42 protein-coding genes and 2 pseudogenes (1 of these 44 running past the window's edge) are annotated in these 57,671 nt (G+C 62.0%); 31 read left to right on the top strand and 13 right to left on the bottom strand.

Annotated features, from left to right (window positions below; all coding sequences use genetic code 11):
- The 8 genes from ACWGKN_RS15025 to ACWGKN_RS14990 form a co-directional block, all read left to right on the top strand.
- Positions 1-512 carry the end of an ABC transporter substrate-binding protein gene (locus ACWGKN_RS15025; protein ID WP_035227446.1) on the top strand. Its footprint begins 649 nt before the window's first position, so 512 of the gene's 1,161 nt are visible here — the last part of the coding sequence; the start codon falls outside the window, past its left edge; it ends in the stop codon at positions 510-512.
- 112 nt (positions 513-624) lie between these two features.
- Complete coding sequence (locus ACWGKN_RS15020; RefSeq protein ID WP_035227448.1) at positions 625-1,269, top strand: DedA family protein; 645 nt, start codon at positions 625-627, stop codon at positions 1,267-1,269.
- Between the two features lie 33 nt (positions 1,270-1,302).
- Positions 1,303-2,187, top strand: coding sequence for a PfkB family carbohydrate kinase (locus ACWGKN_RS15015; protein WP_035227450.1), 885 nt, complete (start codon positions 1,303-1,305; stop codon positions 2,185-2,187).
- A 51-nt stretch (positions 2,188-2,238) separates the two neighbouring features.
- Positions 2,239-3,024: a hypothetical protein gene (locus ACWGKN_RS15010; protein ID WP_424254875.1), complete on the top strand. Its 786-nt coding sequence runs from the start codon at positions 2,239-2,241 to the stop codon at positions 3,022-3,024.
- A 23-nt stretch (positions 3,025-3,047) separates the two neighbouring features.
- Entirely contained in the window at positions 3,048-3,530 is a 483-nt protein-coding gene (locus tag ACWGKN_RS15005; protein WP_424254877.1) for a sensor histidine kinase, read from the top strand.
- Positions 3,455-3,625 carry an ATP-binding protein gene (locus tag ACWGKN_RS15000; protein WP_424254879.1) on the top strand — a complete coding sequence of 57 codons (171 nt, stop codon included), beginning with the start codon at positions 3,455-3,457 and terminating at the stop codon, positions 3,623-3,625. The genes ACWGKN_RS15005 and ACWGKN_RS15000 overlap by 76 nt, the downstream gene beginning before the upstream one ends.
- Positions 3,615-4,271: an ArsR/SmtB family transcription factor gene (locus tag ACWGKN_RS14995; RefSeq protein ID WP_424254881.1), complete on the top strand. Its 657-nt coding sequence runs from the start codon at positions 3,615-3,617 to the stop codon at positions 4,269-4,271. The genes ACWGKN_RS15000 and ACWGKN_RS14995 overlap by 11 nt, the downstream gene beginning before the upstream one ends.
- A 157-nt stretch (positions 4,272-4,428) precedes the next feature.
- Positions 4,429-5,463, top strand: a complete 1,035-nt coding sequence (locus ACWGKN_RS14990; protein ID WP_035227459.1) for an ethylbenzene dehydrogenase-related protein — start codon at positions 4,429-4,431, stop codon at positions 5,461-5,463.
- Positions 5,464-5,583: 120 nt separating this feature from the next.
- Here ACWGKN_RS14990 and ACWGKN_RS14985 read toward each other — a convergent pair whose 3' ends face one another.
- From ACWGKN_RS14985 to ACWGKN_RS14970, 4 genes are all read right to left on the bottom strand, one after another.
- Complete coding sequence (locus ACWGKN_RS14985; RefSeq protein WP_052159734.1) at positions 5,584-6,990, bottom strand: efflux transporter outer membrane subunit; 1,407 nt, start codon at positions 6,988-6,990, stop codon at positions 5,584-5,586.
- Between the two features lie 4 nt (positions 6,991-6,994).
- On the bottom strand, positions 6,995-10,135 hold the full coding sequence (locus ACWGKN_RS14980) for an efflux RND transporter permease subunit (RefSeq protein WP_424254884.1): 3,141 nt from the start codon (positions 10,133-10,135) through the stop codon (positions 6,995-6,997).
- A 3-nt stretch (positions 10,136-10,138) separates the two neighbouring features.
- Entirely contained in the window at positions 10,139-11,338 is a 1,200-nt protein-coding gene (locus tag ACWGKN_RS14975) for an efflux RND transporter periplasmic adaptor subunit (RefSeq protein ID WP_035227462.1), read from the bottom strand.
- A gap of 123 nt (positions 11,339-11,461) precedes the next feature.
- Positions 11,462-12,052 (bottom strand): TetR/AcrR family transcriptional regulator, encoded by a 591-nt coding sequence (locus ACWGKN_RS14970; RefSeq protein WP_035227465.1) that lies wholly within the window; start codon positions 12,050-12,052, stop codon positions 11,462-11,464.
- Between the two features lie 474 nt (positions 12,053-12,526).
- Between ACWGKN_RS14970 and uraA the strand changes: the two genes are divergently transcribed.
- Positions 12,527-13,813 carry a uracil permease gene (uraA, locus tag ACWGKN_RS14965; protein ID WP_035227467.1) on the top strand — a complete coding sequence of 429 codons (1,287 nt, stop codon included), beginning with the start codon at positions 12,527-12,529 and terminating at the stop codon, positions 13,811-13,813.
- 85 nt (positions 13,814-13,898) lie between these two features.
- On the opposite strand, the gene ACWGKN_RS14960 is transcribed toward uraA, so the two are convergent.
- Positions 13,899-14,441, bottom strand: coding sequence for a VanZ family protein (locus ACWGKN_RS14960; RefSeq protein ID WP_424254886.1), 543 nt, complete (start codon positions 14,439-14,441; stop codon positions 13,899-13,901).
- Positions 14,428-15,291 carry a ComEC/Rec2 family competence protein gene (locus ACWGKN_RS14955; RefSeq protein WP_424254888.1) on the bottom strand — a complete coding sequence of 288 codons (864 nt, stop codon included), beginning with the start codon at positions 15,289-15,291 and terminating at the stop codon, positions 14,428-14,430. The genes ACWGKN_RS14960 and ACWGKN_RS14955 overlap by 14 nt, the downstream gene beginning before the upstream one ends.
- Positions 15,292-15,503: 212 nt before the next feature.
- Here ACWGKN_RS14955 and ACWGKN_RS14950 point away from each other — a divergent pair, with 212 nt between their 5' ends.
- From ACWGKN_RS14950 to ACWGKN_RS14940, 3 genes are read left to right on the top strand one after another with little or no spacing between them, the layout of a single operon-like run.
- Positions 15,504-15,686, top strand: a complete 183-nt coding sequence (locus ACWGKN_RS14950) for a hypothetical protein (protein WP_424254890.1) — start codon at positions 15,504-15,506, stop codon at positions 15,684-15,686.
- Positions 15,679-19,143, top strand: coding sequence for a response regulator (locus tag ACWGKN_RS14945; protein WP_052159735.1), 3,465 nt, complete (start codon positions 15,679-15,681; stop codon positions 19,141-19,143). The genes ACWGKN_RS14950 and ACWGKN_RS14945 overlap by 8 nt, the downstream gene beginning before the upstream one ends.
- Positions 19,140-20,249 (top strand): response regulator, encoded by a 1,110-nt coding sequence (locus ACWGKN_RS14940; protein ID WP_424254893.1) that lies wholly within the window; start codon positions 19,140-19,142, stop codon positions 20,247-20,249. The genes ACWGKN_RS14945 and ACWGKN_RS14940 overlap by 4 nt, the downstream gene beginning before the upstream one ends.
- 44 nt (positions 20,250-20,293) lie before the next feature.
- Here the strand turns inward: ACWGKN_RS14940 and ACWGKN_RS14935 are convergent, their stop codons facing one another.
- Together ACWGKN_RS14935 and ACWGKN_RS14930 are read right to left on the bottom strand one after the other, a co-directional pair.
- On the bottom strand, positions 20,294-22,690 hold the full coding sequence (locus ACWGKN_RS14935; protein WP_035227475.1) for a sucrose synthase: 2,397 nt from the start codon (positions 22,688-22,690) through the stop codon (positions 20,294-20,296).
- The gene (locus ACWGKN_RS14930; protein WP_424254895.1) at positions 22,687-24,855 is read right to left on the bottom strand and encodes an HAD-IIB family hydrolase; all 2,169 of its coding nucleotides are present in this window, start codon (positions 24,853-24,855) and stop codon (positions 22,687-22,689) included. The genes ACWGKN_RS14935 and ACWGKN_RS14930 overlap by 4 nt, the downstream gene beginning before the upstream one ends.
- A gap of 43 nt (positions 24,856-24,898) precedes the next feature.
- Between ACWGKN_RS14930 and ACWGKN_RS14925 the strand changes: the two genes are divergently transcribed.
- Positions 24,899-25,153 (top strand): hypothetical protein, encoded by a 255-nt coding sequence (locus tag ACWGKN_RS14925; protein ID WP_452095554.1) that lies wholly within the window; start codon positions 24,899-24,901, stop codon positions 25,151-25,153.
- 224 nt (positions 25,154-25,377) lie between these two features.
- Here ACWGKN_RS14925 and ACWGKN_RS14920 read toward each other — a convergent pair whose 3' ends face one another.
- On the bottom strand, positions 25,378-25,620 hold the full coding sequence (locus tag ACWGKN_RS14920; RefSeq protein ID WP_424254899.1) for a cation:proton antiporter regulatory subunit: 243 nt from the start codon (positions 25,618-25,620) through the stop codon (positions 25,378-25,380).
- Entirely contained in the window at positions 25,620-27,071 is a 1,452-nt protein-coding gene (locus tag ACWGKN_RS14915; RefSeq protein WP_424254901.1) for a potassium channel family protein, read from the bottom strand. The genes ACWGKN_RS14920 and ACWGKN_RS14915 overlap by 1 nt, the downstream gene beginning before the upstream one ends.
- A gap of 448 nt (positions 27,072-27,519) precedes the next feature.
- Between ACWGKN_RS14915 and ACWGKN_RS14910 the strand changes: the two genes are divergently transcribed.
- From ACWGKN_RS14910 to ACWGKN_RS14830, 17 genes and pseudogenes are all read left to right on the top strand, one after another.
- A complete protein-coding gene (locus tag ACWGKN_RS14910; protein WP_424254903.1) occupies positions 27,520-28,086 on the top strand; it encodes a CBS domain-containing protein in 567 nt (188 codons plus the stop codon).
- 187 nt (positions 28,087-28,273) lie between these two features.
- Positions 28,274-29,676 (top strand): annotated as a pseudogene (locus tag ACWGKN_RS14905) (proton-conducting transporter transmembrane domain-containing protein); the annotation flags it as partial.
- 365 nt (positions 29,677-30,041) lie between these two features.
- Positions 30,042-30,530 (top strand): Na+/H+ antiporter subunit E, encoded by a 489-nt coding sequence (locus ACWGKN_RS14900; RefSeq protein WP_035227494.1) that lies wholly within the window; start codon positions 30,042-30,044, stop codon positions 30,528-30,530.
- Positions 30,524-30,793, top strand: coding sequence for a K+/H+ antiporter subunit F (locus tag ACWGKN_RS14895; protein ID WP_035227497.1), 270 nt, complete (start codon positions 30,524-30,526; stop codon positions 30,791-30,793). The genes ACWGKN_RS14900 and ACWGKN_RS14895 overlap by 7 nt, the downstream gene beginning before the upstream one ends.
- 11 nt (positions 30,794-30,804) lie before the next feature.
- The gene (locus ACWGKN_RS14890) at positions 30,805-31,176 is read left to right on the top strand and encodes a Na+/H+ antiporter subunit G (RefSeq protein ID WP_452095553.1); all 372 of its coding nucleotides are present in this window, start codon (positions 30,805-30,807) and stop codon (positions 31,174-31,176) included.
- Positions 31,177-31,493: 317 nt separating this feature from the next.
- Positions 31,494-32,786 (top strand): TolC family protein, encoded by a 1,293-nt coding sequence (locus tag ACWGKN_RS14885; RefSeq protein WP_424254908.1) that lies wholly within the window; start codon positions 31,494-31,496, stop codon positions 32,784-32,786.
- A gap of 25 nt (positions 32,787-32,811) precedes the next feature.
- Entirely contained in the window at positions 32,812-34,326 is a 1,515-nt protein-coding gene (locus ACWGKN_RS14880) for an efflux RND transporter periplasmic adaptor subunit (protein WP_424254910.1), read from the top strand.
- 32 nt (positions 34,327-34,358) lie between these two features.
- Positions 34,359-37,586, top strand: a complete 3,228-nt coding sequence (locus ACWGKN_RS14875) for an efflux RND transporter permease subunit (RefSeq protein WP_035227501.1) — start codon at positions 34,359-34,361, stop codon at positions 37,584-37,586.
- A gap of 28 nt (positions 37,587-37,614) precedes the next feature.
- Entirely contained in the window at positions 37,615-38,118 is a 504-nt protein-coding gene (locus tag ACWGKN_RS14870; RefSeq protein WP_452095552.1) for a hypothetical protein, read from the top strand.
- Positions 38,119-38,374: 256 nt separating this feature from the next.
- On the top strand, positions 38,375-39,571 hold the full coding sequence (locus tag ACWGKN_RS14865) for an amino acid aminotransferase (RefSeq protein ID WP_035227506.1): 1,197 nt from the start codon (positions 38,375-38,377) through the stop codon (positions 39,569-39,571).
- A gap of 126 nt (positions 39,572-39,697) precedes the next feature.
- Positions 39,698-41,773 (top strand): lysylphosphatidylglycerol synthase domain-containing protein, encoded by a 2,076-nt coding sequence (locus tag ACWGKN_RS14860; RefSeq protein WP_452095551.1) that lies wholly within the window; start codon positions 39,698-39,700, stop codon positions 41,771-41,773.
- A gap of 478 nt (positions 41,774-42,251) precedes the next feature.
- A pseudogene (locus ACWGKN_RS14855) lies at positions 42,252-44,431 on the top strand (N-6 DNA methylase).
- Positions 44,421-45,704, top strand: coding sequence for a restriction endonuclease subunit S (locus ACWGKN_RS14850; protein WP_035226344.1), 1,284 nt, complete (start codon positions 44,421-44,423; stop codon positions 45,702-45,704). Before ACWGKN_RS14855 ends, ACWGKN_RS14850 begins: the two are co-directional and overlap by 11 nt.
- Positions 45,697-49,107 carry an HsdR family type I site-specific deoxyribonuclease gene (locus tag ACWGKN_RS14845; protein ID WP_452095550.1) on the top strand — a complete coding sequence of 1,137 codons (3,411 nt, stop codon included), beginning with the start codon at positions 45,697-45,699 and terminating at the stop codon, positions 49,105-49,107. The genes ACWGKN_RS14850 and ACWGKN_RS14845 overlap by 8 nt, the downstream gene beginning before the upstream one ends.
- Positions 49,108-49,186: 79 nt before the next feature.
- Entirely contained in the window at positions 49,187-50,587 is a 1,401-nt protein-coding gene (locus ACWGKN_RS14840) for an AAA family ATPase (RefSeq protein ID WP_035226347.1), read from the top strand.
- The gene (locus ACWGKN_RS14835; RefSeq protein ID WP_452095549.1) at positions 50,584-51,114 is read left to right on the top strand and encodes a hypothetical protein; all 531 of its coding nucleotides are present in this window, start codon (positions 50,584-50,586) and stop codon (positions 51,112-51,114) included. Before ACWGKN_RS14840 ends, ACWGKN_RS14835 begins: the two co-directional genes overlap by 4 nt.
- A 247-nt stretch (positions 51,115-51,361) precedes the next feature.
- On the top strand, positions 51,362-51,802 hold the full coding sequence (locus ACWGKN_RS14830) for an RNA ligase family protein (protein WP_452095548.1): 441 nt from the start codon (positions 51,362-51,364) through the stop codon (positions 51,800-51,802).
- A gap of 53 nt (positions 51,803-51,855) precedes the next feature.
- Here the strand turns inward: ACWGKN_RS14830 and hypD are convergent, their stop codons facing one another.
- Together hypD and ACWGKN_RS14820 are read right to left on the bottom strand one after the other, a co-directional pair.
- On the bottom strand, positions 51,856-54,219 hold the full coding sequence (hypD, locus tag ACWGKN_RS14825; RefSeq protein ID WP_424254919.1) for a trans-4-hydroxy-L-proline dehydratase: 2,364 nt from the start codon (positions 54,217-54,219) through the stop codon (positions 51,856-51,858).
- A 1-nt stretch (position 54,220) separates the two neighbouring features.
- Positions 54,221-55,135 (bottom strand): glycyl-radical enzyme activating protein, encoded by a 915-nt coding sequence (locus ACWGKN_RS14820; protein ID WP_424254921.1) that lies wholly within the window; start codon positions 55,133-55,135, stop codon positions 54,221-54,223.
- 244 nt (positions 55,136-55,379) lie between these two features.
- On the opposite strand from ACWGKN_RS14820, the gene ACWGKN_RS14815 reads away from it, so the two are divergent.
- Positions 55,380-55,955 (top strand): flavodoxin family protein, encoded by a 576-nt coding sequence (locus ACWGKN_RS14815; protein WP_035226353.1) that lies wholly within the window; start codon positions 55,380-55,382, stop codon positions 55,953-55,955.
- Between the two features lie 180 nt (positions 55,956-56,135).
- Here ACWGKN_RS14815 and gltA read toward each other — a convergent pair whose 3' ends face one another.
- Positions 56,136-57,548 (bottom strand): NADPH-dependent glutamate synthase, encoded by a 1,413-nt coding sequence (gene gltA / locus ACWGKN_RS14810; RefSeq protein ID WP_035226355.1) that lies wholly within the window; start codon positions 57,546-57,548, stop codon positions 56,136-56,138.
- Positions 57,549-57,671 lie beyond the last annotated feature (123 nt).

The raw sequence follows: 57,671 nt of genomic DNA, 5'->3' as shown, positions 1-57,671 counted from the left end.
TCAAGGCCATTGCAGGGCTGCAGGCCGTCGTCAACTGGTCGATCGTCCCGGCCCAGTCGATCCTGGCCAAGAATATCCGCCAGGCCGGATGGGACATCCCGCTCTACCAGAGCCATGGTTTCGCCAATGTCAAGTATGTCGAGGTGGCCGGGGAAGCAGCGGAGGGGATCATCTTTCCGGCCAGCCGGCTGATCGTTGCCGAGAGTCTGCCCGACGGCCCCCGGAAGGAGTTCCTGCTCAAGTACAAGCAGGGCTATGAAACGCGGTTCAAGGAGGACATCAGCACCTTTGGCGGCCATTCCTACGATGCGCTGATGATCCTCGATCTGGCGATCGCCAAGGCGGGGCTCGACAAGGCGAAGGTCAGGGACGCCATCGAGAATCTGACCGGCTATTTCGGCACCGCCGGCGAGTTCAACTTCTCGGCTCAGGACCATAGCGGCCTGCAGTTGGACGCCTTCACGATGATCACCGTCAAGGATGGCCGCTTCGTTCCGTATCAGGGGAAGTGATCGTTTCCGTTGACGTTTGATAACAAACGGGAAGGGCTGTCTGACGAAAGCCTTTCCCGTTTGCTGTTTGCAGATACCAACCCCGGTCCATCCCCCTATCCTCAGGAGTACAATGGAATTCAACCCGATCGACATCTTTCTCCATCTTGATATCTACCTGGCGCAACTGGTGGACAGTTACGGCATCTGGGTCTATGGTATTCTCTTCGCCGTTATCTTCTGCGAGACCGGCCTGGTGGTGACGCCTTTTCTCCCTGGAGATTCGCTGCTCTTTGTCGCCGGCACCATCGCCGCCACCGGCGGCATGGAACTGCCGGTGCTGATCGTGTGTCTGATGACCGCCGCCATCCTCGGCGATTCCAGCAATTATTTCATCGGCCGGTTCATCGGCGAAAAGCTCTTTGCCAATCCGCAATCGAAGATCTTCCGCCGCGACTATCTCGCACGGACCCATGCCTTCTACGACCGGCATGGCGGCAAGACCGTGACGATGGCGCGCTTCGTCCCGATCGTCCGCACCTTCGCCCCCTTCGTCGCCGGGGTCGGCGAGATGCCCTATCTCCGCTTTCTCGCCTTCAGCGTCTTTGGCACCGTGCTCTGGGTCGGCGGGCTGACGACTCTCGGCTACCTGTTCGGCAATGTCGAATTCATCAAGAAAAATCTGTCGGTCGTGCTGATCGGCATCGTCGCCCTGTCGTTCATGCCGGCCGGCATCGAGTACCTGCGGGCACGCCTGGCCCCGGGGGCAAGGGAATAGCGGGGGATCGTCCCCGGCACACGGGAGGTGCGCATGGACCGGCAATTGCTCATAGGCCTGGGAGAACTGCTCTGGGATGTCCTGCCCGGCGGTGAACAGCTGGGCGGGGCGCCGGCCAATTTCAGCTACCATGCCGCCGCCCTCGGTGCCGTCGGCCTGCCGGTGTCGACGGTCGGGATGGACGAGCGCGGCGAACGGGCCCTCCGGGAACTGGAGGCCAAAGGGCTGTCGACGGCCGCCATCACCGTCACCGATCGCTACCCCACCGGATATGTCGAGGCAACCCTGGACGATCGGGGCGTCGCGACCTATCCCTTTCCCGACGATGTCGCCTGGGATCACCTGGAGATCAACGATACGGCCCGGGCCGCCGCGACCACGGCGGCGGCGGTCTGTTTCGGCACCCTGTGCCAGCGGTCCGCCGATTCACGGCGGGTTATCGATGATTTTCTTCGCCACCTGCCGCCTTCCGCTGTCAAGGTCTTCGATGTCAACCTCCGCCAGCACTTCTATTCGCCGGAGATCGTGCGGACCTCCCTCGAACGGTCCGATATCGTCAAACTGAACGACGATGAGCTGCCGGTGCTGGCCGGATTTTTGCAATTGACCGGCGACGCGTCGAATCAACTCGGGCAACTGCGGCAGCGATTCGGCCTGCGGCTGGCCATCCTCACCAGGGGCGGGCAGGGCAGCCTGCTGGTGAGTGCGTCGGAAATTTCCGATCACCCGGGGATTGCCGTCAGCCTGGTCGACACCATCGGCGCCGGCGACAGCTTCACCGCCATGGTGACGGTGGGAATGCTGCTCGGCCTGCCGCTGACCGAGATCAATGACCGGGCCAATCGTCTCGCCGCCTGGGTCTGCGGCCGGCCCGGGGCGATGCCGGCGATTCCGGCCGAGTTCCGCCTGATCCGATAATCCTTTCCCGCTCGGTAAGGAGGGGGGTACCCTGATTCAACCGGAGATGCCATGGCCTGGGGTTTTATTCTCCATCTGCTCTACGGTCTGACATTCTTCACCCTGGGAGTGGCGATTTTCTCCCGGGATATCCGTTTGAGCGAGCTGGGGATCGCCAAAATCATCCGATTGCTGGCGGTATTCGGCATCATCCATGGTTTCCATGAGTGGCTGGAATTGCTGGAACTGCTCTTTCCGGCCATCGGCGACAGCAATTTCAAAGCAATCCGTCTTGCGGTCGTCAGTCTCTCGTTTCTGCCGCTGCTGTACTTCGGGCTGTTCCTCAATATCATCACTCTCCGCGGCGATCAGGCCCTGTCGAAAACCCCGCCTCTCGTCAAGGCACTGGTCGGGATCCTGGCCCTGTCGATACTCCTCTTCGCCGCCTATCTCGATCTCGACAGCGGCAGGGACACCAACACCAGAATCCTGGTGGCCTTTCCCGGCGCCCTGTTGTCGGGAATCGGGCTGGTCTGCTACTCCCGGACAGTGCGGACCTTTTCCCACAGCACCGCGACCAATTTCATCCTCGCCGGCGGCTGCATGATCGGATATGCGGTCGTCGCCGGTCTGGTGCCCTCCGACGTCCTGGTCCCGATCGTCGGCGTCAAGATCATCCTGTTCAGGGGTCTGTGCGCCTTTTTCATCATGTTTTTCACCATCACAGCCCTGTCGCTGTTCAACATCGAGCAGCGGGAGTTGATCCGGGAGCAGTTGCAGCGGTTTTCCCAGTCGGAGAAACTGACCTCGATGGGTATCCTGGCGGCGGGGATCGCCCACGAGATCAACACCCGCTGACCAATATCTCGCTCAACATCGAAATGCTCAAGGACCTGGTGGGCGATGATGGCCGAGTCGGCCGGAAAATAGCGGCCATCGAGCGCAACATCGACCGGGCGTCGCGGATCGCCAGGGAACTGCTGCATTTCTCCAGGGAGAAGGAAGCGGCCCTCGAACCGATCAGTATCAACCAGGTCCTGACCAGTGCCCTCAATCTGCTTCAGCATCAGCAGCTGTCCTCGATCGTCCACCTCAATCTGCGAGATGTCCCTGCCGTTATGGGAATTCCATGGAAACTCGAGGAGGTGTTCGTCAACCTGTTGATGAACAGCCTCGATGCCTGCGGCGAGGGGAACCGGATCGAGGTCACGACCTCGTGTGCAGGAAATCGGGTTGTCGTCGTGTCGCCGACACCGGTCATGGTATCGACCAGGAGCAACTGGGCAAGGTGTTCGATCCGTTTTTCACCACCAGGGAAATCGGCAAGGGCACAGGCCTGGGGCTTTCGGTGTGTCATAATATAGTCAAACAGCACGGGGGCGATATCGAATTGAAAAGCAGCAAGGAGAAAGGAACGCAAGTAACCGTTTCATTCCCGGGAGTGGCCGATGAAAACTGAAACCATCATGGTGATCGATGACGACCAGGACCTGCGCGAGAGCATTGTCGAGATTCTCGAGGATAACGGCTATACGGTCACCGCCTGCGCGACGGCGGAGGCCGCCCTGCAGGCTCTCGAGGATGTGACCCCCCGCCTGGTCCTGGTCGACAACATGATGCCGGGGATGGGGGGAATGGCCCTGCTGCCGTTGCTGAAAAAAGATCATCCGGCCACCAAAATCATCATGATCACCGCCTTCTCCACCGTTGACAACGCGGTGGCGGCGATGCGCGGCGGGGCGGACGATTATCTCAGCAAGCCCTTCAAACGTGACGACCTGCTGATGGCGGTGCGGCGGGTCCTGAAGATCCTGAAATTCGAACAGCAGGCCACCGAACCGTGCATGGACGAGGCCCTGACCTGCCTGTCCAACCCGATCAGGAGACAGATCCTCACCGCCTTGTCGGCCAACGGTGAAATGCGGTTCATGGATATTACCCGCGCCCTCGGGATCAGTGACCACACCAAGGTCAATTTCCACCTCGAAAATCTCAAGACTAACAATCTAATCGGTCGGAATCGGGAAAAGACCTACCGTCTGACGCCTCAGGGTGAAAAAATCATCGATTGCCTGCACCTGCTGTCAAAAAGAATTGCATCGTAATTCAGCCTTGTACGTTCCGGTTGTGAAGTACTGTTCACAAGTCACCGGTTGTCAGTAGTAATCATTATCTGGAATCGTTGATGGCCGTTCCCTATAGTCCCATCATGGGAAGTGTTCTACGTCCATGACGGACAAACCACCAACAAGGGAGGACAGTATGAACAGGATCGGAATACTGGCAATGGCCGGTGTGGTCGCTTTAGGAACCTCGGCCTATGCCGCTGACAATACGTTGACCAGCAGCAAAACCGGCTCGCCGGTGGTACTGGACGGGAAGGCCGATAAGGCCTGGGATGCCGCCGCACCGCTGAAGATAACGCTTGATCAGCTGCCCTATGAGCCGAGCAACGGCTATCCGGGGATGAAAAGCACCGAGGTGACGATCAAGTCGCTCTATGACGATCAGAACGTCTATTTTCTGATCAGCTATAAGGATCCGACCAAGAGCCTGGCCCGGTTCCCGTGGGTCAAGCAGGCTGATGGCTCCTGGAAGAAACTGGCCAACAAGGACAGCACCGGCCACGACAATACCTATTACGAAGACAAGCTGGCGATGTTCTGGAACATCAGCACCAAGGGCTTCGAGACCGATGGCTGCATGATCGCCTGCCATCTCGATGAGCCGGGCGACACGTCGCCAGGCCGCAAATATACCGCCTCGGCCGCTGAGACCATCGACATGTGGCATGCCAAGTTTGTCCGCACCATGCCGATGGGAATGTTCGATGACCAGTATGTCGACAACACTACCGATCCCAAGGTCAACGAGGGCTGGGGCCGGCGCAACGACACCGCCCCCGAGGGCGGCGGCTACAAGGACAACGCCAATGCCGACAAGACCGGTCCGGCCTTCATGAACAACAATCCGACCGCCGATGAGCAGTACTATGTGGTGCCGGACAAGAAAACAGCGTTTGTCGATACCTTAAAGGAAGGCGCCATCATCCCCGGCATCGAGATTTCGCCGCTGATCGGCGGTCGGGCCGATATCCTGGCCCGCAACCATTACGAGAACGGGGTGTGGACGGCGGAGGTCATGCGGTCGCTGAAGACGGAAGGGGAGAATGTCGACACCCAGGATGTCCAGTTCACCGACAAGAGCAAGAGCTACCCCTTCGGCATGGCGATTTTCGACAATTCCCAGATCAACCACCTCTACCACGAGGGGATCTTCAATCTGACCTTCAAATAGGCTGACGGTGAAAGGGCGAACTTGCCCCATCACCTGGTGAACCGTTGAACGGTAAAAGGCCGACATCCCCGGCAGGGATGTCGGCCTTTGCTTTTTGCCTCGAAACCATCGGACCCCCGGTCAGCTTTCCGCCTTCCAGCCGCCGCCGAGGACCTTGTAGAGGTTGACCCGGTTCATCAGCTTGGCCAGCCGAATGACGACCACGCTTTGGCGGGCCCGGTAGAGCGAACGCTGAGCGTCGAGCACCACCAGATAGCTGTCCACGCCCTGGTCGTAGCGTTCCCGGGCGAGCGCATAGTAGGTCTGATTGGCCTGCAGCCCCAGTTCCTCGGCCTGCAGCTGATCGCCGAAGGTGCGGATACCGGCGAGCACGTCCGCGGTCTCGCGGAAGGCGGTCTGGATGGCCTGCTCGTAGCGGGTGACGGCGATCTCCTTGCGCACCTCGGCCAGGTCGAGCTGGGCCGACAGTCGGCCGCCGGTGAAGATGGGCAGGCGGAGGGACGGCGCGAACAGCCAGGAGCCGGTGTCGCCGTCGAACAGATTCGAAGCCTCGGCGCTGATCACACCGGCGTCGGCGGTCAGGCTGATGGCCGGGAAGAAGGCGGCCCGGGCCGCGCCGATGCTGGCGTTGGCCCCGCGCAAGGTATGCTCGGCGGCCATGATGTCCGGCCGCTGGAGGAGCAGGTCGGAGCGCAGGCCGGTCGGCACCGGCCCGAGCAGGGCCTGCGCGGCCAGGTCGGTCGAGGGCGGCAGGTCATCGGGCAGCGGCCCGCCGGCCAGCAGGGTCAGCAGGTTCTCGTCCTGCTCCAGCAGGCGGCGGTACTGGGCCTGGTTGGCGCGGGCCGTCTGCAGGCTGGTCTGGGCCTGGGCGAGGTCGATCCGGGTGGCCACGCCCCCCTCGAAACGCTGCTTGATCAGGTCGTAGGAGGCCTGCTCGTTGGCCGCGGTGTCCTCGGTGATGGCCAGCAGCTGCCGGTCGGCGAGCCAGGTGAGGTAGGCGCGGGCCACCTCGGCCACCAGGCTGATATGCGCTGAGCGGCGGTTCTCCTCCATGGCCAGGTACTCTTCCAGGGCCTGGTCGCGGAGGTTGCGGATACGGCCGAAGAAATCGATCTCCCAGACGGTGACGCCCACCGAGGCCGAATAGGCCTCGCTGGTGGCATGGCCGCCGGAACCCAGGGTCCGCTGCTTGACGTAGCCGGCGCCGCCGTCCACCGTGGGGAACAGGGTCGAGCGCTGGATACGGTACTGGGCCTGGAAGGCCTCGACGTTGAGAGCGGTCTCGCGCAGATCGCGGTTGTTGGCCAGGGCCATCTCGATGATCGCCTGCAGCCGCGGGTCGGCAAAGAAATCCCGCCAGCCGAGGTCCGCAGCCAGCACCGCGGCCTGGTCGGCCACGGCCTCGCCGGGCAGGACCGCGGCGACCGGCGCCATCGGCCGGGTGAACCCGGGGGCGAAAGAGCAGCCGCCCAGGGCGAGTGCGAGCAGCAGAGCCGCGGCAAGAGTGGTAGGTTTGTCGGTTTTCATGGCATCACTCCTGTTCGGCGACGGGGGTGGTGTCCGCCTCGGGCCGCCGGGGTTTGAAGATACGCAGCACCACCACGAAAAAGAGCGGGATGAAGAGAATGGCCAGCACTGTGGCCAGGGTCATGCCGCCGAGGACGCCGGTGCCGATGGCGTGACGGCTATTGGCGCCGGCGCCGGAGCTGATCGCGAGCGGCAGCACGCCGAGCATGAATGCCATGGAGGTCATCAGGATCGGCCGCAGACGCAGTCGGGCGGCGCGCAGGGCGCTGTCCACCACGTCGCGCCCCTTGTCGTAGCGTCGCTTGGCGAACTCGACGATGAGGATGGCGTTCTTGGCCGACAGGCCGATCGTGGTCAGCAGGCCGACCTGGAAGTAGACGTCGTTGGTCAGGCCGCGGGTGTAGACGGCAGCCAGCGCTCCGAGCACACCGATGGGCACGGCGAGGATGACCGAAAACGGCACCGACCAGCTCTCGTACAGGGCCGCGAGGCAGAGGAGCACCACCAGGATGGAGATGGCGTACAGGAACGGCGCCTGGGTACCGGCCTGCAACTCCTGGAAGGAGGCGCCGGTCCACTCGTAGCCGAAGCCGGCGGGCAGCTTGGCCACCAGCTCGCCGATGGTCTGCATGGCGTCACCGCTGGACAGGCCGGGCGCGGCCTCGCCGACGATGTTGATCGCCGGGTTGCCGTTGTAGCGCTCCAGCCGGGGCGAACCGTAGCTCCAGTAGCCGCTGGCGAACGAGGAGAAGGGCACCATTTCGCCCCGTTCGTTGCGCACGTACCAGAGGCCCAGGTCATCCGGGTTCATGCGGTAGGGCGCGTCCGCCTGGAGGTAGACCTTCTTCACCCGTTCCTGGTTGAGGAAGTCGTTGACGTACATGGAGCCCCAGGCCGTGCCCAGGGTGGTGTTGATGTCGCTGACGGTCACACCCAGCGCCATGGCCTTTTCGTAGTCAACGTCGATATTGTACTCGGGCGCGTCGTCCATGCCGTTGGGCCGCACCCGGGTCAGGGTCTGATTCTGCGCCGCCATGCCGAGCAGTTGGTTGCGGGCCTCGATGAGCTTCTCATGGCCCAGACCGGAGCGGTCCTGGAGGAAGAAGTCGAAGCCGGTGGAGGTGCCCAACGCCGGGATCGGCGGGATGTTGAAGGGGAAGACCATGGCCTCCTTGATCTGCGAGAAGGCGCCCATGGCCCGGCCGATGATCGCCTTGACCTCCTGGTCGGGCCGGGTGCGCTCGTCCCAGTGTTTGAGATTGACGAAGGCCATGCCCATGTTCTGGCCCATGCCGGCGAAGCTGTAGCCGGCCACGGTGAATACGGCATTGACGTTCTCCTTCTCCGCTTCCAGGTAGTGGGTGCGCACCTTGTCCAGCACCTCCTGGGTGCGCTCCAGGGTGGCGCCGGCGGGCAGCTGCACCAGGGTGGGGAACACGCCCTGGTCCTCCTCGGGGATGAAGCTGGTGGGCAGCTTGACGAAGAACCAGCCGACCGCGATGAGCATCAGCAGGTAAAGGAGGCCGAAGCGGCCGGTGCGCTTGAGCACGTAGCCGACGCAGGTGCGGTAGGTGTCGGCGCTGCGCTCGAAGGTGCGGTTGAACCAGCCGAAAAAGCCGCGCTTCTGGAGGCTGTGCCCCTTCTGCACCGGCTTGAGCAGGGTGGCGCACAGCGCCGGGGTGAGGATCAGGGCGACCAGCACCGAGAGCAGCATGGCCGAGACGATGGTCAGCGAGAACTGGCGGTAGATGGCGCCGGTGGAGCCGCCGAAGAAGGCCATGGGCACGAATACCGCGGAGAGCACCAGGGCGATGCCGATGAGCGCGCCGGTGATCTGGTCCATGGACTTGCGGGTGGCCTCGAGCGGCGACAGTCCCTCCTCGGCCATGATCCGCTCGACGTTTTCGACCACGACGATGGCATCGTCGACCAACAGACCGATGGCCAGCACCAGGCCGAACATGGTCAGGGTGTTGATCGAGAAGCCGAACACGGCCATGATCGCGAAGGTGCCCAGGAGGACCACGGGCACGGCGATGGTGGGGATGAGCGTGGCCCGGAAGTTCTGCAGGAACAGATACATGACCAGGAAGACGAGGATGATCGCCTCGAACAGGGTCTTGACCACCTCCTTGATGGAGATGCGGATGAAGGTGGTGGTGTCGTAGGGGAAGACCACCTCCACGCCCGGCGGGAAGTAGGGCTTCAGCTCATCGATCTTGGCCTTCACTGCATCCGAGGTGGCGAGGGCGTTGGCGCCGGTGGCGAGCATGATGGCCATGCCCGAAGAGGCCTGGCCGTTGAAGGTGGTCCGGGTGAGGTAGTTCTCGGCGCCGATCTCCACCCGGGCCACGTCCTTGAGCCGCACCTGGGAGCCGTCCGGGAGCACCCGAAGCATGATGCGGCCAAACTGCTCGGGCGAACTCATCATGGTCTGGGCCATCATCGAGTAGCTCAGCTGCTGGCCGGGGACCGAGGGAGAGCCGCCCAGCTCGCCCACCGCCACCTGGTTGTTCTGGGCGCGGATGGCGTTCGCCACGTCGGACGGGGTCAGCTGGAAGCTGTTCAGCTTGCTCGGGTCGAGCCAGATGCGCATCGAGTACTGGCCGCCGAACACCTCGATCGAGCCCACGCCGGTGGTCCGGCTGAGCGGGTCGCGCAGGGTGTTGATCATGAAGTCGGCCAGGTCGTAGTTCTTCATGGTCGGGTCGGAGGAGATCAGGCTGACGATCATGAGGAAGGTCGAGTTGGACTTGGCCACCTGCACGCCTTCCTTCTGCACCGCGTCGGGCAGCAGTTTGAGCGCCTGCTGCAGCTTGTTCTGCACCTGCACCTGGGCGATGTCCGGGTCGGTGCCGGTCTCGAAGAACAGGGTGATGGTGACGTTGCCGGTGGAGGAACTCTCGGACTTCATGTAGAGGAAGTTGTCCAGACCGGTCATGTTCTGCTCGATGATCTGGGTGACCGAGTTCTCGATGGTCGCGGCCGAGGCGCCGGTGTACTTGGTGGTGACGCGCACCGAGGGCGGGGCGATCTCCGGGTACTGGGACACCGGCAGATTGAGGACGGCAAGCGCGCCGGCGAGCATGATGACGATGGCGATGACCCACGCGAAGATGGGCCGGTCGATGAAATAGCGTGCCATGGGTTACTCCGCCTTTTCCTGGGTTGCGGGCCGGTCGTTTCCGGCCGGCGCGGGGGCGGACTTGGCCTCGACCGCCTTGACCCGGGCACCTGGCCGCACCTTCTGCCGGCCGGCGACGATCACCCGGTCGCCGGCCTGCAGACCGGACTCGATGACGATGCCCTCGCCGATCATCTGGCCGGTGACGAGTTGGCGCAATTCGACCACGGATTCCTTGTTCACCACCAGGGCCTGGGCGATGCCCTTCATGTCGCGGGTGACGGCCACCTGCGGAGCGAGGATGGCGTCGGGCCGCTGACCGCGCTCGAGTCGGGCGCGGACGAACATGCCGGGCAGGAGCACATGGTCCGGGTTGGCGGCCAGCACCCGCAGGGTGACCGTGCCGGTGGACACGGCGACGGTGACGTCGGCGAATTCGAGCTTGCCGGGATGGGCATAGACCGAGCCATCCTCGAGGAGCACGCTCACCCGGGCCTTGCCCTCGGTGTCCACCTGCATCTGGCCGGATTCGACCTCCTTCTTCAGGCGCAGCACCTCCACGCTCGACTGGCTGACGTCGATATACATCGGGTCGAGCTGCTGGATGGTGGCCAGGGCCGTGGGCTGCTGGGCGGTGACGAGCGCGCCCTCGGTTACCTGGGACATGCCGATGCGGCCGGAGATAGGGGCCTTGACGTCGGTGTAGGCGAGGTTGATGTGGGCGCTGTCCACCGCCGCTTTGGCCGCGGCGATCTCGGCTACGGTCTGCTTCCAGGCGGCCTCGGTCTCGACCTGGTCCTGGTCGCTGACCGCCTTGCGCTCCACCAGCTTGCGGTAGCGCTCGGCCTTGAGCCGGGCCGAATTCTCCGAGGCCTCGGCCCGGGCCAGGGCGGCGCAGGCGGAGTCGTAGGCGGCCTTGTAGACGGCCGGGTCGATCTTGTAGAGCAGTTGGCCGGCCTTGACCTCGCTGCCCTCCTCGAAATGGCGTTTGAGAATGATGCCGCTCACCTGGGGCCGCACCTCGGCGATACGATAGGCGGCGGTGCGGCCGGGCAGCTCCATGCTCAAGTTGACGCTCTGCGGGGCGAGGGTGACCACCCCAACCTCAGCCGGGCCACCGGGCGGGGGGCCGGCCTGCTTGTCACCGCCCCGGCAGGCGCCGAGCAGCATGGCGGCAGCCAGGGCAAGGGCGATGAAAGGTGCGTGTATCTTTTGCGTACTCATGATTCCCATCCTTGAAGGTTGAAGGTGATCAGTTCCGGCGGAGAGACAAATTGGGGTCTCGAGGTCGGACCGGTCTGTGATCGCCTGTAAATATTGTGTTTGGCGCGGCTGCCCGCCGATGCCCTATCGTTTGATGGCATCCCAGCTGGCCTCCGCCGTCCTGCGGATCAAATCTTCGTTCAGCTCGACGAACTCGAGGGTATGGTCACGGGCGACGGACACCAGCGTGCCGAAGAACAGGGCGAAGAGGATGGCGAGCGGCAGGTCCTTGATCACGCCATCGGCGACGCCCTGCTCGAACAGATGCTTCACCGTGTCGCACCGCTGCTCGCTGGATCTCTGGTTGAAGATCTTGTCCCGCCGCATGGCGACGCCATAAGGAGAATAGTAGAACTGTTCGAGGAACTTGAACTCCAGCGGGTTGTCCAGCAGGAAGCGCATCATGCCGATGAAGAAACGATTGAACCGCTCCTTGAGCGAACGACCAGCCGTATCCTGGACCATCAAGATCAGGTTCATCCGTTCCTCAAGTTCCCGGTGTACTTCCCGGATAAGGACGTCCTTGTCGGCGAAATAGCGGTAGATGGTGCCGGTGCCGACCCCGGCCCGTGCCGCGATCATTGCCGTCGGCGCGCCGTGGAAGCCGTTTTCGGCGATCAGCTCCATGGCGGCCTTGAGGATGGCCGATCGTTTGTCGGGTATTTCCTTGTTCATATCGTCGGGGTCTCTGGAGGATAGTATCATGCGGAGTGAATGTTCAGTCCTCATCTACCCAATCACCATCGATCTGTCAATTTTTTTTTAATCGCCTCGGCTTCCTGCAAGATAACGAGACTGGTTGTGGACAAAAAAATGGAGGAGGCGCTGTTGTTTGTCGAGTTTCCCATCGTCTGTCATTCAAGTTCCCCAGTCTGTCATTTCGAGCGATAGCGAGAAATCCCGTCCCCTGCCGCCGGGGATTTCCGCCTGCGATCGACAGGGGAGCCAGGGGTTGGCGGCGGCAGATTGAACATTATGTTGCCCGCCGGGGCTCGATATGGTACGGGAGTGGGTCGTTATCGACCGGGGGAATATTGGCGCGATGCGTGATGTCCTGTTCCTTTTTTCCCTCGTCTTCCCGGTAGAATAGCGGACAAATTGTCCTCGGCGGCGACGAACGAGAAACCAGCAGAACAAGGAAAGATTTCAATGATGCAAAAGACCATACAGGTGAACGAAAAGGTACCGCTGCTGCAGGGGATTCCCCTGAGTTTGCAACACCTTTTCGCCATGTTCGGGGCATCGGTGCTGGTGCCGACCCTGTTCAAGATCGACCCCTCCGTCGTCCTCCTGATGAACGGCATCGGCACCCTGATCTACCTGGTCCTGTGCCAGGGCAAGGCCCCGGCCTTCCTCGGTTCGAGCTTCGCCTTCCTGTCGCCGGTCTTCGTTGTTCTCGGGGCCAACCAGGAACTGTGGGCCGGCAACTACTCCTATGCCCTCGGCGGGTTCATCGCCTCCGGCTGCATCTTCATCACCGTCGCCCTGATCATCTGGAAATTCGGCTCGGCCTGGATCGGTTTCGTCCTGCCGCCGGCGACGATGGGTCCCATCGTCATGCTCATCGGGCTCGAACTGGCCGGGGTGGCGACCGGGATGGCCGGCATTACACCGGATGCCAAGGGAAGCTACAATGTCGAGGCGATTATCGTCTCCGTCATGACCCTGCTCACCGTCGCCTTCGGTTCCCTGCTGTTCCGGGGGTTCATGGCGGTCATCCCGGTGCTGATCGGTATCGCCGTCGGCTATGCGGTGGCGGTGTGCATGGGGATGGTCAGTTTCGACGGGGTGAGGACCGCCGCGATCCTCGCCATGCCGACCTTCCATAGCCCGAGGTTCGATCTCAACATGATCCTGATCATCATCCCGGCCTCGCTGGTGGTGATCTCCGAACATATCGGCCACCTGGTGGTGACCGGCAATATCGTCGGCCGGGAGTTGACCCGTGATCCGGGGCTCCACCGCTCGCTGATGGGCGACGGCGTGTCGACGGTGCTGTCCGGCCTCTGCGGTTCGGTGCCGACCACGACCTACGGCGAGAACATCGGGGTCATGGCGATCACCCGGGTCTATTCGGTCTGGGTCATCGGCGGGGCGGCGATCATCTCGATTGTCCTCGCCTTTATCGGCAAGCTGTCGGCGGTCATCCAGTCCATCCCGACCCCGGTCATGGGCGGCATCTCGATCCTCCTCTTCGGGGTCATCGCCGCCTCGGGGATCCGGATGCTGGTGGAGGCGAAGGTCGACTACTCCCGACCGATCAACCTCACCCTGACGGCCATCGTCCTGATCGTCGGGATCAGCGGGGCGGCGGTCAATATCGGCAATGTCCAGCTGAAGGGCATGGCCCTGGCGACCGTGGTCGGCATGGTCCTTTCCCTCCTCTTTCATCTCCTCGAGCGGCTCGGCCTGGTCAACGTCCGGACGGATATCTGAGGAGCGGTCGATAGCTGCAGGTTGTCCAGGGGAATTTCCGGCCATCCGGCACCGGCTGTCCTCGCCGTGCCGACTGCCTTCACGGTTATGATCCGGTAATGGCCGGCCTCCCGGTGGCCTCGGTTCTGGCGGTGATGGCGATCAGGGACTGGGCGAGCAGGGCGGCTATCGCGTTGATGGCGATATCCCGGAGATCGCCGACCCGGTTGGGGCGGAGCCACTGGATCAGTTCATCGCCGGTGCCGGCCAGGCAGACCAGGATGAACGCCAGCAGGTGCCGGCGGACCCCGTGGATGGAATCCGGCAGGGCCTTGCTGCAGAGGAGGCTGAGAACGCCGTACTGGAGGAGATGAAAACGTTCCTCCGGGATCGTCATCCACAACAGGGCTACGCCATAGCCGCCGAGCACCGGGATATAGGGCAGGATGGCACGGGGACGATGATACCGGTTAATATATGCGAGGATTACGGCCAGGATCAGGACCAGACCGGTCGTCATCACCAGGCTGAGGTGGTCCCCGGCGATCTGCCGCGCCAGGGTTGAGAGGTTGCGCATCCATCCCGAGGTTCCGTAGATGAGCAGCACATAGGCGAGGGCCAGGTACTGCGCCGTCCTATTGCCCGACATGGTGCCATCCCCGGGCATCGATCCTGAGTTCCAGATCACCCTGGAGATCGGTGCGCCACACTTCGCCGCTCCTGGCCCGCACCAGTTCCAGGGCGGCGGGATCCACCGCTGCGCCCCTGCCGGTGCTGATGACCGCGAGTCCCGGCCGGACGGCGTCGAGCCAAGGCCCGAGATGGCCGGGATCCTTGGCGTGATGGGGAACCTTGACGATATCGGCCCGGAGCGCCCCGGGGCGGGCGGCCAGTGTCCGACGTCCGCCGGCCTCGATATCGCCGGGCAGGAGCAGCCGCACCGGACCGATGGTCACGGCGAGGACCAGCGAGCTGTCATTGATCTCTTCCGGCCGTGATTGCGTCGCATCGGCGGCGAGTACGGTCACCTCGATCTCCCCGCATTGCCATTTGCCTCCGGTCGCAAGCGGCTGATAAGGGAATTGCCGCCGCCAGCGGCGGTAGGCGGCAAAGTGCGGTTCGCCGCCGTTGTCGCCGCCATTGTCGTGCACCATCGCGATCGCCAGGGCGGCGGGCAGGGTCAGCACCCCGCCGAAGTGGTCGTGGTGCGGGTGGGAGATGATCAGCCGATCGAGGCGTTCGACACCGCGGCGTTCCAGCGCCACCCCGATCCGGCTGCCGCTGCCCGGCGGACCGGCATCGACCAGCATGGCACAGCGGCCGGCCTGGCGGAGCAGCAGCGCGTCCTCCCCGCCGGCATCGAGGAAGGACACGGTGACGGGGGCGCTCAGTGGTGCGGCGCCGCCCGGCCGGGCCAGGCCGGTGACCAGCACGGTGAGCAGGAGCAGGGACCGGCAGATGATCATTGACCGGGAGTTGCGGAAGTGGTTGGCGTCCATGGGATGGGGGCAAAGTGAATGAGGACCGGAAAGACCGGAAATCTGCCTGACCTCCAATCTACCCGAGCGGCAGCCTGCCGGCAAGTCGGGAGAGGGTGAAATCTGTTGCCGGGAAGGGGGCGATGCATTACCTTAATTTGCTGGGTTGCGGAGGAAATGGTATCCTTCCGTATTATGGAGGCATTTTCCTCCTGCGGGATGGAGGCCGGGCGATGGAAGCAACCTTTCACCCTGAATTTCGGATAGCCGTCCGGCAGGTATTCATGGCCAGAGACGCTGCTGCTGTATGCACGGCGCTGCTCGATTTCATCCGCGGGCCTTGGTTCGCCTCGACGCAGGAGGCGATGGCTCCGGTACTCATTCACCACGTGTTTCCGGGAGATGGCGATGCCTGATGGCAGACAGGGGGAGATCCGCTTCTTCGGGCAGTGGTGGCGCGCCGCGCTGGTCCTGGCCTGCCTGCTGGTCTCGTTTCGGCCGGAGGCCGGCGCCGCCGCCACCGAGGACCAGTTCAAGATCGGCGTCCTGGCCATCAGGGGCAAGGAGCAATGCCTGAAGAGTTGGACGCCGACAGCCGACTACCTGAGCAAGCGGATCCCCGGCCATCGCTTTGTCATTGTCCCGCTGGAGCACACCCGGATCAATTCGACGGTGGAAAAAGGGGAGGTCGATTTCATCCTCACCAACTCGTCTTCCTATGTCGAGCTCGAATACCTGTACGGCGCCAACCGGATCGCGACGCTGAAGGAGATGCGTCTCGGCCGCGTCTATTCCAAGTACGGCAGCGTCATCTTCTGCCGCCGCGATCGCACCGATATCCGCCGGCTCATCGACCTGAGCGGCAAGGTCTTCATGGCGGTCGCCGAATCGTCGCTGGGCGGCTGGCAGATGACGTGGCGGGAACTGCTTGAAAACGGCATCGACCCCTACAGGGATTTCCGGGCCCTCCGGTTCGGCGAGACCCACGACGAGGTGGTCGAGGCGGTACTGGCCGGCAGGGCCGACGCCGGGACGGTGCGGACCAACACCCTCGAACAGATGGCGGCCGAGGGCAAGATATCGCTCGATGAAGTCTATGTCTTCCCGCCCCTGCGCCGCCAGCATGACGAATCCCCCTATCTGGTGACGACGCGGGAATATCCCGATTGGCCGATGGCCAAGGTCAGGCAGACACCCGACGAACTGGCGGAGAAGGTCGCCATCGCCCTGCTGCAGATGGAGGCCCACACACCGGCGGCGGTGGCGGCGGGATGCGCCGGCTGGACCATCCCCCTCAATTATCAACCGGTCCACGACCTGCTCAAGTTCCTCCGTCTCGGCCCGTACAAGGACCTCGACCGGATCACCGTCGGGGCGGTACTACGGGCCTATGCCGCCTGGATCATACCGCTCGGCATTCTCTTTGTCCTGTCCCTGGCCCTGATGGCGCTGATCCTGCGGCTCAACCGCCGGCTCAAGGCCTCGCACGTCACCCTGATGGAGGAGATCGAGCAGCATCGGCAGCTGGACGAGGAACTGCAGAGGTCCAAGGAGCTGGCCGAGGCGGCGACGCGGGCCAAGAGCGAATTCCTCGCCAATATGAGCCATGAGATCCGCACCCCGATGAACGGCATCATCGCCGCCGTCGATCTGGCGCTGAGCGAACAGGTGCCGAAGGCCATCGAGAACTATCTCCATATCGTCCAGAATTCCGCCTATTCCCTCCTCGGCATCATCAACGACATCCTCGATTTTTCGAAGATCGAGGCCGGCCAGATGGAATTGAAGGACCGGATCTTCCGGCTCGATGAGGTCTTTGACCGGGTCATGGATGTCTTCGTCCATCAGGCGGGCGAGAAGGGCCTCGAACTGCTCGTCGACATCGACCGGGATACCCCCCGCCTGCTGCTCGGCGATTCCCTGCGTCTGCAGCAGATCCTCACCAACCTGGTCAGCAACGCCATCAAGTTCACCCCGTCCGGCGGTAGCATCCTGGTCAGCGCCCAGGATGCGTCCTCAACGCAGAGCGATCTTCCCCCTGACAAGGTACGACTCTCCTTTTCGGTCAAGGATACCGGCATGGGGATTCCGGCCAGCTATATGTCGACGATCTTCCAGCCTTTCACCCAGGGCGATACCTCGTCGACGCGGAAGTACGAGGGAACCGGGCTCGGACTCAGCATCTGCAGCAAGTTCGTGACGATGATGAAGGGAACCATCGGTGTCGAGAGTATCCTCGGCAAGGGCAGCAATTTCTTTTTCACCGTCCAGCTCGGCCGGGCCGGCAACCTGCCCGCCGCCAAATACATCCTGCCTCCGGACATCCATGGTCTCAATGTCCTGGTGGTCGATGACCTTGCCGACAGCCGGATGATCATGAGCAAGATCCTTCAGTCCCTCGGCTTTAAGGTCGAGACGCTGCCGTCGGGCGTCGAGGCGTTGAAGCGGCTGTCCTCGTTCCGGATGAAACAGCAGCCGGTCGACCTGATCATGATGGACTGGCAGATGCCGGATCTCGACGGCATCGAGACGGCGAAGCGGATCCGGGGCGAGCTGCGCCTCGATCTGCCGATCATTATCATGACCGCCTTCGCCAAGGACCTGCACCGTGAAGATGCCGAACGGGCGGGGACCAACGGCTTTCTGACCAAGCCGATCTTCCAGTCGACCCTGTTCGATGCGATCATGGACGCCTTCGGCAAAGGCGGGGTGCGGAGCGAAGGGTCGCGGCATGACTTCACCACCCGCTCCACCCTGTACAGCAAGCAGTTGCGGGGAATCAAGCTGCTCCTGGTGGAGGACAACCTGACCAACCAGTTGGTGGCGACGGCGATCCTCGAAAAGGCGGAAATCGATGTCACCGTCGTCGACAATGGCGAACTGGCGGTGCAGGCGGTGCAGGACAAGAGTTTCGACGGGGTGCTGATGGATATCCAGATGCCGAGGATGAACGGCTACGAGGCGACCCGGTTGATCAGGGAAATTCCCGGCTGTGCCAAACTGCCGATTATCGCGATGACCGCCCATGCGATGAAGGGCGATGAGGAGAAGTGTCTTGAGGCCGGGATGGACGGCTACATCGCCAAACCGATCAACCAGGAACGGCTGTTTGCGACCCTCTCGCATCTGCTGCGAGGGCACCAGCGGGTGGTGGAGACGGTGCGGAATGCCGATGCCGTTGCCGGGGCCGAGGCGGCAGACGACGGCGGGGCGGCAACCGCCGCGGCCCCTGCCAAAGACGAAGGACCGCCGCTCGACCTGCCCGGCATCGATGTCCAGGCGGCGCTGGCGAACTCGGGGCTTGACCGCCGCACCTTCAAGACCATCCTTCTCGGTTTCTATAATGACAACAGTTCTACCCGCCGGGAGATCGAGCAGGCGGCAGCGGATGGGCGGACCGGCGACCTGCTCCGCCTCGCCCACAGTCTCAAGGGCAGTGCCGGCAATATCGGCGCAGTCGGACTGCAGACCGCAGCGGCCCGGGTCGAGGAAGAATGCCGGAAACGGCTCGATTCCTCCGTCCGGTCACCTGACTTTGACGGGATGGTACGGGAGCTGCTCGATTCCCTTGAGCAGGTGCTCGGCTCCCTGCGCTCGCTGGCGACGGAAGAGGCCGGCGGGGCGGCACCGGAGCCGCCGCCCGAACCCGGCGAGGATACGGGTCAGATCTTTCGTGACATGGAGGCGGCGATCGATCGCGCCGACCCCGAGGCGATCATCCAGGCCCTGCACAGAATCCGCCGGCTTACTGCGGCCGGGACCCTGCCGCAGCCGGAGCTGCTGTCGACCCTCGAGCGCCAGATCAACCGCTACGATTACGATCAAGCCAGATCAACCCTGCAGCAGATGCAGCGATCAGAGGGAATGAGATGACAGCGACGGAACGGCCCCTCGTCCTCATTGTCGACGACAATGCCACCAATATCGACCTGCTGGTCGGCAGCCTCAAGGATGACTATCGACTGGGAATTGCCAAGAAAGGAATCGCCGCCCTCGAGTATGTCGACAAGTTCCGCCCCGCCCTCATCCTGCTCGATATCATGATGCCGGAGATGGACGGCTACGAGGTCTGTTCGCGGCTCAAGGCCAACCCGGAGACCAGTTCCATCCCGGTCATCTTCCTCACCGCGATGCAGGATACCATCAACAAGACCAAGGGTTTCGAGGTGGGGGCGGTCGATTATATCACCAAGCCCTTTCATGTCGCCGAGGTCAAGGCCCGGATCCAGACGCATATCACCCTCGAGGAGATGAAGGCCCAGCTGCGGGCCCAGAACGCCATCCTCGAGCAGAAGGTGGAGGAAAAGACCGCCGAGCTCCAGGAGATGCTCAACGGCAGCATCTGCAGCATGGCCCAGATGGTCGAGATCCGCGACCCGTACACCGCCGGCCACCAGCAGCGGGTGGCCCTGCTGGCCTGCTCGATCGCCGAGAAGATGGGGTTGTCGGCGCATATCATCGAAGGGATCCGCATCGCCGGCATCCTCCATGATGTCGGCAAGATCCGCATCCCGGTGTCAATCCTGAGCCGGGCCGGACAGCTGCTCGACGCCGAGTACGACGTCATCAAGATCCACCCCCAGATCAGCTTCGAGATCCTGAAAAATATCCCGTTTCCCTGGCCGGTGGCGCTTATGGTCTTCCAGCACCACGAGCGTCTCGACGGCTCCGGCTATCCCCTCGGGCTCAAGGGCGACGATATCCTGCTCGAAGCCCGGATCCTGGCGGTGGCCGACGTGGTCGAGGCCAAGAGCTCGTTTCGGCCATACCGTCCGGCGTTGGGCATCGATGCCGCCCTGGACGAAGTCCGGCAGCATCGGGGCACCCTCTACGACGGCGATGCCGTCGATATCTGTGTCGATCTGTTCACCAACCAGAAATTCGCCTTCGATTACAGCCTGGGCGGATCCGGGACGATCTTCTGCGTCGCCTCGCAGCAGACCCTGCAGTCGAGCATGGTCCTGGCGCCGAAACGCTGAGACTGCAGGAACTCGGATACTCTCGATCTCCGGTATTCCCGGTTTCATTCGTGGATCGCTCCCCGGCGCACTGCCTCGGCGAGCGGGCGGTACTGCAGCTGGTAGAACATGTGGAGATAGCGGCCGGTCTCTTCTCTCTCCAGATTGCTCATATATTTCCAGAATCCGTAGATCCGGGCCAGGGTCATCATCCGCTCCGCATACTGCTTCCAGGTGTAATGGGTCCTGACCCGGGCCAGCGCCCCGTTCGACAGCCGTCGCCACTCCTGCGGATCAGCGCCGCAGGCCTCGAGGAAATCGGCGATCCGGGCGGCACAGGAATCGCCGTCGTTGGGATCGATATGGAAACCGGAGACGTTGTCGCGGATGATCTCCAGCGGCCCGCCGTACCGGGTGGCAAAGGTCGGCAGCCCCGAGGCCATCGCCTCGATGATCGTCAGGCCGAAGGCCTCGAACAGCGCCGGCTGGACGAAAATCCCCCCCAAGTCGGCGATGTAGCGGTATATCTCGCCGGACAGGTTTTTTTCCAGATGCATCCCGAGCCAGCGGATCTGACCATCGAGTCGGTGCCGGTCGACCAGTTCGTGCATGAGCCGGATCTGTTCCTGCTCTTCGTGGTCGCGCGATTCCTCGACGGTCAGGTAGCCGCCGATCACCACCAGGTTGGCGATGGCCCGCAGCCGCTCCGAGCGGCCGTACCAGTCGACCAGGCCGGTGAGGTTCTTGATCCGGTCGAGGCGGGCCATCGAGAAGATCACCGGTCTGTCCCGCTTCACCAGGACGCCGCGGGAGCAGGGGCGGGGGCCGCCGAACAGCAGCTCCTCGATCTCCGGATGGAGCGAACGCAAGCGCCGCTCCTCCTCGCTGTAGGGGAAATAGACCCCGGCGTTGGCGCCCGGCGAGACGATGTTGAATTTCGGATCGAAGAGGTTGATGCCGTCGATCACCCGGAACAGCCCGGGCATGGTGAAGGAACGGTAGCTCTCGTACTGGCCGATCGAGTCCTCGGTGCCGACGATCTCCTGGTAGGTGCTGGTGATGATGAAGTCGGCGGTGTTCATCGCGATCAGGTCGGCGGTGTACTGACAGGAAAAATGGTACTGGTCGTCGTTCTCCTGCCAGTACAGGTCGGAGTGGAGATACTTCGTTTTTTCCAGGGCATGGGCGATATTGCACTGGGTGATGCCGAGCCGCTGGCTGAGCAGGGAGGCGACCAGGTTGCCGTCGGAATAGTTGCCGATGATCAGGTCGGGCCGGCCGCCCAGCTCGGCCAGGGCCTCCCGTTCGGCATGAGCGGCGAAGTCTTCGAGGTAGGGCCAGATCTCGAACCGCGAGATCCAGTGGCGGATGATTTCGCCGTTTTCCCTGTGGAACGGCACCCGGAGGATCCAGGTGTTGCTGCAGCCGTTGACCTTTTCGAGGCGTTCGCCGCAGGTCGTGCCTCCGGCCTCCGGGATCAGGCGGGTGAGGATGAGGATCTTCGGTTCGACGATGACCCCCTGCCGGGCCAGCCGCTCCCGCATCTCGTGTTCCAGCGCCCGCACCTGGTCGAGGATATAGACGACCTGGCCGCCGGTGTCCGGCAGGCCGAGGACGTTGTGCTGTCCGAAATAGCCGTGTGGCGAGACGATCAGCAGCCGCGAGACCATCGGGATGCGGGCCAGGAAGGCCTCGAGGTTGCCAGGCGACGGCGCTTCGAACAGGTCGAGGAGGAGGTTCATCGTCTCGGCCACCCGTTCGGCGCAATCGCCCCAACCGGGGGAAAACCCCATCTGCGACAGGACGTCGGCGAAGTCGGCGAGCGGGGTCCGGCCGTCGAGCTTGTCGACCCGTGCCAGCGCCTTGTGCAGGCCATCCCGCAGGGCCGTCACCGAATTGAAATCACCGTGGATCATCAGCGGCTTGCCGTCGAGGGAATGGACCTTGAGAAAATTGAGCAGCCGCACCTCCCCCTCGTGAACTCTTTGGAACAGCGTGCTGGAGAGCTGACGGTTGAGAAACATCACCCCCTGGCCGATCGTTTTGGCCTCCTTCAACCGGGGGAAGTTCCGGCCGAAGGGACCGAAATCGATCTCGAGCACGGGATGTCCGGCGTTGGCGTGGGGAATCTGGGTCTCCTTGAAGCGTAGAAATTCGCCGATGTCGATCTCCTCGGGCACCACATGTTCGATATGCATCCGCACGAAGCGCCACTCGGCGATCCGTCCCCGCAGCGAAAAATAGGCCCAGGGCTGGTTGAAGACCCCCTCCTGGAGATGGAAGACGAAGGTCTGGAGGCAGGAGTCGGACAGATCGCGATCGGCCTCGCTGCACATCTGCCGGAATTCCTGACGCAGGTCGGAGGGGAGCAGAAACAGGCGGTCGCAGCCGAAGCAGCGGCGCAGAAAATCATAGACGGAGTCACGGTTTTCCCTGGTGAATTGGATGAGTTCTTCGATCATGACGTCAGCAACCTCGTTGGATGGCAGGAATCGCCGAATTGATAATGGGCGATTCCTTCAAGAATGCCCCGCGCATGGTGGGCGGAGGCGAAATAGACCTGATGCCGCCCCTTGAGCGACCTGATCTCGGGGCTGTAATTGCCGACGATGACCCCGAGGGTGTCGCCGAGCATCATCTCGACGTCATTGCCGGAGTCGCCGGCGACGAGAAAGGAGTGGAGCGGCAGGCCCCACTTGTAGGCGAGATAACGGATGGCCTGTCCCTTCGAGGCCCGTACCGGCAGGATATCGAGATAGGCCTGATGCGAGTAGACCAGGTTGGCGCGCAGGTTGTGGCGCTGGAGATAGGCGCCGATCCGGTCCAGGGGCGGCAGCAGTTCCGGGTTGACATTGTAGCTGATCTTGAACGGGCGCTGGTTCTCCCTCTGCTGCAGGGCCAGGCCGGGGATGGCGGTCATCGCCTCGACCAGGGCGTCGCGCCGCCACTGGTGGCGGATGAGTTTGGCCCAGCCGGGGTCGGAACGGAGGTCCGGCCCGTAGGCGATCTCGGTGCCGACCGAGGTGATCACCACATCCGGCATCGGCACCCGCCAGTCGCGCAGCATCCGGACCGTACCGGCCATGCTGCGGCCGGTGGCGACCCCGAAGGCGACCCGTCCCGAACGGACCAGCAGCCACTCGATCAACTGCTCCAGGCCTTCCCGGTTACCGATCAGGGTGTTGTCGATATCGCTGATCAGTGCCTGCCGGGCCAGCGGCAGTGCCGACTTGCGGTCATGGCTGAGGGTCGCCAGCTGGCGGCGGAACCGCTTGCGATCCTTGCGCAGCACCCGCCGGACCGCATGGAGGTACTGGGCGACATGTCCGGCCCAGGTATAGTGCCGCTTGACCCCGGCGATACCGCTGCGGGCCCAGGTTCTCCAAGTCTTGCGGTCGGTCAGGGCCGTCTTCAGGGCGAGGGCGATGGTCTCGGGCTTGAGGGGGTCGATCAGCAGGCCGTTGCGGCAGTTGCCGATGATGTCGCTGGGACCGCCGTCCTCGGTGGCGACGACCGGCAGACCGCTGGCTGCGGCCTCGATCAGGGTCAGGCCGAAGGGCTCGGTCAGCGCCGGGTTGACGAACACCCCGTGCCGTCTGGCGGCGAGGCGGTAGAGATCGGGGATGTCCTCCATCCGGTGGTGCTTGGGCATGGCGACCTTGCCCCACAGGTCGTAGCGGTCGATCGCCAGCAGCAGGTCCACCAGCACCTGCTGCTGGGCGGGTTCCATGGTCCGGAGATCGTCGCGGTTGCCGGCGACGATCACCAGGTTGGCGAGCTGCTGCAGCTCGGCGTCCTCGCCGTAGGCAGTGAGCAGCCGGTGCAGGTTTTTCTTGGTTTCCGGCCGGCAGATCGCCAGAATGCAAGGCTTTTCCGGGATTTCGAGGAACCGGTCGACCATCCGGCAGACCGGTTCGGGGATTGGCCGCCGGCCCGGCGCCGAAAACCGTGTGGTGTCGGTGCCGGGGGGAATGACGCTGGCCCGTTTGGCGTCAAAATTCAGATAATCGCCATACTGGCTGACAATTTCCTGGCGGGTGCTGGCGACGATCAGCGAGGTGTGGCTGAGCACCTCCTCCTCGGCGGCAAGGCGCTGGGCGAAATTGAACTGACGTTCCAGCGAGCTTTGCTTGCGCCCCGACTCCAGCAGCCGCTGCAATTTGCCGCGGCCGAGGGAGTGGCCGGTATGGATCTGGGGGATGCCGAGCAGTCGCGACAGCTGCATGCCGACATAACCGGCATCGGCATAATGGGTGTGAATGATGTCCGGCAGCTTCTCCTGGGAACGCAGGTAGTGGAGACAGCGGTCGACCAGGTGATCGAGGTGCTTCCACAGGACTTCCTTGCGCAGGTAGCGTTTCGGACCGAAGGGCAGACGCACGATCCGCGCCCTCGGTCCCAGCTTTTCCTCCGCTGCGGCATAGTCGGGCGAGACCTCCCGATCGTCGATCAGCCGGGTCAGCAGGTCGACCCGCTCGACATCGGGATGGCGGCCGAGGGCGCGCGCCAGTTCGACGACGTAGGTGACCTGGCCGCCGGTATCGGCGTCGCGGCCAAGCTCCAGGTCGTGGCCCCGGACGAGGCCATGGATGCTCAGCATCAGAATGACAAGGGGTGGTTGTTCCATAGTGATCTCCATTGTTCAGGTCCATTGCGCCGGGACGTCCGCAATGGCGGTACTGCAGGTGATGGTGCGACTGGTCGGCGCTGTCGGCCGGCAGGACGACCGGAAGCAGGGACTGCCCGTTTGGGTACGGCAGTTGCGTGTGACGGATGTCGAAGTGGATAGCCGGCGGGGGCCGGGTATCCGTTACCGGTTATGGTGCCGGACGATGCGCGGGTTGGCAATGAGCTGCAGGCCCGGCCGATGTACGTATGGCAGTCTGGGTTACGGCGACAGGGGCAATCCGGTAGACTGCGGTTGAAAAAGCGGATTAATTATCAAACTAATTTATTATAAAAATTCGACAAAAGCAAGGCGATGCCGGGAAAAAAATTAATATCATCCATATTAACAAGCAGTTGTCGTTTTGACAGAGCGTTGCTTGAAATGGCAGGAATAGGAAGGAAGAATAAGTATTCAAAATTATTGAATGAGACGAAGACCGGGATGTCCAATTCGCTCCTGTTGCCGACTTGTCCCGGCGTTCTAACCCTTTTCCGGGTACATCGCCGTGAAGGTCTTTTCCGATTCGGCGGTGCCGATCATGATCATCTCGTCATCGGTCTGGAACGGTTCCGTCGGATCGGGGTTGATCAGCATGCGGCCCTGACGCCGGACGGCAATGACACTGCAACCGGTGTTCTGACGAATGCCGCTGTCGATGAGGGTTTTTCCGGCAAGGTGGAGGTGGACCCGGTGACGGAAAATATTCAGCCCCTCGGTCAGCATCAGCACCTTGCCGGGGAGAGGAGGTTGATGATGGTATTGGCCGCCATCGACGCATGGGACATGACCAGGTCGGCGCCGGCGGTGTGGAGGATGTTGATGTTCCGGTCGAGGTTGGAGCGGCAGATGATCTGGATGTCGGGCCGCAGCCGCCGGCAGTAGATCGTCAGGTAGATGTTCATCTCGTCACTGTGGGTGGTGATGAACACCGAGGGGGCGTCGGCGATGCCGGCCCGGCCCGGGACCTCGTGATCGGCGGCGCTGCCGACGATGGTGTTCTCGAGGCCTTCGATGATCCGGGGGTTCTTGTCGATGATGCGATAGGCGATTCCTTCCTCTTTGAGGGCGGCGGCCGCCGCCTTGCCGACCCGACCGCCGCCGAGGATCAGGACCGGGGCGTTGATGGTATGCGCCTCCTCCACGTAACTGTCATAGGCCGCCAGTTGCTTCTCTGAACCGGCGAAGACCAGGACGGTACTCGATTCGATGCGGGTCTCCGGTCCGGGCAGGCTGAATTGACCGCGATTCCACAGGCCGACGACGTTGACGCCGAGTTTCTGGCGCAGGCCAATCTCTCTGATCGTCCTGCCCACCAGGCGGGTGCGCATCGCCGGGGCGGCGGCGATGACCAGGTCCTCATAGCGGTAGGTGATATTGGCGAGCGTCCGCCGGCCGAGCGTGCGCCGGGCCAGGGACTGGCCGAGCATGTTCATGAACTGGAAGACATGGCTGCAGCCGGCCAGCTCCAGGATATCGATGGAGTCGTCGAGATCGGCGTTGGCGGCGATCAGTACGTCCGGGGAGATGCTGCGGACGATGAAGGTGATGCTGGTGTTTTTCATATCGTTGTTGACGGCCACCACCAGTGCCGCCTTGTCGACGCGGGCGCGGAGATAGGTGTCAGGGTCGTCCAGTTCGCCCACCAGGACCTGCAGGCCCTGGTCCACCAGATCGAGGGCCTGCTGCACCTCCGGGATGAGGATGACGTAGTCGTGCCCGTACCGAAGGAGGCGGCCGATGAGGGCGATGGTGATCGGGTCGTAGCCGGTGATGATGACATGGTTGGCGAAATTCTCCGGCAGCTGCCGGGGAGCCCGTGATTTGGACTGGGCCTCGAGCCAGGGGGCATAGAAGAACTGGATGAAGGCGAAGGGCAGCATGATCAGCAGGAAGACGATGCCGGAGAGGAGGACGATGATGGAGAAGATCTTGCCGATATCGCTCTCGAAGGTGATGTCGCCGAAGCCCAGGGTCGACATGACCGTCAGAGTCCAGTAAAAGCCGGTGATGATCGAGTAGTAACGGCCCTCGAGGTTCATGATGACATGAAAGAGGAGGCTGTACGCCACGATGAACAGGCTGAGCAGGAAGAGGAATTCGAGCAGGGTGCGGATATTGCGCCGGGTCCGCCGGTTCTGCATCAGATAGATGATCTGGGAGGGGAGGTATTTCATGGTCGCAGAGGCCAGGAGTGAATCGTTTGCCGGTATGATTCCGGCTGGTTGGAATTGATGATCAAGGGGGAATGGAAGCGAAGCGGCCCTCGATCAGATTATTCCGATCCATTGGATGCTGCGGCATACGGTAAGAATCTGATCGCTGCCGTCATAGTATCAAGAATACTCTTCCCGATGCCAAATTCAAGCTGCAGGGGCAACTCACTGAAGTCGGCTCGATATCCAGCCTTCCGATTTTTTGTTCCGGTCCCGCAGACCAGACGTGATGCAAGGATTTGCCTGGCGACCTGCCGAATGTAGTTGAAAACGTCTGCCAGGTGTCCGATGATGAATTAATACCGGTCAATGTGGACCGGAGATTCGGCTCTCCTGGGGACCGGTTCGAAGCTCACAACGACGACAATCCGCGGGTTGTCGTCTGATCTTCCACGAGGAGGCAGAGGAAATGGAAAAGATGCATGTGCGCGACCTGATGGTTCCGGCAGACAGGTTTCCGAAGATTTCCAACCGGGCGAGTTTTTATGAGGCAGTCAATGCCCTGGAGATCGCTCAGCAGAAATTTATGGCTGGGGAAGCCCAGCAGAGGATCCTGCTGGTGGAGGACGATGGCGGCAGAATCATTGGCAAGCTCAGCCCTATCGATCTGTTGCGCGGACTGGAGACCAACTACAGCCGGGTGGTTGCCGAGAAGACCCTCTCCCGCTATGGTTTCGGCAATATCTGGAAAACCATCCAGGAAGACTACAATCTCTGGGGCGATCCTTTTCACGACCTGTGCCGCAAGGCGGCACAGGTTCAGATACAGGACTTCCTCAAAGGTCCATCCGAAGGACAGACCGTGGGAGTGGATGACCTCATGGCCAAGTGCTTCCACCTGTTCGTGATGAATCGGCATGACTCGCTGTTTGTGGTTGACGGCGAGCGGATTGTCGGGCTGCTGCGGTTTTCGGATGTCTACCGAGAGGTTTCCAGAACCATGAAGGAATGCCGTATCGATCCATTACCGAAATAGGCACAGGTTCCGGTCCGGTAACCGGAGAATCGACCGGCTGTGATCGAAATGGATCAAAACAGCAGAGAGTTGCATGATATAACCAGGAATGGAGCAGGCAATGCCGTTTCCCCTGTTCCCGGAAAGGAGCCCCTGCCTGTACAGGATGCTGCGAATACATGGCTCTTCATGATGGGTTGGCCAGGCTATGAATCTGCTGCTCATTGTACTACTTCCCTTTGCCGGCTCCTTGCTGCCGCCGCTTGCCGGGCGACTGGGCCGCGGCGCGACGGCCTGGGCGGCGGCCGGTGTCCCGGCGCTGGCCCTGCTGCTGTCGGTAGGGCCGCTGCTGGCGGCCTTTGCCGGGACGCCGCTGTCGGTCCGCTGGGCGTGGCTGCCGCAGGCCGGTTTTGACCTCATCCTGCGCCTGGACGGTCTTGCCGGCCTGTTCATCCTGCTGATCCTGGGGATCGGCCTGCTGATCATCCTCTACGCCAGCTACTATCTGTCGGAGGATGACCCTCCCGGCCGGTTTTTCGCGCTGCTGCTGCTGTTCATGGGGGCGATGGTCGGTATCGTTCTCTCCGACCACCTGCTGCAGCTCCTGGTCTTCTGGGAATTGACCTCCCTCGGTTCATTCCTGCTGCTCGGCTTTCGCCATCAGAGCGCCGAGGCCCGCCAAGGGGCAAAGATGGCCCTGACGGTCACCGGTGCCGGCGGCCTGGCCATGCTCGCCGGCTTCCTGCTGCTCGGCCATATCGTCGGCAGCTACCGGATCTCGGTCATCCTCGAGGCGGGCGACATGATCCGCGCCCACCGCCTCTACACTCCGACCCTGCTGCTGATCCTCATTGGCGCCTTTACCAAATCGGCCCAGTTCCCCTTTCATTTCTGGCTGCCCCGGGCCATGGCGGCGCCGACCCCGGTCAGCGCCTACCTGCATTCCGCCACCATGGTCAAGGCCGGCGTCTTCCTGCTGGCGCGGTTGTTCCCGGCCTTGGCCGGCACCGACCTGTGGTTCCTGGTGGTCGGCGGCACCGGTCTCGTCACCCTGTCGTACGGTGCCTATACGCCCTGTTCCGGCATGATCTCAAGGGCCTGCCGGCCTATTCCACGATCAGTCATCTCGGCCTTATCGTGCTGCTGTTCGGCATCGATACGCCGCTGGCGGCCGTGGCCGGCGTCTTTCATATCATCAATCACGCCACCTTCAAGGCCTCGCTGTTCATGGCCGCCGGCATTATCGACCACGAAACCGGCACCCGCGACATGCGCCGCATCAACGGCCTGTGGACATACATGCCGCTTACCGGCACCCTGGCGATGGTTGCGGCCGCCGCCATGGCCGGCGTGCCGCTGCTCAACGGCTTCATGTCCAAGGAGATGTTCTTTGCCGAAACCCTGCACCTGACAGCACTGGGCCAGGCGGGCTGGCTCCTGCCGGCGGCGGCGACCCTGGCCGGCATCCTGGCCGTGGCCTATTCGGCGCCATTTCTGGCGCTCGCCTCGGCCGATGTGCTGGGCGGGCCCCTGCCTGCCTACAACCTGGCGATCCGGCACGGTTTCAATGCCCCGTTCATGATGAGTCTGATCGCCCTGGTCGGCGCCATGGCCGCTGCCGGCATGCCGCCGCTCTCCGGTTTCATCGGCAAGCTGCTTCTCCTCCAGTCAGTCCCGCCGGATGCCGCCGCCTGGCTGTGGACTGTCGTTCTGGCCGGCAGCCTGGCCGGCAGCCTGGCCGGAGTAGTCGGCCTGAGTCGGGCCGGCACGCAACTGTTCTGGCAGACCGAGGGGGAAATGCCTGCCGGGTCCAGGCCTCGTCTGACCCATCTCGCGCCGGTTGTTGTGCTGCTGGCGGCGAGTGTCATTCTGACCGTCTTTGCCGCGCCGGTCTGCCGCTACGCCGAGGCCACCGCCGCCCAGTTGCTGACGCCACGGGGCTATATCGAAGCGGTGCTGCACCAGGAGAATAAACCATGAAATGCTGGCTGCCCCAACCCTTGTTCAGCCTGTGCCTGTGGATGGTCTGGCTGCTGCTGGGCAATACCCTGGCGCCAGGCCAGATGCTGCTCGGCGCCGTGCTCGCCCTGGCCCTGCCACTCTTTTCCGTGCGTTTCTGGCCCGACCGACCGCGTCTTCGCCGGCCCCTGCAGCTGCTGCGCTACTTCGCGGTGCTGCTCTGGGATATCGTCGTCGCCAACCTGGTGGTGGCGCGATTGATCCTCGGTCCGACCAGGAAACTGCGGCCGGCATTTATCCGGCTGCCCCTCGATCTGTGTCACGAATTTGCCATTGTCGTCCTGGCCAATACCATTTCCCTGACGCCCGGTACCGTCTCGGCCGATTTGAGCCTCGACCGGCGCACGCTGCTGATTCACGCTCTCGACGTCGAAGATGAAGCACAGGCCATCGCCCGTATCAAGGACCGCTATGAACGACCATTGAAGGAGATTTTCGAATGTTAACGATCGCCGTGACCATCGCCTTTGCCTGCATCGCCGCCGCCCTCCTCCTCAACTTCTGGAGGTTGGTGCGCGGTCCCGACCTGCCGGACCGAATTCTGGCCCTGGATACCATGTATATCAACACGGTCGCGCTGCTCGTGCTGTTCGGCATCCATTTGGGCCTCACCGTCTTTTTCGAGGCGGCCCTGCTTATTGCCCCGATGGGTTTCGTTGGCACTGTCGCCCTCTGTAAATATCTGCTACGCGGCGATATCATTGAATAAGGAGAAACGGTATGGTGGAATTGCTTGTTTCCTTCTTTCTGGTCGCCGGCGGTGCCTTTGCCCTGATCGGCTCCATCGGCCTGGCCCGGCTCCCCGATCTGTTCATGCGTCTGCACGGCCCCACCAAGGCAACCACCCTTGGTGTCGGCGGCATCCTTGTCGCTTCAATGCTGCATTTCAGCGCCATTGAGGCCGGAGTCAGCCTGCATGAAGTCCTGGTGGCCGTGTTCCTGATGATCACGGCACCGGTCAGCGCGCACCTTGTCGCCCGCACGATGATCCACCTGGGCGGTGGCGATAAGGGTATCCCCGATGCCCCTCCAGGTGCAAAATCTCGAACCGGCATGAAAAACGGCAACGAGCCGGAGCTGGAAAAAACTTGAATAATATCGAAGTGAGAATAGGCACATTGGGCGCAGGCAGGGAAGGTGCCTGGCATATCTTCCTGGTAGAGGGCATCTCAAAACAGGCCGAAGGATATCGGCCTTGCAATGACCGTATATTTTGCCGGACTTGCCTTTCGGAAACAGTCGGCCTATCTTATTGATGCCGGGAAAAGCCTGTTTCAGCCGCATTTGCCGGAGGGTGGACAGGTTGGCTGCGGCTGTTCCCGGGAAAAGACTGGCAGGAAGGTCAAGTGGGTGATACATTGTGGCACAATCGACTCGGAGCCATTGATTCATCATCATGCGAGGCAGCTATGATCCTGAAAATACGCAATGTTTTTCTCTCTTTCCTGCTCTTGCCGGTCTGCTGGCAGGCCGGGTCCGCCGCTGCAGCGCAGCCTCCCGCCGCTGACCTCGAGCGACTCGTCGCCGAGGCCCTGGCCAGCAATCCCGAGATCAAGGCCTCCGAAGAACGCTGGCAGATGACCGTCAGCCGTGCCGCCCAGGCCGGGTCGCTCGATGACCCGATGCTGATGTTCAAGATCCAGAACGGCCTGGTCCGTGATCCCTTCGATTTTAACCGGGATGCCACCACCTCGAAGGTCATCGGTCTCAGCCAGGCCGTGCCCGCCTATGGCAAACGGGCCCTGCTGCGAAAGGGGGCGGAGCGTGAGGCCGAGGCCGATCGCTGGCGCATCGAGGAACGGCGGATCGAACTGCGGCGGATGGTCAAGGAAACCTGGTACCGCATCTCACTTGTCGACCGCTTCCTGGAAATCCTCGAAAAGAATATAACCGCCCTCGATGACCTGCTGCGCTTTTCCGAGACGATGTACGGGGTAGGGCAGGGCCTGCAGCAGGATGTCCTCAAGGCCCAGCTCGAGCGCTCCAGGATGGAGGAGATGCGCATCAGCCTGCAGCAGAGACGCCGAACCCTGACGGCGAGCATGAACACCCTGCTCTACAGGCCGGCGGAAACCGCCCTGCCTGCCATCCCGCCTACCGATATCGTCCCCCTGCAGCTGGAGCAGACCGCTCTTGAAACCCTGGCAGAGAGCCATCGTCCCGCCCTCAAGGCCCTGTCCGCCCAGATCGAGAAAGCGCAGTTGAATCGCCAACTGGCCGACAAGGAATTCTTCCCTGACTACACCCTGTCCTTCGAATATATGCAGATCGATGCCGGGCCGATGAGCGAAGGGGACGATATGTACAGCGCCGCGGTCTCCTTCAACCTGCCGGTGCAGCGGCAGCGCCGGCATGCCATGGTGGCTGAGGCCGTAGCGGAAAATCGCATGCTGGTCGAAGAACGCAACGTGCTGCGCAATCAGATCCGCCTGGCGGTGGCCGATACCCTGGCCGCCCTCGACGGCAAGGGCAGACTGACTGATCTCTATAAAGAGGGAATACTCCTGCAGGCGGCCAGTGTCCTGGAGGCGACCATCGCCTCCTATCGGGCCGGCAAGACGGATTTCATGAAGGTTCTCGACAGCCGGATGGCCCTGTTCAATCTGGAGCGGGAATACCATGAGGCGGTGGCGGAATACCAGATGCAGCTGGCGGTGCTGGAAGGCGTCGTCGGCGTGCCATTGCCTGGGTATGGACAATGAGTGGAGGGGGGCGCCGGTGAAAGCATTGAAGGCAATCGTACTGATCATCGCCCTGATAGCCGCCCTGGCAGGCGGCTATCTGCTCGGCACCCGACGTCCCGCCGGTCCGGAGCAGGCCCATGAGCAGCAGGTGGCCAAGGGCCAGGCGGAGGCGGAGAAGAAGCAGCAATATACCTGCGGCATGCATCCTTTCGTCATCCGGGATGAACCGGGACTCTGCCCGGTCTGCGGCATGACCCTCGTGCCGCTCAAGCCCGGCGCTACCGGTTCACAACAGCAAGCGGCCAACGCCCCCACGCAGGCGGCCACCGCCCCGAAAAAATGGCGTTCGCCGATGGATCCGGGCTATATTCGCGATGCCCCCGGCAAAGACTATATGGGTCATGACCTGGTCCCGGTCACCGAGGACGGCAGCGACGCAGGGACGATCAGCATCGATCCGGTCACCGCCCAGAATATGGGGGTGCGGACGGAGCCGGTCAGCCGCCGTCAACTGGTGAAGACCATCCGTACCGTGGGCCTGATGACCTACGAGGAGGGACGGCAGTTTTCGATCAACAGCAAGATAGAAGGCTGGATCGAAAAGCTCTTTGTCAACCAGGCAGGGCAGATGGTCAAGAAAGGCCAACCGCTGATGGAGATCTACAGTCCGGAGCTGGTGGCGGCCCAGCAGGAATACCTGCTGGCCCTGGAAAACAGCGGGAAACTGGCCGGCAACCCGGTAGCCGGGATCGCCGGCAGCGCCGACCGCCTTCTGGCTGCCGCCCGCACGCGCCTGAAGTATTGGGATATCAGCCCGGGACAGATCCGTGCCATTGAAACATCCGGGCAGACAACCAAGACCCTCACCCTGTTCAGTCCCCACAGCGGGGTGGTGACCATGAAGAAGGCCCTCGAGGGGATGCGCGTCATGGCCGGTGAAGAGCTGCTGCAGATCTCCGATATTTCCAATATCTGGATCAATGCCGACATATTCGAATACGAACTGCCCTGGGTGAAGGTCGGACAGACGGCCAGGGTGGAACTGCCCTTTGCCGCGGACAAGGTCTTCGAGGGCAGGATCACCTATATCTATCCCTATCTGAACAATGAAAGCCGGACCGCCCGGGCCCGCATCGAGCTGGTCAATCCCGGCCTGGAGCTCAAGCCCGACATGTACGCCAATGTCATGATCGACACGGGGATGGTGGAAGGGGCCCTGGCCATTCCGGTCAACGCCATTCTCAGTTCCGGCAAGGGCCAGACGGTGTTCGTGGCCCTCGGCGACGGCAGGTTTGAGCCTCGCCCGGTGAAGAGCGGGGTGACCGACGACAACGGCTATATCCAGATCCTCTCCGGTCTCAGCGAGGGCGAGTCGGTGGTGGTCTCGGCCCAGTTCATGCTCGATTCCGAGAGCACTCTGCGCGAGGCCGTGCAGAAGATGTCTGCCCCGGCGGAGCAGGCGGCAGGGGCGGCCGACCACAAGGCCCGAAAAGGAGAGGCGAACAGCCCTCCCGCCCAGAAAGCCGGCACGGAAAAACTCGATGACCTTTTCAAGTAAACCACTGCAGAACCTCTGCCCCGGAGAACGCCATGCTTGAAAAAGTCATCAACTGGTCGCTGCAGAACAAATTCATGGTCGTCCTGCTGACCCTGTTCATGGTCATCGGCGGGGTCTATGCCCTGAGGAACACCCCGGTGGACGCCATCCCCGACCTCTCCGACGTCCAGGTCATCGTCTTCACCGAGTACCCCGGCCAGGCCCCGCAGGTCGTCGAGGACCAGGTCACCTATCCGCTGACCACCCAGATGCTGTCGGTGCCGGGGGCCAAGGTGGTGCGCGGCTACTCCTTTTTCGGCAGCAGTTTCGTCTACATCATCTTCGAGGACGGCACCGACATGTACTGGGCCCGGTCCCGGGTCCTCGAATACCTCAACTACGTCTCGGGCAAACTGCCGCAGGGGGTGACGCCGGTCCTCGGCCCCGATGCCACCGGGGTCGGCTGGATCTATGAATACACCGTCGAGAGCGACCGCCACAACCTGCAGGAACTGCGCTCGATCCAGGACTGGTACCTGCGCTACGAGCTGACCTCGCTGGAGGGGGTGAGTGAGGTGGCCAGCCTCGGCGGCTTCGTCAAGCAGTACCAGGTGGCCGTCGATCCCAACAAACTGCTGGCCTACAACATCCCGCTCACCGATCTGATGATGGCGATCAGAAAGGCCAACCTCGACGTCGGCGGCGGGGCGATCGAGATGGGCGAGACCGAGTTCGTGGTCCGCAGTCACGGCTATATCCGCTCCCTCGAGGACCTGCAGAATATCGTGGTGATGAGCAGTCAGGAGGGCACGCCGGTGCTGGTCAAGCACCTGGCCGAGGTCCGGCTGGGGCCGGAGATGCGGCGGGGGGTGGCCGAGTGGAACGGCGAAGGCGAGGCGGTCGGCGGCATCATCGTCATGCGCTTCGGCGAGAACGCCCTGGCGACCATCGAGCGGGTCAAGGAGAAGCTGGAAAGCCTCAAGTCCGGCCTGCCGCCAGGGGTGACGATCAAGACCGCCTACGACCGCTCCGGCCTGATCGAGCGGGCCATCGCCACCCTGAAGGAGAAGCTGATCGAGGAGAGCATCGTCGTCGCCCTGGTGACCATGCTCTTTCTCTTTCACCTGCCGAGCGCCCTGGTGGCCATCATCACCCTGCCGGTGGCGATCCTGATGGCCTTCATCATCATGTATGCCCAGGGGATCAACGCCAACATCATGAGCCTCGGCGGCATCGCCATCGCCATCGGGGCGATGATCGACGCGGCGATCATCATGATCGAGAACGCCCACAAGCACCTGGAGCGCGATCGCGGCAAAAAACCGCACTGGCAGATCATCCGCGACGCCGCCACCGAGGTCGGACCGACCCTGTTCTACTCGCTGCTGGTGATCACCGTCTCCTTCGTGCCGGTCTTCACCCTGACCGAGCAGGCCGGGCGGATGTTCAAACCGCTGGCCTTCACCAAGACCTATGCCATGGGAGCCGCCGCCTTCCTCTCGGTCACCCTGGTGCCGGTGCTGATGGGCTGGTTCATCCGCGGCCGGATCAGGTCGGAACATGCCAATCCCTTCAACCGCCTGCTGATCAGGATCTATCATCCGCTGGTCGATATGGTCCTGCGCTGGCGCAAGCTGACCCTGCTGGCGGCCCTGCTCGCCATGCTGTCGATGGCCTGGCCGCTGTCGCAGATGGGTTCGGAGTTCATGCCGTCACTCTACGAGGGTGATCTCCTCTACATGCCGACCACCCTGCCGGGGTTGTCGGTGACCAAGGCCAAGGAGATCCTGCAGCAGACCGACCGGATCATCCGCCGGTTCCCGGAGGTGGAGCATGTCTTCGGCAAGATCGGCCGGGCCGAGACCGCCACCGATCCGGCGCCGATGATGATGATCGAGACCACCATCACCTTGAAGCCCGAGAGCGAGTGGCGGACGGTGCCGGCCATGCGTTTTTATTCCAACTGGCCGGCCGAGTTGGAAGTCTTCAAAAAAGGGCTGCGCCGAGTGTGGCCGGAACAGCGGCCGATCACCGTCGACCAGCTCACCGAGGAACTCAACCGCGCCATCCAGTTTCCGGGTCTGACCAACGCCTGGACCATGCCGATCAAGACCCGCATCGATATGCTGTCGACCGGCATCAAGACTCCGGTCGGCATCAAGGTCATGGGTGACGATCTGGCGACACTCAGCCGGATCGGCGAGGAGGTCGAGGCGGTGGTGCGGACCGTGCCGGGCACCCTGTCCGCCATCTCCGAACGGGTGGTCGGCGGCCGCTATCTCGACATCCGCATCGACCGGCTGAAGGCGGCCCGCTACGGCATCAACGTCGGCGATATCCAGGAGATCATCCAGACCGCGGTGGGCGGCATGGCGATCACCGAGACCGTCGAGGGTCTGGAACGCTATACGGTCAATGTTCGCTATGACCGAGATTTTCGCAGCGATATCGATTCGTTGAAACGGGTGCTGGTGCCCGGTGCGGGCGGCCGGCATATTCCTCTGGAACAGCTGGCGGCGATATCGATCAGCAATGCCCCGGACAGCATCAAGACCGAGAACGCCCGCCGCACCGCCTGGGTCTATGTCGACATCAAGGACGTCGATCTCGGCACCTACGTCAAGAATGCCCAACAGGCGGTCGAGCAGCATGTCAAGCTGCCCCAGGGCTATAATATCGTCTGGAGCGGCCAGTACGAGTATATGGAGCAGGCCCGGGCGCGGCTGTTGGTCATCATCCCGCTGACGGTGCTGATCATCTTCGTCATCATCTTTACCAGCACCAAGAGCCTGGTCAAGACGGCGATCGTCTTTCTCGCCGTGCCCTTCTCGCTGGTCGGGGCCTTCTGGCTGCTCTACCTGCTCGATTACCACACCTCGATTGCCGTCTGGGTGGGGATCATCGCCCTGGCCGGCCTCGATGCCGAGACCGGCGTGGTGATGCTGCTCTATCTCGATCTGGCCCATGGGCTGTGGCGGAAAAAGGGCCGGATGGTCAATCGCGGCGACCTGGTGCAGGCCATCCATCACGGGGCGGTCAAACGGATCCGGCCGAAGATCATGACCATCTCGGTGATCATCGCCGGCCTGCTGCCGATCATGTGGAGCCACGGCACCGGCGCCGATGTCATGAAGCGGATCGCCGCTCCGATGGTGGGCGGCGTGGTGACCTCGGGAATCATGGAACTGCTGGTCTATCCGGTGATCTTTTTTATCTGGCGCGGCCTGCATCTGCAGAAGGAGATGACGGCGACCAGTCCCGGGGATATCGAGGAACAATGAACAACAACGAACTTCAAAAGAGACGACCATGAAAACCAAGACTGTTGCAATCCTTTCGGCCCTTCTGCTGCTGGCCCTGCCCCTCGGAGCGTTCGCCGCCTCCCATGAACATGGCGGCTCCGCGACGATGCAGGAAGGTCAGGCCACGCCGCACGGCGACATGAAGATGGACGGCATGAACATGGGCGGCGATATGGTCATGCTGGGGGAGACAACCGAAGACGGCGTCAAGGGCATGGCCCATCTCAATGACGTCGGGGCGGCCATGGCCAAGATGGGGATGAAGGAAAACTATCATATGATGGTCATGTTCAGCGACAGCACCGGCGCACCGATTATGGAAGGGAAGGTGGCGGTCAAGATCACCGATCCGGCCGGCAAGGAATCCGGGCCCTTCGAAATGATGGCGATGGAGGGACAGTTCGGCGTCGACCTGGCCCTCGTTGAAAAAGGGCAATACCGCTTTGTCGTCGGCACCAAGCTGGCCGACGGCAAGGCCCGTCAATTCCGGTTCGAGTACACACTGCAATAGACCGGCCGTTCGGAGGCAGGGGGAGAACCCTGGAGAGAGGGGGCTTTCGCTGCCTCCTGGCACGGGCAGGCGAGGGCCGCCGGGCCACTCCGGAGATTGTGCCGGGCCGGCGGGCCGCTCCCTGGACCTCTCTCCGGAAATGGCGATCAGTCCCGCGTGGTATCCCCGTCACGCATTCCTGTTGACACACCGGCGAGGTAATGGGTATTTTCTGCACTTTGTGCAACAGCACCCAACAACTCATCTGGAGAGATATATGTGGAAAAACATAGTAGCGGCCCCGGCTGATTCGATCCTCGGACTGACCGAGGCCTTCCGCAACGACCCCAACCCGCAGAAGGTCAATCTTGGCGTCGGCGTCTACAAGGACGATGCGGGGAAAACCCCGATTCTCGCCTGTGTCAAGGAGGCGGAGAGGCTCCTGCTGGAGCGGGAAATCACCAAGTCCTATCTGCCGATTTCCGGCGACCCGGTCTACGCCGCCTGCGTCCAGAAGCTGATCTTCGGCGAGGGCAGCGAGGTCGTGGGGTCCAGACGGGCCGCCACCATCCATGCCCCGGGCGGTACCGGGGCACTGCGGGTCGGTGCCGATCTGCTGCACAAATTCATGCCGGCCGCCAAGGTCTGGCTCAGCCGTCCGACCTGGGCCAACCACAAGGGGGTCTTCGCCACTGCCGGCTTTTCGCTGGGTGAGTACGCCTATTACGACCCGGCCACCAAGAATGTCGATTTTACCGGCCTGGTCCAGAGCCTGAAGGCGATCCCGGCCGGCGACATCGTCCTCTTCCATGCCTGCTGCCATAACCCGAGCGGGGTCGATCTCAACCACGACCAATGGCGGGAGGTGGTGGCAATCGCCAGGGAGCGAGGCTGGATGCCGTTTCTCGATTTCGCTTATCAGGGATTCGGCATCGGGGTCGAAGAGGATCGGTATGCCATCGAACAGTTCGCCGCCAGCGGTCTCGATTACTTTGTCGCCAGCTCGTTTTCCAAGAACTTCGGCCTGTACAACGAACGGACCGGGGCCCTGACCGTCGTCAGCCCCACCGCCGCGGAATCGGCGGTGGCCATGAGCCATCTGAAGACGGTGGTGCGGGTGATCTATTCCAACCCGCCGGCCCATGGCGGCCTGGTCACCGCCACCATCCTCAGCGACCCGACCCTGCACCGCCAATGGCTGGCGGAGCTGGCGGGGATGCGGGAGCGGATCGTGGCGATGCGCTCCGCCCTGGTCGACGGTCTGAATGCCCGCGGCGTAGCCGGCGATTTCTCCTATATCAAGCAGCAGCGGGGGATGTTCTCCTTCAGCGGGCTCTCCGACGCGACGGTGGCCTGGCTGCGCCAGCACAAAAATATCTACGTGGTCGGCGGCGGCCGTATCAACCTGGCCGGTCTGACCTCGAACAATATCGATTACGTCTGCGACTCGATCGCCGAGGCACTGCAGTCCTGAAGGCTCCCGGCCCCCGGCCGGGACAGTGTTACCGCGGGGACGGCCAGGTGCCGTTCCCGCCTCCTCTCCATCCGCAGACGGACGGATGTGCCGTCGCATCTCAGGAACATGAGGAGGACCTCCCTGATGAACACCACTTCCCCGACAGAACGGCAATCAATCGGATCCAAGGGCAACGGCAGCCGCTGGCTGTCCTTTCTCGGCAGCCTGGCAGTCACGGTCCTGGTCTTTCTGTGGATCGGCAGGGATATCGAGCCGATGGATGTGGTCGATGCGATCACCGCCATGGCCCCGCCGGAGATCCTGCTGTTCTTCGTCAGTTCCCTGTTCATGAGCGTTTGCCGGTCCTGGCGCCTGTTGCTGCTGCTCGAACCGGTCGGCTACCGGCCGGGCCGGCTGGCGATGCTGCTGACCGTCCTGGTCCGCAACCTCTTCGCCGACCTGCTGCCGGCGCGGCTCGGCGGGCTGGTCTACCTCTGGCTGTGCCGCACCCGGCTCGGCGTCAGCTGGGGCGCGGCCTCGTCGAGCATGGCCATCTCTTTCGTCTTCGATATGGTCGCCGTGGCGCCGCTGCTGATCGTCGTCGGCCTGGTGGTCGCCGGCCAGCTCGGGATATCCCGGATTGTGATCTGGACCTTCGGGCTGGCGATGATCGGAGGGGCGTTGATCGCCCTGGCCCTGCTCGCTCCGCTGGCGGACCTGGCTGCAAGGGTAACCCCGCGGCTGCCGCTGCTCTCCGGGCGGATTAGGGCCGGTCTGGCGGCGTTTGCCGCCTCGGTCGCCGAGGATGTGCGCCTCACCCGTCGGGCCGGGATCTTGCTGCCGGTCGTGGTCCTGTCCGTTCTCGTCCGCCTTGCCAAATACACCGCCATGTACTTTCTCTTGCTGGGCATCATCGGCCCGATGGGCTTCGGTTTCGCCGAACTGCCGCCGCACAAGGGCCTGGTCGGCCTGATCGCCCCGGAACTCGCCGCCTCCCTGCCGATCAGCGGCATCGGCGGCTTCGGCGCCTACGAGGGGACCTGGGCCGTCGCCTTCCATTTCCTCGGCCTGCCGGAGCAGATGGCCAAAATCACCGGCGTCGCCCACCACCTCTTCACTCAGGCCTACGGCGCCGGAATCGGCCTGACGGCGTTGCTGCTGCTCTTTCTCCCCTTTTTCCGGGCCGGGGAACCGCGGCCGGCGGTGGTGGTCTCCGCTGCCCGGCGCTGGCTGCAGCTGGCGGCGTCGGTGGCGGTGTGGCTCGGACTGTCGACGGCGGTGGTGCTGGTCGGCGATGTGCTGACGGCCACCGGCAGCCCGGCGGGGCAGGGGGATGTTGCCTATACCGCGGAGGAACTGGAGGGGCGCCGCCATCTGTCGAAGCTGCCGGCCGGGCGGGTGCTCTTTGATTCCAACCGCTCCGGTAGCTTCGGTATTTATCTCCAGCACCCGGTCGGTTCCGGCCTGCAAAAAGTCATCGACAGCCCGGCGGAGGAGATGTTTCCGGCTATCGCTCCGGACGGGCAGTGGGTGGCCTACGCCCGGGCCCGCAGCACCAGCCTCAGGGCCCCGGCCGAGATCCGCCTCTGCCGCCTCGACGGTTCGGACGACCGTCTGCTCCTCGCCAACGCCACCTTCCCCTCCTTCACCGCCGACGGCCGCGCGGTGATCGCCGAGCGGGAGCGGAGCCGGATCATCCGGGTCGAAATCGCCAGTGGCCGGGAGGAGGAGATCTTCCCCCGCGGCGAGGGACCCTTTGCCCGAGCCCAGGTGGTCAAGCCGCGGATCTCGCCGGACGGCCAATGGGTGGCCTTCACCAGCGACCAGCCGCGGCGCTGGACCGCCTGGGCGGTACGGCTGGCCGACGGCCGGGCGGTGGAGCTGGGCGAGGGCTGCCAACCGGTGTGGTCAACGAATCCGGAGCGAATCTACCACGTCGCCACCACGGGGATGCAGGAGCGGACCGGTTTCCTGCGGACCGACCTGGCGGAGGGAAGGGGAGAGACAGTCCTCGATCGCGACGCCCCCCGCGGGCACGAGTACTTCCCGGCGATCGTCGACGAACGGTATGTGTTCTACGCCGCCAGTCGCCCCGGCGAGCACGACCATGCATCGGCCAACTATCAGCTCTACGTCCACGACCTCAAAGAGGGCTGGACCGCCCGCCTCAGCCGCGACGGCTTCACCAACCGCTGGCCCCAGTTCGTGCCGGAGAGGTAGGTTATTGAATATGGGCGTTTCCTGCTGCCAAAGAAAATCTATGTCCCTGCTGTAATTGGACCGGCTCCCCCCACAAAGAGGTATCCACTCCCTGGCAGATTCCGGAGGTCAATCGCCGCTCAGTTTCAGTTTTTATTGCCCGGAGTCGCCGATGATCTTTTCCAGATCCGCGCAACTCTTCTACCGTTTGCTTCCATCAGGGTGGTTATGCCACTACCTGAACGATCTAATTTGACATATCCTGGCTGAGTAACGGTAAACATTCGGTTATCTTGATCAGAAAGATGAAAAGATGTTGCAGGTTGTCGATTGACATTGGATAAACAATGGCAGGTGTCTTGATGCTGCACACCAGCAGCGGCTCCATTTCCGAAACTCCAGCTTCGGCGCTGCTGGACAAGGAGTGGCCGGAATTTCCTTCATCATCGAATGGATGATTATTACGTGAAGTCTTTCGCGTGAACATGGTGAAAGTTGAATGAAACACAGATTTGAGCAGCTGGCTCTTCTTGCCGAACCAATTGTGGTGCGTCCCACCCGCCGTATGACCCAGGGCGAGTTGGAAAGTTATCTCGACAAGGCCGCCGACATCCTGCGCGGCAACGCCGACCATTCCGAGTTTCGCGGCTATGTGTTCGCCCTGCTGTTCTACAAGCGCATCAACGACTGTTATGGGGAAGAGGTCCGCACCCAGGCCGATACCCTGATCAAGGCGGGCCTGCCGCAGGAACAGGCGCTGCAACTGGCCCGCGATCCGCAGAACCACCATTTCATCGTCCCGGAGGCGGCGGACTGGAACACCGTTGCCCGCACCGCCAAGGGCCAGCTCGGCCAGGCGCTCAACGACGCCATGCTCGCCATCGAGCGGACCAACGCCCACCGGCAGAACAATTTCGACGGCATCCTCACCGGCAAGATCGACTTCAACAAGCAGGACGAGCTGCCCCGCGACAAACTGGTCAACCTCATCAACCACTTCGGCAGCCAGACCTTCGACCGTGCTCACGTCTCCGACGACCTGTTCGGCAACGCCTATGAGTACCTGATCCGCAACTTCGCCAGTAAGGCGGGCAAATCCAGCGGCGAGTTCTACACTCCCGCCGAGGTCGGTTTTCTCATGTCCGAGATGCTGGAGCCGAAAGCAGGCATGAGCATCTGCGACTGGGCCAGCGGCTCCGGCGGCCTGTTGCTGCAATGCATCCGCTATGTAAAGAAGCACGGCGGCGACGTGCGCCAGCTCTTCCTGCACGGGCAGGAGTCCAACGTCGCCACCTACAACATCTCGCGCATCAACATGATCCTGCACGGCATACCGGTATGGGAGCACAAACAGGGCGACAGCCTGCGCGACCCCCGCCACCTGACCAGCGCCAACCGCCTTGAAGCTTTCGACCGCGTCATCATGAACCCCCTTTCTCGCTGGAGGACTGGGGGCACGACACCGTGGCCGGCGGCGACAAGTTCGGCCGCCTCGCCTTCGGCATGCCGCCCGCCTCCAATGGCGACTGGGCCTGGCTGCAGCAGATTGCCAAGTCGCTCAAGGACCATGACCCGGAAACCGGCGAATCCGGCAAGGGGATGGTGGTCATGTCCCAGGGCGTGCTGTTTCGCGGCCAGCCGGAACAGACCGTGGAAGAGGATGGCCAGAACCAGAAGGCCGACGCCGAATACCTGATCCGGCGCGGCTTCGTGGTGGCGGACCTGATTGAGTGCATCGTGGTGCTGCCCTCCAAACTCTTCTACGGCAACGGCGTACCCGCCTGCCTGCTGCTGCTGAACAACAACAAGCCGGAAGCACGCAAGGGCAAGACCCTGATGATCTGGAACTCGCGCCACTTCCAGAAGGCCAACCCGCAGAACCTGCTGCGCCCCTCCGACCTGATGCGCATCCTGGTGCCCTGGCGCGCCTTCGGTGATCTGGAACAGGCCAAGGCCCTGGTGGACAGCCACGCCGCGCAACTGATCCGCGAGGTGGAGGAGAACCGCGACCAGCGTCTGGCCGACATCGAGGACGCCTTTGGCCCGGTGCTCGCGCCGCTGGCACGGCTGGTGGGGGAACAGGCCGAACTCGACGCGCTCGACCTCAAAGTGGCCGCCGTCAATGAAGCCATCGATCCCGAACACAAATGGTTTGGCCCGCTCGCCCCGCTCAAGGCCGAGGTGGAGCAGGTGCAGGCCGAGATCGACGCCGCCGGACACGGCGACAAGGCGGCACTGAAGGCCAACCTCGCCAAGCCGAAGAAGGCCTTCGACGATGCCCGCAAACAGCTCATCGCCGCCATCAAGACCCATCTCAAGCAACTGGGCAAGGCGATCAAGGAGCTGAACAAGCTGCAGGAGGAGCGCGACGGCCGTGAGCAGGAGATCAACCTCGCCGCCGAACGCGAGATCGCCCATCTGGGCGAGGCGGCCGACGACCTGCGCCGCATCTGCAACGATCCCGACGAGGCGCGGCGCTACTTCGCCCTGGTGGACAAGGCCGAGATCGAGGAGAACGAATTCAACCTCAACCTGCCGCGCTATGTGGATACCTTTGAGCCGGAGGAAGTGATTCCGCTCGATGATGCGCTGGAAAGGCTAACCCAGGCGAGAACTGCATCAACCGATGCACTGAAAACACTCGATAACCTACTGGGGGCGCTTGGCCATGTGGGTTGATTGTTACGAAGAAGCCCCGCAAGAGTGGCCGCGAAAGCCTATCTCGGCTCTTGCTGAAATCGATCCGCCTTATGAATTGGAAGTCGGACGAGAATATCCGTTTCTCGAAATGGCGTCCGTGCAAGAAGGGTTCGGTGGAATTTCTAACTTCGATACGAGGGTCTGGGACCGCTGCGGACTTTGCCGCTTTGCGGAGAACGACATCATTCTTGGAAAGATCACCCCGTGCGCGGAGAACGGAAAGGCCGCGCTGGTTAAAGGTTTGCCGGATAAATACGGAATTGGTTCCACCGAATTTTTCGTACTTTCCGCTTTGGAAGGTGTTGAGCCGGAGTTCTTGTTTTCGCTTGTGACCGCCGGGCCGTTTCACAGGCGCCTGGTATCTCGAATGGAGGGTTCAACCGGCCGTCTTCGTATAACCCGAGACACGTTGAAAAAGTGGCTGGCGGTTCCACTACCCGACCCCGACGAACAACGCCGCATTGCCGCCGCTTTGAAACTGGCCGACGATGCCATCGCCAAGGCCAAGGCCGAGCTGGAGGCGACGCGGGAGTTGAAGCGGTCGCTGATGCAGACGCTTTTCGTCTCGGGTATGCCCGGTAGACATTCGGAGTTCGTTGAAACGAAAATCGGACGAATCCCCAAAGGCTGGGTAGTCAAACGCATTGGTAAAGTGCTCATCGAGGCACCTATTGCTGGCATTTCTCCGCAATCACGTCCCGAACCTCCGGGAACCCCAATTCTGAATGTAAGCTGTGTAAAAGGCGGCGTCTGTGATCCTTCCCGAGTTACCTATGTTGATGTCACAGACGATGACATTGAGCGTTACCGGGCAGCGGTTGGCGATTTCTACGTGCTTCGAGGGAACGGCAATCGTGACTATGTCGCGACTGGCGGGCTTTTGAGGGAAACACCGCCTGAGAATTCAATCTATTCAGACAAACTGATTCGACTTCTGTTTGATCCTGAAAAGGTCGCGCTACGCTTCATTCCTTATATGTGGCAATCCCATGAGTTTCTCACACGGCTACAGTCCAAGGCGGAGTCGGGAAGCGGGCTTTGGATGATGAGCAAGCGGGATATTGTTCGTGAATTTTTCGCTTATCCGCCTATTCCAGAGCAGGAAGAAATAGTGACGCTTCTTGATGGTGTTGAAAACAACGCAATGGCGTTGGAAAACAAATACAACGCCCTCCAACAGGTCAAAAAATCCCTGCTGCACAACCTGCTCACCGGCAAGATCCGCATCCCCGAGGGGATCATCCATGGATGAAACACGGGAAATATCGCCCGGCTATCGCACCGCCCCGCCCACGGTAGCGCGCCCGTTCAACGAGGAGACCACCGTCGAGCGGGAGATCATCGAGCATCTGCAAACCCCGACGCTGGGTTGGACCTACCGCTCCCGCGAGCAGGTGACGGCGTTGCGCCCGGACGAGCGCGAGGTGCTGCTCTTGCCGCTGTTGCGGGAGAAGCTTAAAGCACTTAACCCCGCCATCCTCACCGACGAGGCGCGGGTGGACGTCATCATCACCAGGCTGGGCGGCTGCCGCGACAATCCGCAGTGGCTGACCTGGCTGCAGAACGGCGTCAATTACCAATTCGATCCTTCTGAGAAGGCGAAAGATGTTCGGCTGATCGACTTCGACCACCCCGACGCCAACGAGTGGTGGGTGACCAACCAGTTTCCGGTGGAGGGGCGCTCGTCCCGGCGGCCGGACATGGTACTGCTGATCAACGGCATCCCAGTGGTGGTGATCGAGGCCAAGACCGCCAGCCGCAACAAGCCCGATTGGCGCGAGGGGGCCAAGCAGCTCGGCATGTATTCGGAAGAGATCGACCAGCTCTTCTACACCAACGCCTACGGCGTGGGGGTGAACGAGACCCGCATGATGTACGGCGTGCCGGGGCGGCGCCTGCAGTTCTGGCTGCAATGGCGCGATCCCTGGCCGCACGGCATCGACGAGTTCGACGAGATGAAGGTCTCGCTCTACGGCCTGTTCGACCGGGCCAACATGCTCGACTTCATTCGCCACTTCATCGTCTTCGTCACCAAGGACGGCAAAACCGACAAGGTGGTGGTGCGCTACCAGCAGTACCTGGCGGTGCGGGACATCCTCGGCCGCGCCACCGACCTGACCCTGCCGCCGGAGAAGCGGCGCGGGCTGATCTGGCACACCCAGGGCTCGGGCAAGACCCTGACCATGATCTACGCCGCCCGCAGCCTGTGGGAAGAGCCGAAGCTGAACCAGCCGACGGTGATCCTGCTGGTGGACCGGGAGCAGCTCGGCGACCAGATGGACCGCGAGCTGATGGCCACCGGTACCGAGAACGTGCATGTGGCGGCCAGCAAGCGCGACCTGGAGGCGAAGCTGGCGGGCGACTATCGCGGGGTGATCCTCACCACCGTGCACCTGTTCGAAGGGATGGCCAAGAACATCACCAGGCAGCGCACAAACGTCATCGTCATGGCCGACGAGGCGCACCGCACCCAAGAGCGGGAGTTGGGCACCTACATGCGGGCGGCGGTGGACGGGGCCTCGCTGTTCGGCTTTACCGGCACCCCCATCGAGAAGGACGACCACAACACCCCGGTGGCCTGGGGCCAGATCAAGGACGACGGCACCATCGAGCGCTACATGGGCCGCCCGTACACCGTCACCGACGCCCTGCGCGACGGCGTGGTCAAGCCGATCCACTGGCAGCCGCGCAAGACCGATTGGCAGCTTTACGGGGCCAAGCTCGATCTCGCCTTCAAGCGGGAATACGGCCACTTGCCCGAGGCCGAGCAGAACAAGCTGGTGAGCCAATCCTCCACTCTGGATGTGCTGCTGAAACTGCCCAAACGGATTGAGCAGATCGCTGACGACGCGGTGGCCCACTTCAACGAGCATGTGCGGCCCAACGGCTTCAAGGCGATGCTGGTCTGCAAGGACAAGGAGACAGTGCGGCTCTACACCGAGACCCTGCGCGCGCGGCTGGGAGATGAGGTGGTGATGGCGGTGATCTCCGAAGCGCCCAAGGATGACCCGGACGCGGTGAAGGCGCTCTATCTCGGCGAGACCAAGCGCAAGAAGCTGCTCAACGAGTTTCTGATCCCGGCCCAGTCCGAGTTGCCGGAGCACCAGGACAAGCCCTATCGCAAGGTGGAGCTGCTGGTGGTCTGCGACATGCTGCTGACCGGCTTCGATGCCCCCATTTTGCAGGCGCTCTATCTCGACAAGAGCCTGCGCGACCACGGGCTGCTGCAAACCATCGCCCGGGTCAACCGCCCCTACAACGAGCTGAAGGGGCATGGTCTGGTGCTCGACTACTACGGTATCTTCGACCACCTGAACGAGGCGCTGAACTACCGGCCCGAGGAACTGGGCGATATTGTTTTTCCCTTCGAGCGCATCCGCGAGCATTTCCGCAACCAGTTCGCCACTCTGTGGGCGCTCTTCCCCGAGAAGACAGTGCCGCGTGACGGGTCGCATTCGGCATTCATCGCCGCGATGAAGATCCTGCGCGACGAGGAAGGGGCGGAAAAGACCTTCGACACCGGCTACCGCAACCTGCGCGTGCTCTACGAGGCGTTGCAGCCTGACGAGCAGCTGCGCGACTATGTGCGCCCCTACGCCTGGTTGACCAAACTCTACTTGCTCTACCGCAAGAAGTTCTATCCAGACGCGGCCCTGGAGGCGACGGAAGAGGACGCCGCCCGTACCAAGGAGCTGATCCGCCAGCATATCGACGTGGAGGAACTGGAAAAGGAATTCCCCACCTACGTGCTGGACGAGCATTTTCTGACCAAGCTCAAGGACAAGAAGCCCGACGCCAAGGCGCTGGACATCGAGGCAATGCTTACCGCCGAGCTACGCATCCGTCTGGATCAGGATGAATTTCAAGCCTGGGAGCAAGGTCGCGTAATGAGCCGCCACGCCCATATCGACCTGCCTGACGGGCGACAACTCGACTACGAGATCCGCCCCTCCGCCAAGGCCCGCAGCCTGCGCCTGAAGATGACCGCGCGGGAGGGGCTGACGGTGATCGCGCCGAAGGGGCTCGACGAGCGCCAGGTAGTCGAATTGGTGACCGGCAAGCGGGATTGGATCGCAGCGAAACTCGATCAGTTCGAGGAGGTGCGGCACCTGCTGGGCGAAAAGAAATCGGCCCGGCCCGAAGCCTTCGATCTGCCCGCGCTGGCGGAAATCTGGCGGGTGGAATACCGGACCACCAGGGGCAAGACCGTCGGGGCGCGCACCGACCAACAGGGGCGGGTTTTGGTGTATGGCGCGGTGATCGATGGCGAGCGCTGCAAGACTGCCCTGCGCCGCTGGCTGGCCCGACGCGCCAAGGAAACATTGACGTCATGGTTGGATTCGCTGGCAGCCGAGAGCGGCGTGCGCTTTAACCGGGTCATCATCAAGAATCAGCGCACCCGCTGGGGTAGCTGTTCCGCCGCCGGCGTGATCAGCCTGAATGCCAAGCTGCTCTTTCTGCCCCCAAAGCTGGTGCGTTATGTGCTGATGCACGAGTTGTGTCACACCCTGGAGCGCAACCACATCAGCCGCTTCTGGACCCACCTGCGGCAGTTCGAGCCGCAAACCGAACTACTGCACAGCCAGATGCGGGATGCCTGGAAACAGGTGCCCCCCTGGGCGTACCCAGTGCATGCTGGCAGGGAAGGCGTCTAAATTTCAGCCCCATAGCATTACTCATTGCATGAGTGCCGAGCATCGTTGACGGTTATGAAAAAAATAGGAGAAGAGAAATATGCTGAAACAGTTACGAATACGAAACTTCAAAGGCTGGAAAGATACCGACACCATTCGCATGGCCCCCATTTCCTTGTTCTTTGGCGCCAACAGCTCCGGCAAATCCAGCATCGGTCAGTTTCTGATGATGCTGAAACAAACCGTTGAGTCGCCGGACAGAAAAGCGGTTTTCTATCCAGGTGGCAAGAATTCCGCCGTTCAGCTTGGCTCTTACCAAGAGATGGTCTTTCACCGCGATCCGGCAAACAGGATCACCTTCGACTATCGGTGGTCATTGCCGGAAATGCTTAAGCTCAAAGATCCTCTCTCGGGTCAGATGTTTTCCGGCGATGATTTAGACTTCAGTGGTGAAGTTGAGCTCAGTGACGCAACGAAGCATTTGCTTCAAGTTTCATATTTCAAATATTGCCTTATGGAAGGGGCGAATCAATCGCTTTCTATCGAATTATCAAGGAAACCTGATAAGCGTGAATATGTTGCCACAGCGGAACAATATTCTCTTGTAAGAAAAAAAATGCGTGCTCGGGCCCTCAAGGATGTTGTCCGGTTCTATGGTTTTCCTGATGAGGTAGTGGCTTATTACCAAAATGCTGATTTTGTTCAGGAGCTGAATCTCGCACAGGAGAGGCTGTTCAGTTCTATCCACTACTTGGGCCCTCTGAGAACAAAGGTGGAAAGGCTTTATACATGGGGTGGGATAACTCCTGAAAGCGTTGGCTTTTCAGGTGAGAATACTGTCGCGGCTATTCTGGCAGCGAGAGACCGTAAAATCAGTTTGGGTTATAGACGACCGGCAAAGCCGCTTGAGGAAATCATCGCGTTAAAACTCAAGGAAATGGGGCTGATTGAAGAATTCGAGGTCAATCCCATTTCCGAGCAGCGACAGGAATACGAGGTCAAGGTCCGCACCAAGGGATCGAGAGATTGGGTCGATCTCCCCGATGTCGGCTTTGGCATATCGCAGGTGCTCCCGGTTCTGGTGCAATGCTTTTACGCACCGGCAGGATCGATCATCCTCATGGAGCAGCCGGAGATTCACCTTCACCCGAATGCCCAATCGGCGCTGGCCGACGTGATGATCGATGTCATCAACTCCAGGGAGAACGGGGTAGACAGAGATATTCAATTAATTATTGAGACTCATTCGGAACATTTTCTCCGGCGTTTGCAGCGCCGTATTGCTGAGGATGTGGTTCCACAGGACAAAGTTTCAGCCTATTTCGCCAACATCGCCAAGACACCTGCAACTTTGGAGCCATTGCAAATCGATACCTACGGCAATATTTTGAATTGGCCGGAGAACTTCTTCGGAGATGAGATGAGTGATATCACCGAACAGGCCAAGGCCGCCCTGAAGAAGCGCATACAGAAAGCTGAAAAACCGGAGGCTTCCGTATGAGCCTGCCGAAAATATGTCTGTTGGATACCAATGTGCCCAAAACGGCCAATCTGGCAACGCAACCGGATCCGGGTTCCGATATACCCGATCCGTGCGTGCTGGCATGTATCGAGGCTGTAGAGCTTGTCATCAAAAAGCGCGGCCTGGTCATCGATGCGGGAGACGAAATTTTCGATGAATACCGGCAGCAGCTCTCCATGAAGGGACAGCCCGGTATGGGTGATGCCTTTATGAAGTGGGTAAACGATCACCGCTATAACCCGGAGTATTGCGAAAGAGTGGTGATTACAAAAGTTGGCGATTCATATGAGGAATTCCCCAGTCATGACGGGTTGAATGATTTTGACAGATCAGACCGGAAGTTTGTCGCGGTGACCAATCCCCACCCAGACAAGCCACCGATATTGCAGGCAACCGACAGTAAGTGGTGGGGATGGAAGGATGCTTTGGCTGAGGTCGGTATTACTGCACATTTCCTTTGTCCCGAGTATGCTGAAGACAAATATGCCGAAAAGATGGGGACGTGAAAGAGAACTTCTTCAAATATCCCTCCACTCCGCACCTGGCAACCCTTCCTGGTGTCGACATCAGGGGAGATAAGGTCTTATCGGAATCCGAGCGAGATGAATTTTTTCGGCATGAGCTTATTGTCGAAGAAAAAGTGGACGGTGCCAATCTGGGAATCTCGTGTGATTCAGAAGGGAATATCCGAGGCCAGAACAGGGGGGCTTATTTGCATTTGCCCGGATCGGGGCAGTGGAAAAAACTCGGCGAATGGCTCTGGCGCTCCGCACCGATATGTTTTTCGATACTCTTTCAGACCGGTACATCCTCTTTGGAGAATGGTGTTATGCGCAGCATTCCGTTTTCTATAACCGGTTACCCGACTGGTTTCTTGCCTTTGATATTTATGACCGAGAGTCTCTACGCTTTCTGTCATCGACGCGCCGTGACCGGATGATAGAAAAATTGCAAGTCTCCAAAGTGCCGAGTCTTGCACGTGGAAAATTTTCCTTTCCAGAGCTCGACAATCTGTTATCGCAGTCAAAGCTTGCTGATCAGCCTGCCGAAGGGATTTATCTGCGATTCGATCAAGGAGACTGGCTTGGTCAACGCGCCAAGCTTGTCCGACCTGCGTTTGTGCAAGCGATAGATCAACATTGGTCGCGTTCGACCTTGAAGCTCAATCGATTGCGATCAGAAGTTCGAGGATAAAAACATTGATGTCTGTTGGTTCTCTCCATACCAATTGATTTGATCTTTGAAATTCATCCGCAGATCTCCTGCTCGGTGCGGCTGATGATCTCCTCCTGGTGGTGGCGGTCGAGGTCGACGAAGTAGTCGCTGTAGCCGGCCACCCGCACGAGCAGGTTGCGGTACTCGTCGGGGTGCTGTTGGGCCTGGCGGAGGGTGGCGCTGTCGATCACGTTGAACTGGATGTGGTGACCGCCGAGCCGGAAATAGGTGCGGATCAGGGCACCGAGTTTGTCGAGATCCTGGTCCGATGCCAGCACGCTCGGCAGGAAACGCTGATTGAGCAGAGTGCCGCCGGAGCGGATCTGGTCCATCTTGCTCAGCGACTTGATGACCGCCGTCGGGCCGCGGCGATCGGCGCCCTGGGAGGGTGAGGTGCCGTCCGATTCGGGCAGGTGGGCCAGGCGGCCGTTGGGGGTGGCCCCGAGCATCCGGCCGAAGTAGACATGACAGGTGGTCGACAGCATGTTGAGATGGTAGACCCCGCCCTTGGTATTGGCGCGGCCGTCGATGGCGGCGTAGAGGCTGGCGTAGACCCGCTGCATCAGTTCGTCGGCGCGGTCGTCATCGTTGCCGAAAAAGGGGGTGCGGTTCCACAGCCTCAGGCGCAGGGCCTCATGGCCCTGGAAGTTGGCGGCGAGGGCGGCGAGGAGCTGGTCCATGCTGACTGCCGCCGTATCGTAGACATGGGTCTTGAGCGCCGAGAGCGAGTCGGTCACCGTGCCGATGCCGCAGCACTGGATGTAGGTGGTGTTGTAACGCGGCCCGCCGTCGTAGTAATCACGGCCTTTGTCGATGCAGTCGTGGATCACCACCGAGAGGAACGGTGCCGGCGAGTACTTGGCGTACATCCGCTCGATGTAGTTGTTGACCTTGACCTTCAGGGCGACAATGTGATCGAGCTGGCGGGCGAAGGCGGCGTACAGCGCGTCGAAGTCGGCGAAGTCGCGCGGGTCGCCGGTGGCGATGCCGACCCTGGCGCCGGAGAGCGGATCGACGCCGTTGTTGAGGGTCACCTCGAGGATCTTCGGCACGTTGAGATAGCCGGTGAGGATGTAGGCCTCCTTGCCGAACGCGCCGGTCTCGATGCAGCCGCTGGTCCCGCCCTCGCGGGCATCCTCGAGAGTCTTGCCGACCCGCATCTGCTCAAGCACCACCGCGTCGGTGTTGAACACCGAGGGATAGCCGTAGCCCTGGCGGATGACCTGGGCGGCGGCCTCGAAAAAGCGCTCCGGGGTCTTGCTGCTGATGTGGACGCTCGGCTGCGGCTGCAGCAGGTGCAGTTCGTCGGCGACCTCGAGGGCGATATACGAGACCTCGCCGACGCCGTCGCTGCCGTCGGGCTTCAGGCCGCCGAGATTGATCTGGGTGAAGTCGTTGTAGGTGCCGCTCTCCTTGGCGGTCACCCCGACCTTGGGCGGGGCGGTGTGATTGTTGACCTTGATCCACAGGCAGGAGAGCAGCTCCTTGGCCCGCTCGCGGTCGAGGCTGCCGTCGGCCAGGCCCCGGTCGTAGAAGGGCTGGAGATGCTGGTCGAGGTGGCCGGGGGTCATTGCGTCCCAGCCGTTGAGCTCGGTGATGGTACCGAGGTGGACGAACCAGTACATCTGCAGGGCCTCGTGAAGGGTACGCGGCTTTTCCGCCGGTACCCGGCGGCAGACCGCGGCGATCGCCGCCAGCTCGGCGCGGCGCTGCGGGTCGGTCTTGCCGGCCGCCATCTTTTCGGCCAGGTCGGCATGGCGGCGGGCGAAGATCATCGCCGCCTCGCAGGCGATGTGCATGGCCTGGAGCTGTTCGGCCTGATCGGCGGCGGTCGGGTCACCGAGATAGTCGAGGGATTCGAGGCGGGCGGTGATCCGCTCCTGGCACTCGCGCAGGCCGCAGCGGTAGATCGTGCCGTCGAGGGCGGTATGGCCCGGGGCCCTCTGCTCCATGAACTCGGTGAACAGTCCGGCCTCGTAAGCCGCCCGCCACTCGGCCGGCACCTCGCGGAAGATCCGGTCGCGCATCGACCGACCCTGCCAGTAGGGGATGACGATCTCCTCGTAGGTGCGGATATCCTCCTCGGCCACCCGGTAGCTGGTCATCTCCCGGTCGTTCAATATGCGCAGGTCGAGGGCGCTGTGGCAGGTCAGCTCGGGGAAAGTCGGCACGGCCTTGGGGGCCGGCCCCCGTTCGCCGACGATCAGCTCGTCATCACCGATAAAGATGGTCTTGTGCTCGCACAGGTGCTTGAAGCACAGGGCCCGCAGCACCGGCAGCGAGTGCCGGCCGCTGTTGTCCTGGTAGAAGCGGGTCTCCAGCACCGCCCGTTCAATCGATATCGATGGCCTGGCCTCGAAACTTGCGCGGCGAAGGCGTTCGATCCTGCTGTTCATGTCAACCTCCAATAGTGACCTGGAATCCGGCACCCGTGATGATGCCGAGGAGTGAATTCATGTGTTTGCGGTCCGGCGCCGTCAGCGTCTCGCCGGGATAATCGATGCCCAGTTTGCGGTATTTGGCCCGGCCGATGCCATGGTAGGGCAGCAGGTCGATGGCGGTGATGCCGGGCAGATCGCGAAGGAAGGCGAGGACGGCCCGGATGTCGTCCTCGCCGTCATTGACCCCGGCCACCAGCGGGATGCGGATTCGCACCGGATGGCCGGCGCGGCAGAGGGCGACGAGGTTGGCGAGGATCAGAGTATTGTCGACGCCGGTGGAGCGCAGGTGTCTGGCGCTGTCCATCATCTTGAGATCGTAGAGGAAAAGATCGGTTTCGGCGGCGATCGTCAGCACGGTGGCGGTGGGGGCGAAGCCGGTGGTGTCGACCGTCCGGTGGATCCGCCGCCGGCCGCACTCCTGCAGCAGCGCCAGCAGGAAGTCCGGCTGCAGCAGCGGCTCACCGCCGGAAAATGTCACCCCGCCGCCGGAGGTGTCGTAGAACGGCCGGTCTTTCTCGATCTCCGCCATCACCGCCGCCACCGAGGTCCGCCAGCCGGTGGCCGCATGGGCCAGCGCCGGGCAGACCTCGACGCAGCGGCCGCATGCGATGCACAGGGCGGGGGTGCGGTCGATACCGTCGGCAGGATCGATTGCCAGGGCCTGCTGCGGGCAGGCGACGACGCACTCGCCGCAGCCGACGCAACGATCTCTTAAGGTGATGATCTCGATATTGGGCGACAGACCTTCCGGGTTATGGCACCAATGGCAGGAAAGGGGGCAGCCCTTGAAGAAGACCGTTGTCCGGATCTGCGGTCCGTCATGCAGGGCGTAACCCTTGATGGCGAAAATGGTCGGGATCTTGTGATGCATTGACTTATATAACAACAATTCCTATTCTTGAACAATCACTTATCTGCAGGCCGAGAACAATTTGTCGGGCGGGGCGGAGGTGCTGAGCGGGGGAACCATGGAAAAAGCCATTCCGCTGGATCGTGACCGACAAACGTTCTTCCTCCCGCTATCCGGATCCAGTATAACCTGAAGAGCTGCATCACTGAACCGCAATTCCACAGTCTTCGATCCGACGTAATCGCCTTCACCAAGGAGAAACCACATGCATCTGCTCATCGTTCTGGGAAGTCCGCGCAAAAACGGCAACAGCGAGATTCTGGCCCAACACGTGGCCAAAGGCATGGAAGAGGGCGGCGGCACGGTCGAGTATATCCGCCTTGCCGGACTCACCCTTTCACCCTGCCAGGGCTGCGGCGGCTGCGAGAAGACCGGCGAGTGCGTCATCAAGGACGATATGGGGGCGATCTATGAACGGGCCGATGCGGCGGACCGGATCCTGGTTGCCAGTCCGGTCTATTTCTATGCCCTGACCGCCCAGACCAAGGCGTTCATCGACCGTTTCCAGGCCCGCTGGTCGAGGCGCTACCTGCTCGACAACAGGTTTCGCCTGGAGGAGCAGCGCAAGGGCTACCTGCTGTCGGTGGCCGCGACCAAGGGGGCGAAGGTCTTCGACTGCAGCCTGTTGACCATGCGCTATTTCTACGAGGCCATGGACATGACCTTTGCCGACTCCTTTCTTCTCAAGGGCGTCGATCAGCGCGGCGCAGTCCGCAATCTGCCGGAGGAACTGGCGAGGGCCGAGGCCTTCGGTCGTGATATCGTCACCGGTGCGCATTGATCGGACGACAGGTTTTTCCCGTCTTTGGGGCGACTGTCTGGCCGTCTCCGGCGAGTTTACAATTCGAAGGAGCGATGGGGGGCGGGAAGAGAGAGGATATACAGGGGTAATGATCCCGGAACGCCGTCTGCGAGATCCGCAACGGCGTTCCGGGACTGTCTGCTCTGCCTGCCGTTGCGGCTACCAGCCGAGGGTCAGGTAGTTGTGGATCGAGTTGGCGGCCTGTCGCCCGGCGCCCATCGCCAGAATGACCGTGGCGGCCCCGGTGACGATGTCGCCGCCGGCCCAGACGCCCTTCTTGGTTGTCTTGCCGGTTGCCGTGTCGGTGACGATATAGCCCCACTTGTTCAACTGCATGTCCGATGTCTCGCTGGTCAGGAGCGGATTGGCCCCGGAACCGACGGCGACGATGCAGAGGTCGCAGTCGACCAGGTACTCCGAACCCTTGATGGGGATCGGTCGCCGCCGCCCGGAGGCATCCGGTTCACCCAGTTCCATGCGCAGGCACTCCATGCCGGTAAGCCGGCCTTTTTCATTGCCGAGGTAACGGGTCGGGTTGGTCAGCAGGCACATCTCGATACCCTCTTCTTCGGCATGGTGGATTTCAGCCTTCCTGGCCGGCATCTCGTCGCGTGAGCGGCGGTAGACGATCTTCACCGTTTCCGCCCCCAGCCGCATCGCCGTCCGCGCCGAATCCATGGCCACGTTGCCGGCCCCGAGGACCACGACGTTTTTGCCGTGTGGGATCGGAGTGTCGACATCCGGGTACTGGTAGGCCTTCATCAGGTTGGCGCGGGTCAGGTACTCGTTGGCCGAGAGGATACCGACAAGGTTCTCGCCGGGCAGGTTCATGAATTTCGGCAGGCCGGCGCCGACGCCGACGTAGATCGCCTCATAGCCTTCGGTGAACAGTTCGTCGAGGGACACGGTGCGGCCGACGACGGCATTGCATTCGACCTTGACTCCGAGCCTGGCCAGAAAATTGACCTCCTGGGCCACGATCGCCTTGGGCAGGCGGAATTCAGGGATGCCGTAGACCAGGACGCCGCCCGGTTTGTGAAAGGCCTCGAAGATCGTGACATCATGGCCTTTGACGATCAGGTCGCCGGCCACGGTCAGGCCGGAGGGACCGGATCCGACCACCGCCACCCTCTTGCCGGTGGCCGGCTGTTTGGGTGGCAGTTCACCAGTGCCGTGCTCGCGTTCATAATCGGCACAGAAGCGTTCGAGATTACCGATGGCGACGGGCTGTCCCTTCTTGCCGACGATGCACTGCCCTTCGCACTGGATTTCCTGCGGGCAGACCCGGCCGCAGACGGCGGGCAGGGCGTTCATTTTCCAGAGGTGGCGGATAGCGCCGCTCATATCGCCCTGGACGATGAAATCGATGAAGCCGGGTATATCGACACCGACCGGACAGCCGTTGACGCAGCCTGGTTTTTTGCACTGCAGACACCTGGAAGCCTCTTCCTGGGCCATCTTCATTGTATAACCAGTCGGAACTTCGAGAAAATTACGGGCTCTTACCTTTGGTTCCTGTTCGGGCATGGGTACCCGGGGATTCTTCCGGGCCTTCTCTGCAATATCCGCCATATTATCCTCCGTGGATAGGCTCGCTTCGGCGAGGCGTCTTGTCGTGGAATTCTCTGCTTATCTGTGTTCAGCCGGGGGACGCGACCCTACTTGGCATCGCGAATCGTGCAATACTGCCGGTGG

Source organism: Desulfoprunum sp. (assembly GCF_053613775.1).
Note: the sequence above shows the minus strand (reverse complement) of the source record. Positions and strands in the feature narration are given on the sequence as shown.

Bases quoted from the DNA above. Each gene is read 5' to 3' on its own strand.
- ACWGKN_RS15020 (WP_035227448.1), top strand. From the start codon at position 625: ATGGAATTCAACCCGATCGACATCTTTCTCCATCTTGATATCTACCTG.
- ACWGKN_RS15015 (WP_035227450.1), top strand. From the start codon at position 1,303: ATGGACCGGCAATTGCTCATAGGCCTGGGAGAACTGCTCTGGGATGTC.
- ACWGKN_RS15010 (WP_424254875.1), top strand. From the start codon at position 2,239: ATGGCCTGGGGTTTTATTCTCCATCTGCTCTACGGTCTGACATTCTTC.
- ACWGKN_RS15005 (WP_424254877.1), top strand. From the start codon at position 3,048: ATGCTCAAGGACCTGGTGGGCGATGATGGCCGAGTCGGCCGGAAAATA.
- ACWGKN_RS14995 (WP_424254881.1), top strand. From the start codon at position 3,615: ATGAAAACTGAAACCATCATGGTGATCGATGACGACCAGGACCTGCGC.
- ACWGKN_RS14990 (WP_035227459.1), top strand. From the start codon at position 4,429: ATGAACAGGATCGGAATACTGGCAATGGCCGGTGTGGTCGCTTTAGGA.
- ACWGKN_RS14985 (WP_052159734.1), bottom strand. From the start codon at position 6,990: ATGAAAACCGACAAACCTACCACTCTTGCCGCGGCTCTGCTGCTCGCA.
- ACWGKN_RS14980 (WP_424254884.1), bottom strand. From the start codon at position 10,135: ATGGCACGCTATTTCATCGACCGGCCCATCTTCGCGTGGGTCATCGCC.
- ACWGKN_RS14975 (WP_035227462.1), bottom strand. From the start codon at position 11,338: ATGAGTACGCAAAAGATACACGCACCTTTCATCGCCCTTGCCCTGGCT.
- ACWGKN_RS14970 (WP_035227465.1), bottom strand. From the start codon at position 12,052: ATGAACAAGGAAATACCCGACAAACGATCGGCCATCCTCAAGGCCGCC.
- uraA (WP_035227467.1), top strand. From the start codon at position 12,527: ATGATGCAAAAGACCATACAGGTGAACGAAAAGGTACCGCTGCTGCAG.
- ACWGKN_RS14960 (WP_424254886.1), bottom strand. From the start codon at position 14,441: ATGTCGGGCAATAGGACGGCGCAGTACCTGGCCCTCGCCTATGTGCTG.
- ACWGKN_RS14955 (WP_424254888.1), bottom strand. From the start codon at position 15,291: ATGGACGCCAACCACTTCCGCAACTCCCGGTCAATGATCATCTGCCGG.
- ACWGKN_RS14950 (WP_424254890.1), top strand. From the start codon at position 15,504: ATGGAAGCAACCTTTCACCCTGAATTTCGGATAGCCGTCCGGCAGGTA.
- ACWGKN_RS14945 (WP_052159735.1), top strand. From the start codon at position 15,679: ATGCCTGATGGCAGACAGGGGGAGATCCGCTTCTTCGGGCAGTGGTGG.
- ACWGKN_RS14940 (WP_424254893.1), top strand. From the start codon at position 19,140: ATGACAGCGACGGAACGGCCCCTCGTCCTCATTGTCGACGACAATGCC.
- ACWGKN_RS14935 (WP_035227475.1), bottom strand. From the start codon at position 22,690: ATGATCGAAGAACTCATCCAATTCACCAGGGAAAACCGTGACTCCGTC.
- ACWGKN_RS14930 (WP_424254895.1), bottom strand. From the start codon at position 24,855: ATGGAACAACCACCCCTTGTCATTCTGATGCTGAGCATCCATGGCCTC.
- ACWGKN_RS14925 (WP_452095554.1), top strand. From the start codon at position 24,899: ATGGCGGTACTGCAGGTGATGGTGCGACTGGTCGGCGCTGTCGGCCGG.
- ACWGKN_RS14920 (WP_424254899.1), bottom strand. From the start codon at position 25,620: ATGCTGACCGAGGGGCTGAATATTTTCCGTCACCGGGTCCACCTCCAC.
- ACWGKN_RS14915 (WP_424254901.1), bottom strand. From the start codon at position 27,071: ATGAAATACCTCCCCTCCCAGATCATCTATCTGATGCAGAACCGGCGG.
- ACWGKN_RS14910 (WP_424254903.1), top strand. From the start codon at position 27,520: ATGGAAAAGATGCATGTGCGCGACCTGATGGTTCCGGCAGACAGGTTT.
- ACWGKN_RS14900 (WP_035227494.1), top strand. From the start codon at position 30,042: ATGAAATGCTGGCTGCCCCAACCCTTGTTCAGCCTGTGCCTGTGGATG.
- ACWGKN_RS14895 (WP_035227497.1), top strand. From the start codon at position 30,524: ATGTTAACGATCGCCGTGACCATCGCCTTTGCCTGCATCGCCGCCGCC.
- ACWGKN_RS14890 (WP_452095553.1), top strand. From the start codon at position 30,805: ATGGTGGAATTGCTTGTTTCCTTCTTTCTGGTCGCCGGCGGTGCCTTT.
- ACWGKN_RS14885 (WP_424254908.1), top strand. From the start codon at position 31,494: ATGATCCTGAAAATACGCAATGTTTTTCTCTCTTTCCTGCTCTTGCCG.
- ACWGKN_RS14875 (WP_035227501.1), top strand. From the start codon at position 34,359: ATGCTTGAAAAAGTCATCAACTGGTCGCTGCAGAACAAATTCATGGTC.
- ACWGKN_RS14870 (WP_452095552.1), top strand. From the start codon at position 37,615: ATGAAAACCAAGACTGTTGCAATCCTTTCGGCCCTTCTGCTGCTGGCC.
- ACWGKN_RS14865 (WP_035227506.1), top strand. From the start codon at position 38,375: ATGTGGAAAAACATAGTAGCGGCCCCGGCTGATTCGATCCTCGGACTG.
- ACWGKN_RS14860 (WP_452095551.1), top strand. From the start codon at position 39,698: ATGAACACCACTTCCCCGACAGAACGGCAATCAATCGGATCCAAGGGC.
- ACWGKN_RS14850 (WP_035226344.1), top strand. From the start codon at position 44,421: ATGTGGGTTGATTGTTACGAAGAAGCCCCGCAAGAGTGGCCGCGAAAG.
- ACWGKN_RS14845 (WP_452095550.1), top strand. From the start codon at position 45,697: ATGGATGAAACACGGGAAATATCGCCCGGCTATCGCACCGCCCCGCCC.
- ACWGKN_RS14840 (WP_035226347.1), top strand. From the start codon at position 49,187: ATGCTGAAACAGTTACGAATACGAAACTTCAAAGGCTGGAAAGATACC.
- ACWGKN_RS14835 (WP_452095549.1), top strand. From the start codon at position 50,584: ATGAGCCTGCCGAAAATATGTCTGTTGGATACCAATGTGCCCAAAACG.
- ACWGKN_RS14830 (WP_452095548.1), top strand. From the start codon at position 51,362: ATGGCTCTGGCGCTCCGCACCGATATGTTTTTCGATACTCTTTCAGAC.
- hypD (WP_424254919.1), bottom strand. From the start codon at position 54,219: ATGAACAGCAGGATCGAACGCCTTCGCCGCGCAAGTTTCGAGGCCAGG.
- ACWGKN_RS14820 (WP_424254921.1), bottom strand. From the start codon at position 55,135: ATGCATCACAAGATCCCGACCATTTTCGCCATCAAGGGTTACGCCCTG.
- ACWGKN_RS14815 (WP_035226353.1), top strand. From the start codon at position 55,380: ATGCATCTGCTCATCGTTCTGGGAAGTCCGCGCAAAAACGGCAACAGC.
- gltA (WP_035226355.1), bottom strand. From the start codon at position 57,548: ATGGCGGATATTGCAGAGAAGGCCCGGAAGAATCCCCGGGTACCCATG.